36 protein-coding genes and 3 pseudogenes are annotated in these 41739 nt (G+C 48.3%); 35 read left to right on the top strand and 4 right to left on the bottom strand.

What is annotated here, in order from left to right:
• Together ACLTD4_RS17255 and ACLTD4_RS17260 are read left to right on the top strand one after the other, a co-directional pair.
• A pseudogene (locus ACLTD4_RS17255) lies at window positions 1-336 on the top strand (relaxase); the annotation flags it as partial.
• 159 nt (window positions 337-495) lie between these two features.
• Window positions 496-1002 carry an Eco57I restriction-modification methylase domain-containing protein gene (locus ACLTD4_RS17260; protein ID WP_006773178.1) on the top strand — a complete coding sequence of 169 codons (507 nt, stop codon included), beginning with the start codon at window positions 496-498 and terminating at the stop codon, window positions 1000-1002.
• On the opposite strand, the gene ACLTD4_RS17265 is transcribed toward ACLTD4_RS17260, so the two are convergent.
• Complete coding sequence (locus ACLTD4_RS17265; protein ID WP_002571046.1) at window positions 944-1804, bottom strand: LysR family transcriptional regulator; 861 nt, start codon at window positions 1802-1804, stop codon at window positions 944-946. The two genes, ACLTD4_RS17260 and ACLTD4_RS17265, sit on opposite strands and share 59 nt — an antisense overlap.
• A 149-nt stretch (window positions 1805-1953) precedes the next feature.
• Between ACLTD4_RS17265 and ACLTD4_RS17270 the strand changes: the two genes are divergently transcribed.
• The 16 genes and pseudogenes from ACLTD4_RS17270 (at window position 1954) to ACLTD4_RS17345 (ending at window position 19048) form a co-directional block, all read left to right on the top strand.
• On the top strand, window positions 1954-3222 hold the full coding sequence (locus tag ACLTD4_RS17270; RefSeq protein ID WP_002571047.1) for an ATP-grasp domain-containing protein: 1269 nt from the start codon (window positions 1954-1956) through the stop codon (window positions 3220-3222).
• Entirely contained in the window at window positions 3209-4012 is an 804-nt protein-coding gene (locus ACLTD4_RS17275) for a Rossmann-like domain-containing protein (RefSeq protein ID WP_002571048.1), read from the top strand. The genes ACLTD4_RS17270 and ACLTD4_RS17275 overlap by 14 nt, the downstream gene beginning before the upstream one ends.
• Window positions 4013-4023: 11 nt before the next feature.
• Window positions 4024-4824 (top strand): class I SAM-dependent methyltransferase, encoded by an 801-nt coding sequence (locus tag ACLTD4_RS17280; RefSeq protein WP_002571049.1) that lies wholly within the window; start codon window positions 4024-4026, stop codon window positions 4822-4824.
• A 24-nt stretch (window positions 4825-4848) separates the two neighbouring features.
• Complete coding sequence (locus ACLTD4_RS17285) at window positions 4849-6054, top strand: MFS transporter (protein ID WP_002571050.1); 1206 nt, start codon at window positions 4849-4851, stop codon at window positions 6052-6054.
• Window positions 6055-6072: 18 nt separating this feature from the next.
• The gene (locus ACLTD4_RS17290) at window positions 6073-7653 is read left to right on the top strand and encodes an ABC transporter substrate-binding protein (RefSeq protein WP_002571051.1); all 1581 of its coding nucleotides are present in this window, start codon (window positions 6073-6075) and stop codon (window positions 7651-7653) included.
• A 64-nt stretch (window positions 7654-7717) separates the two neighbouring features.
• On the top strand, window positions 7718-8695 hold the full coding sequence (locus tag ACLTD4_RS17295) for an ABC transporter permease (RefSeq protein WP_227055895.1): 978 nt from the start codon (window positions 7718-7720) through the stop codon (window positions 8693-8695).
• 13 nt (window positions 8696-8708) lie between these two features.
• Entirely contained in the window at window positions 8709-9539 is an 831-nt protein-coding gene (locus ACLTD4_RS17300) for an ABC transporter permease (protein ID WP_002571053.1), read from the top strand.
• 9 nt (window positions 9540-9548) lie between these two features.
• Window positions 9549-11153, top strand: a complete 1605-nt coding sequence (nikE, locus tag ACLTD4_RS17305) for a nickel ABC transporter ATP-binding protein NikE (RefSeq protein ID WP_002571054.1) — start codon at window positions 9549-9551, stop codon at window positions 11151-11153.
• 76 nt (window positions 11154-11229) lie between these two features.
• Entirely contained in the window at window positions 11230-12360 is a 1131-nt protein-coding gene (locus ACLTD4_RS17310; RefSeq protein WP_002571055.1) for a PLP-dependent cysteine synthase family protein, read from the top strand.
• Between the two features lie 230 nt (window positions 12361-12590).
• Window positions 12591-14336: an ABC transporter ATP-binding protein gene (locus tag ACLTD4_RS17315; protein ID WP_412331439.1), complete on the top strand. Its 1746-nt coding sequence runs from the start codon at window positions 12591-12593 to the stop codon at window positions 14334-14336.
• Window positions 14333-16054 carry an ABC transporter ATP-binding protein gene (locus ACLTD4_RS17320; RefSeq protein ID WP_412331440.1) on the top strand — a complete coding sequence of 574 codons (1722 nt, stop codon included), beginning with the start codon at window positions 14333-14335 and terminating at the stop codon, window positions 16052-16054. Before ACLTD4_RS17315 ends, ACLTD4_RS17320 begins: the two co-directional genes overlap by 4 nt.
• Window positions 16055-16128: 74 nt before the next feature.
• Window positions 16129-16717, top strand: a pseudogene (locus ACLTD4_RS17325) (MptD family putative ECF transporter S component).
• Window positions 16714-17412 carry an energy-coupling factor transporter transmembrane component T family protein gene (locus ACLTD4_RS17330; RefSeq protein ID WP_002571059.1) on the top strand — a complete coding sequence of 233 codons (699 nt, stop codon included), beginning with the start codon at window positions 16714-16716 and terminating at the stop codon, window positions 17410-17412. Before ACLTD4_RS17325 ends, ACLTD4_RS17330 begins: the two are co-directional and overlap by 4 nt.
• Window positions 17413-17513: 101 nt before the next feature.
• Window positions 17514-17714, top strand: coding sequence for an ATP-binding cassette domain-containing protein (locus ACLTD4_RS17335; protein WP_412331443.1), 201 nt, complete (start codon window positions 17514-17516; stop codon window positions 17712-17714).
• On the top strand, window positions 17662-18798 hold the full coding sequence (locus ACLTD4_RS17340) for an ATP-binding cassette domain-containing protein (protein WP_412331441.1): 1137 nt from the start codon (window positions 17662-17664) through the stop codon (window positions 18796-18798). The genes ACLTD4_RS17335 and ACLTD4_RS17340 overlap by 53 nt, the downstream gene beginning before the upstream one ends.
• Window positions 18799-18889: 91 nt before the next feature.
• On the top strand, window positions 18890-19048 hold the full coding sequence (locus tag ACLTD4_RS17345) for an iron dependent repressor, metal binding and dimerization domain protein (RefSeq protein WP_006770731.1): 159 nt from the start codon (window positions 18890-18892) through the stop codon (window positions 19046-19048).
• A gap of 27 nt (window positions 19049-19075) precedes the next feature.
• On the opposite strand, the gene ACLTD4_RS17350 is transcribed toward ACLTD4_RS17345, so the two are convergent.
• Window positions 19076-19429, bottom strand: a complete 354-nt coding sequence (locus ACLTD4_RS17350) for a helix-turn-helix domain-containing protein (protein WP_002571061.1) — start codon at window positions 19427-19429, stop codon at window positions 19076-19078.
• Between the two features lie 405 nt (window positions 19430-19834).
• Between ACLTD4_RS17350 and ACLTD4_RS17355 the strand changes: the two genes are divergently transcribed.
• The 10 genes and pseudogenes from ACLTD4_RS17355 to ACLTD4_RS17400 all read left to right on the top strand — a co-directional run bounded on the left by ACLTD4_RS17355 (window position 19835) and on the right by ACLTD4_RS17400 (window position 29804).
• Window positions 19835-20293, top strand: coding sequence for a sigma factor-like helix-turn-helix DNA-binding protein (locus ACLTD4_RS17355; RefSeq protein ID WP_002571062.1), 459 nt, complete (start codon window positions 19835-19837; stop codon window positions 20291-20293).
• A gap of 533 nt (window positions 20294-20826) precedes the next feature.
• Window positions 20827-21057: a helix-turn-helix domain-containing protein gene (locus tag ACLTD4_RS17360; protein WP_009321998.1), complete on the top strand. Its 231-nt coding sequence runs from the start codon at window positions 20827-20829 to the stop codon at window positions 21055-21057.
• Window positions 21058-21141: 84 nt separating this feature from the next.
• Window positions 21142-22356, top strand: coding sequence for a tyrosine-type recombinase/integrase (locus ACLTD4_RS17365; RefSeq protein ID WP_002571064.1), 1215 nt, complete (start codon window positions 21142-21144; stop codon window positions 22354-22356).
• A gap of 162 nt (window positions 22357-22518) precedes the next feature.
• Entirely contained in the window at window positions 22519-23727 is a 1209-nt protein-coding gene (locus ACLTD4_RS17370; protein ID WP_002571065.1) for a tyrosine-type recombinase/integrase, read from the top strand.
• Between the two features lie 670 nt (window positions 23728-24397).
• Window positions 24398-25111 carry a LytR/AlgR family response regulator transcription factor gene (locus tag ACLTD4_RS17375; protein WP_117622415.1) on the top strand — a complete coding sequence of 238 codons (714 nt, stop codon included), beginning with the start codon at window positions 24398-24400 and terminating at the stop codon, window positions 25109-25111.
• Window positions 25111-26382, top strand: coding sequence for a sensor histidine kinase (locus ACLTD4_RS17380; protein WP_117634140.1), 1272 nt, complete (start codon window positions 25111-25113; stop codon window positions 26380-26382). The genes ACLTD4_RS17375 and ACLTD4_RS17380 overlap by 1 nt, the downstream gene beginning before the upstream one ends.
• Before the next feature lie 246 nt (window positions 26383-26628).
• Window positions 26629-27402: a hypothetical protein gene (locus tag ACLTD4_RS17385; RefSeq protein ID WP_117622450.1), complete on the top strand. Its 774-nt coding sequence runs from the start codon at window positions 26629-26631 to the stop codon at window positions 27400-27402.
• 135 nt (window positions 27403-27537) lie between these two features.
• On the top strand, window positions 27538-28029 hold the full coding sequence (locus tag ACLTD4_RS17390; protein WP_117622416.1) for a hypothetical protein: 492 nt from the start codon (window positions 27538-27540) through the stop codon (window positions 28027-28029).
• A gap of 183 nt (window positions 28030-28212) precedes the next feature.
• Window positions 28213-28419: pseudogene (locus ACLTD4_RS17395) on the top strand (DUF362 domain-containing protein); the annotation flags it as partial.
• A 107-nt stretch (window positions 28420-28526) separates the two neighbouring features.
• Window positions 28527-29804, top strand: a complete 1278-nt coding sequence (locus tag ACLTD4_RS17400; RefSeq protein ID WP_055653715.1) for a 4Fe-4S dicluster domain-containing protein — start codon at window positions 28527-28529, stop codon at window positions 29802-29804.
• An 87-nt stretch (window positions 29805-29891) separates the two neighbouring features.
• Here the strand turns inward: ACLTD4_RS17400 and ACLTD4_RS17405 are convergent, their stop codons facing one another.
• On the bottom strand, window positions 29892-30887 hold the full coding sequence (locus ACLTD4_RS17405; protein WP_055653574.1) for a GGDEF domain-containing protein: 996 nt from the start codon (window positions 30885-30887) through the stop codon (window positions 29892-29894).
• 244 nt (window positions 30888-31131) lie between these two features.
• Here ACLTD4_RS17405 and greA point away from each other — a divergent pair, with 244 nt between their 5' ends.
• The 3 genes from greA to ACLTD4_RS17420 are packed head-to-tail and all read left to right on the top strand — an operon-like array spanning window position 31132 to window position 34241.
• Complete coding sequence (gene greA, locus ACLTD4_RS17410) at window positions 31132-31635, top strand: transcription elongation factor GreA (protein ID WP_002604655.1); 504 nt, start codon at window positions 31132-31134, stop codon at window positions 31633-31635.
• An 18-nt stretch (window positions 31636-31653) separates the two neighbouring features.
• Window positions 31654-32907: an MFS transporter gene (locus ACLTD4_RS17415; protein ID WP_117622418.1), complete on the top strand. Its 1254-nt coding sequence runs from the start codon at window positions 31654-31656 to the stop codon at window positions 32905-32907.
• Complete coding sequence (locus ACLTD4_RS17420; RefSeq protein ID WP_055653579.1) at window positions 32904-34241, top strand: MATE family efflux transporter; 1338 nt, start codon at window positions 32904-32906, stop codon at window positions 34239-34241. The genes ACLTD4_RS17415 and ACLTD4_RS17420 overlap by 4 nt, the downstream gene beginning before the upstream one ends.
• A 5-nt stretch (window positions 34242-34246) precedes the next feature.
• Here the strand turns inward: ACLTD4_RS17420 and ACLTD4_RS17425 are convergent, their stop codons facing one another.
• A complete protein-coding gene (locus ACLTD4_RS17425) occupies window positions 34247-35623 on the bottom strand; it encodes a [FeFe] hydrogenase, group A (protein WP_117622420.1) in 1377 nt (458 codons plus the stop codon).
• A 493-nt stretch (window positions 35624-36116) separates the two neighbouring features.
• Between ACLTD4_RS17425 and ACLTD4_RS17430 the strand changes: the two genes are divergently transcribed.
• The 4 genes from ACLTD4_RS17430 to ACLTD4_RS17445 all read left to right on the top strand — a co-directional run.
• Window positions 36117-36737, top strand: coding sequence for an HAD family hydrolase (locus ACLTD4_RS17430; protein ID WP_117622421.1), 621 nt, complete (start codon window positions 36117-36119; stop codon window positions 36735-36737).
• A gap of 39 nt (window positions 36738-36776) precedes the next feature.
• Window positions 36777-37640, top strand: a complete 864-nt coding sequence (locus ACLTD4_RS17435) for a DNA-3-methyladenine glycosylase family protein (protein ID WP_117622422.1) — start codon at window positions 36777-36779, stop codon at window positions 37638-37640.
• Window positions 37641-37653: 13 nt separating this feature from the next.
• Window positions 37654-41025, top strand: coding sequence for a J domain-containing protein (locus tag ACLTD4_RS17440; protein WP_117622423.1), 3372 nt, complete (start codon window positions 37654-37656; stop codon window positions 41023-41025).
• Window positions 41022-41739, top strand: a 718-nt coding sequence (locus ACLTD4_RS17445) for an Hsp70 family protein (protein WP_412331442.1), incomplete at its 3' end; no start/stop codon positions are given. The genes ACLTD4_RS17440 and ACLTD4_RS17445, both read left to right, overlap by 4 nt.

Consider the following 41739-nt stretch of genomic DNA (forward strand, 5'->3'; position numbering starts at 1 on the left):
ATCATCAACTATGCCAAGACCCGTGAGGTCTATGTGGCATACCGCAAGGCCGGTTATTCCCGAAAATTCCGGGAGGAACATGAGCAGGAAATCCTGCTCCATCAGGCAGCCAAAAATGCCTTTGACGAGATGGGTGTGAAGAAGCTGCCCAAGGTTAAGGACTTGCAAGCTGAGTATTCCAAACTGCTGGAGGAAAAGAAGAAAACCTATGCCGAGTATCGGCGCTCCCGTGAAGAAATGCGGGAGCTTTTAACGGCAAAGGCAAATGTAGATCGGCTGCTGAAAATGGATGAGGAACAGAAAAAAGAACAGGAAAAAGACCACGGCCAGCGGTAAGCCGGTCATGGTCCAAAGCGTTCGCAGAACGCGCAGCCGCAGAATGAAATTCTGCGTTCAAGGGGGTTTGGGGGCGCTGCCCCAGGCAAGCAAAGCGGAGGGGAAAATCACGGCAGGATTTTTCCCTCTGCGGGCCGAGTGTATTAACACCGGCATTGCTTGCCAGATTTACCCCGAATTCGGGACAAGTACTACAAGCAATTTGATAAGTACTTTATTTTTGTTGAGCAGGCTATCAGAAAAACAAAGGATGCAGGCTACATTTGTTATATTGTCCCAAACAAATTTTTCAAAGTTGGTGCAGGAGAACATCTGCGAAGCTTAATTGCAAAAGGCCGATACTTGGTAAGCCTTGATGATTTTGGGGATGCACAGTTGTTTGAGGATAAGACTATTTATAGCTCCATCCTCCTTTTATGTAAGTCTCCACAAGAGAAATTCCGTTACACTGGCGTGGATTCTGCCGATAAGCTATGGGTTGGAGAGGAAGTCAGTTCCATAGAATTTGGCTCCTCTATTCTCAACAAGCTTAGAATGGCAATAACACAAGGGAGAGACGGCTCAAAGAGCTATCTCTCCCTGTTTATCATTACGGCCAACAACCCTTTTAATCCGAAACAACTTCGTTCAGCCATTGCTGTATCAGTTTTCGTTTTGGGGAAGTAGGTTTATAAATTACGTAGTTCTTCATTGAAGGTATCTCTTCATTCAAAATTGTAACCTCAAACAATGATTCGTTGGACAATTCCTGCTCCACCATCTTTCGCGGCACAAAGGCATAGCCGTCATCATTCAATAAGTATGGAACGATATTTTCCCCTATATCTATATCGAGCTGAAATGCCTTGTATCTTGAAAAAATCCTGTTATGTGTATCCGCATATAGGAAATTTGAATTGTAGATGCGCAGCGTTTCCATGTCTTTCAGTGTTATGCATTCATTTAGATCAGTAGGTTGTTTACTGGTAACAAGTATGATTTCATCTTCACACACAAGATCACACTGGAAACCGGTATGCCTAAACGGGTGATGTGAATAGCCTATATCAATCTTTCCTTGGTGCATAGCAGAAATAATATGTCTTGAATGCCCGAACTCTATGCGAACAGAAATGTCACTATGCTTTTCCAAAAAACGTCTGGTTCCTTGCACCAGATAACACTTGTGGAAAGCATAAACCGTTCCGATTGTCAATCGCTCAGAAAACTGACCAACCAAGCCAATTCTATCAATTGCTCTGTTCTCTAATTCCACTATGTTTTTTGCATATTCCAGAAAGGCCTGCCCTGCTAAAGTAAGTTCGGCGTGGTTGTAGCTACGAATAAAAAGACTCTGCCCCAACTCTTTTTCCAGTTCCTGTATTCGGCTGCTGACCGTGGACTGGACTACAATGTGCTCTTTCGCCGTTTCGGAGAAGCTTCCATTCTCCGCAAGTGTTAGAAATGTTCTCAGGTAATCTATATTCATGTACTCCTCCACGCTATCAATAATTCCGATTAAGTTTGTAAAAACTATTCGTTGGACAAATTATATGGCAAGAACTACAATATGTCAATAGGAGCGTCATAACCACATTGACTATGATGCTCTCTATTAAAAGAAATGGAGGAATAGCAATGGCACATTTGCTTATGATTGAAAGCTGGGTCGGAGCAAGCGGAAACCTCTTACCACCTTTATTGAGGGAACTCGGACATAGCTATACTTTTGTAACCCGGAAGGCATCACATTATCAAAATCCGATGAGCTCGGAAAAGCACGCTGTTTTCCGTTATGCTGACGATGTTGTCGAAACAGAAACGAACGATCTGCAACAGCTGATCGAATCGGTTAGGCACGTGCGGTTCGATGGTGTGATAACGGTGTGTGATTATTACATCGAAACGGTTTGTGAAGTTGCAAAGGCTTACAATGTACCGTGTCCGTTTTCAGCCAACGTTAAGACCGCACGACAGAAACATTTAATGCGGCAGGCTGTAGATCGTGCTGGATTGTCCAATCCAAAGTACATGCTTGCTTATAATTGGGAGGAAGTTGAAAAGGCAGCGCAAGAAATAGGTTATCCTCTTGTTCTTAAACCTGTGGATTTAGCCTCAAGCGCATTTGTTAAACTTATTCAGACTTCAAATGATCTGCAACAGGCATATCGTGATTTGGAGAATTTCCCGCTTAATTTCCGTGATCAAGAAAGAGAGCGAGCATTTTTGATTGAAGAATATATATGCGGAGAAGAAGTCAGTGTGGAGACGGTTTCAAATAACGGTGAGATTACCGTTGTAGGTATTACGGACAAGTCTGTGACTGGCAGTCCGTACTTTATAGAAAACGGACATATGTTCCCGGCAAAACTGGATGAGGACGTGAAAGAGGAGATAGGCGATTATGTGCGCAATGTATTGCTGGCAACAGGATATGACCACGGAATCGCTCACACAGAGATAAAACTCACGAAGGATGGTCCCAAAGTGGTGGAAATCAACCCTCGTACAGCAGGAAACTATATCGTGGAACTCATTGAATATGTGACCGGCGTAAATATGCTTAAAGCCTTTGTATCCCTTGCTTTAGGACAGCAACCGTCCGTTACTGTATCTGATACCAACGTGAGCAGTGCTGCGATTATGTTTATTGTTCCGGATTGCGGCGGCAAGATAAGGCAGATTAAGGGCGCTGACACGTTAAGGGAAGATTCAAATATCATACGGTATAGAATCGAGGACTGTGTGGGTAAATCCATTGAAAAACCAATCGACAATGCCTGCTATTTGGGACACGTTATAACGCGAGATTGCGATGGGTACGGCGCTCGCATGTTCGCTGAAACTGCATTGAGAAGGTTGGAAATTGAGTTTGAGGAAACGGAGCGAGTACATGAAGCAATATAAAAATGTTAATGAATTATGGGGTGCTATCGTGAATGGAGATATGGATCCCTCTGTTTCTGATTTTTTCGTAACAGGAGCGTCTTATATTTATCAGACAACGCAATTTCCAAACTCCATTAATAAATACCACAACTATTATCTATTACTGAGAGTCGGGACATACTTTGGAGCATGCTCTCATGTGCCGGAGCAATTAGGCATTGAAGCAGGAAGAGAGTTTTCAGGCAAGTCTCTCAAAAGCTGCGTGATTGACCCGCGTTTGCCGGTTAGAATTGCAGCAATGGACGCTTATCTTGGCACAGTATATCCTCACGAAAGGCAATGCAGCGATGCTGTGGAACTACCGGGGGGAACCCCGGCCGAGAAAGCGGATTTTCGTGACAACCTGATTGCTGATATTGCCAACATAGAACAGGGCATGAGGATTGCGTTGATTGGGGTTGTAAACCCGCTTATAGCTGCAATACGAAAGCGCGGAGGAACCTGCCTTCCCTGCGATTTGCAAATGGAAAGAACACAATGGGGCGACCCCGTAGAAAAGGATATGGAAAAAGTATTGGATTCTGCAGACGGGGTAATCTGTACAGGAATGACCCTAAGCAACGGAACCTTTGATCGAGTCGTAGAACGGGTACTGGAGCGCAATATTCCGCTGACTGTTTATGCGCAAACTGGCAGTGCTGTTGCTGCGAGGTTTGTGGGCAACGGAATCACCTCTCTCTTAGCGGAATCGTTTCCTTTTTCGCAATTCAGTGCAAACGCGACCCGTGTTTTTTGCTACAAAGGATAAGGTGACTAGAATTGATTCGTTTAAAAACAAATACCGACAACTTGCTGCACTCCAATCCGGAACTGTATGCTGTGTTTGAAAACGATAAGTCTTTTGAAATGGCGCGTTTTATACACGCGATACTCCAAAAATACGAAACAGGAAAAAAGGTATTGGATGTTGGATCGGGTTTGGGGAGAGAAGTAGCTTTTCTAAGAGAAAAAGGATACGATGCTGTAGGCATAGATGCTTCGGAAGATATGGTTGCCTGGTCACAAAAGCACTATCCAAACGCCAATTTTTATATTGGGCAACAGGCAATGTTTGACCTAAACCAGACATTTGATGCTCTGGTTTGCGTTGGGAGCACCTTCCTGTATAACTACACCAACGAAGATGCTGGTTCTACTCTGACGAATTTCCGAAAGCATCTTAAAGATGGCGGCATTTTGTATCTTGATATGAGGAATGCAGCTTTTTTCTTAACAAAGGAGGGACAGAGATGGTTGACGGACGAGCTTTTGGAGGAAGCGATATTCGATGGTAAACCAGCAATTGTAAAAACACGCTTTTACATTGATTTAGCAAAACAGATTTTAAAACGTGACTATAATTGGAAAATTGGAACTCGTGAGGCGATTATTGAGCACTTGGAGCATCGTCTTTTCTTCCCGCAGGAAATAGCAGGGTTGTTATCAGCAAATGGCTTTGAGGTTGTTGAGTTGTTCGATAAACCGGAACCTCATATCAGTTCATTTACTGATATCCGTCCATTTCAATTTGGATATGAACTAAGTGGGCGGAGGCTTCAAGTAATAGCAAAAGCAATCTAAGGCAGTAAGGAGGTGTTAGGAAGCGTGGAAACGCAGATCAATCAACGCCGCGGCTTGCTCATACTTTTATTTTTTACGTTTTTCATGGTGGTTGGATTTGATATGATTATGCCGCTGGTTATCGGGCATTATGTCAACAACGTTGGCCTTACTGCGACTGCCGTCTCAGTAGCGCTTGCAATACGGCAGTTTTCGCAGCAGGGTCTTGCGATGATCGGTGGTGCCTTGGCAGATCGGTTTCAGGTCAAAACACTTATCAGCGTGGGCGTATTTCTAAGAGTTCTTGGATTTCTGACCCTGGCATTTTCAAGTGCCTATGGGATGCTGATTGCTGCCATGATATTGATCGGCCTAGGCGGAGTTCTTTTTGAAATGCCATATCAGTCTGCGATTGCAATGCTCACAACAAATGACAATCGTCCTAAATATTATTCGCTGAATAACACAATTACGGGGATAGCAAGCGCAATCGGCCCCCTTTTGGGAGTAGCCCTGCTTCGACTGGATTTTAAAGTTGTCTGCTTTGGCGCAGCGAGTTGCTTTATGATTAATTTCGTATTATCACGTGTTGCCATGCCACCGATTATGCGGCAGGCAAAGTCGTATGCGGTTATGCCTGCTGTCAAAAGAATTGCAAAAGACAGACCATATCAAATATTCGTCCTTTTGATGATGGTGTTTTGGCTGGGAGCGTCCCAGATTGATATTACATACCCCCTAAGAGTCCAGGAAATTTACGGCTCAGCTGATGGTGTGGGTATTATGTATACGGTGTATGCCGTTGTCATGGCAGTATTACAGTATCCTCTGGTAGCACTTGCTTCCAAACGATTCTCGTCTCGGGCAGCGGTAGTAATCGGAACCGGAATCATCACAGCGGCATTGATTGCTACCCCGTTCGCCGCCGATGTAAAGTCGTTTATGGCAATTGTGGCCTGCTACGCAGTGGGCATGATACTGGCGAGGCCGAACCAGCAGAATATCGCTGTATCAATGGCAGATACACGAGCGTTGGGAATGTATTTAGGGGTGAATTCTACAGCTTTTGCGATTGGCAAAGGTTTTGGAACGATTATTGGCGGCGCGTCCTTTGATATGGCAAAAAAATACACTCTAGAGAATGCGCCGTGGTACTTGTATGGCGTTCTGGTAGGAACGGCAATGATTGGATTTATGTTGTATAAGAATTTCGGCACCCCAAAAGATGAAACAGAAAAACAAAAACAATAGATACGGAGGAGGCAAAAAATGACTGGTACGAAAAATAGACAAAAATCGATCCTTATGATTTGCTGCTTGCTGGCAGTTTCAATGCTTGCTGGCTGCGGTGCAAAACCGACCGATGAGAGCAGCAATGCTCTAACTGAAAGTAATGCTACTATTTCTGCATCTGAACTGGTAGTTGCGGGAAATGAAATTGCCATTGGCGTAGATCCTACCGTATATCCTGCGGCGGATTATCTGCTGAATATGGGCGCTGGAGAAATTCTATTCAAAGCGGATGCAAACGGTGTGATTCAACCCTATTTTGCCAAAGATGTTTCACAACTTGATGAATATACATGGGAGATCAAACTGCATCCCAATGCCACGTTCTGGAGCGGCGACCCGGCCGATGCAGAAGCCGTAATCGCTTCCTTGATGCGATCAAAGGCGCTTGATCCAAAAGCCAACCCCTTCTTACAAGGGATTGATTTTACTGCGGTAGATTCCGAGACCATACAGGCCGTGACAGAAACTCCTAATGTGGATATTACTTTGAATTTGTCATCCCCACAGTTGCTCATTCATAATACCGCAGAAAAATATACTTATGAGAGCATCGAGACAGCAGACTATACCGGTATGTACCGAATTGTAGAGTTTAAGCCTGCACAGTGCATGGTTTTTGAAAAGAATGAAAACTATTGGGGTACAAAACCTGAGATCCAGAGGGTCGTACATGAACAGATTGGTGATGCGGACGCCCGTGTCATCGCTGCACTGAGTGGACGATACCATGTGGTAATGGATATTCCTCAGTCGGCTTATAGTCAGTTTGATAACAGTGAAGAGGCGAAGATTGTACTGGTTCCGGGTGCGCAGACCCAGACAATTTATCTCAACTGTGAAAAAGAGGCACTGAATGATTATCGTGTGCGTCAGGCTTTAGGTTGGGCTTTAGATCGTGAGGAGCTGATTGCTCTGGGTATGGAAGGATTAAGCGAGCCGGTTACTACATGGCTTGGTTCCAATCCCACATATGAAAAAGTAAAAAATGCGTATTACGATTCCTGCAACGTGGAGAAGTCCGCGCAGCTATTGGATGATGCTGGCTGGATTCTGGACGAGGATGGCTTCCGCTACAAAGATGGACAGCAGCTTACCATCCTGCTTCGTACTTTCCGAAACGATCAGGCACTCGGCGAAACCATTCAGATGCAGTGGAAGAAAATCGGTGTTAATGTTTCTGTGCAACACGGAGATTATTCGTTAATCACCACAGCGCGTGAAACGGGTGATTGGGATGCATCTGTCGAAGCATGGGGGACGTTCGGAAATGTGTCGGCGCTTCTGAACGCCCAATACGCTGCCGACGGCGCAGCCAATTACGGACGATTCCAGGATAAAAAATTGGCAGGAATGCTAGAGAGTCTGGCGCAAGCGGCAACCACGGAAGAACGCATAAAAATCGGTGAGGAGATTTCTCTTTACGTAGCAGAGCAATCCCCTGCGCTCTATATTGCACCAAGGCCGCAAATCACTGCTGTTAGCACCTCACTTGAGGGATTTGTCCCGCATTTCCGTCAGTTTGAAAATGTGGTGAATGCCAATCTTAGGATTAAATAATATCGAAAACGGCAGCAGGAGATACGGAACTGGACTCCTGCTGCCATTTTTTAAGTGAGGTGACATGATGATCAGAAATATGGTTCTGAAAAGGATTGGCAGTGCTCTTCTTGCTCTGCTCCTGTCCTCAGTTGTTATTTTTTTATTAGTTAGACTTGCTCCGGGCGACCCGATCAACCTGGTACTTGGAGAGGGGCCGGGCGATATTGGCGTAAACACGGAACTGCTTGAAGAACGTAGAGAATCTTTACGGGAAGCGCATGGATTAAATGACAGTATTCCTGTTCAGTATGCAAACTGGTTCAAAAAGATCATAACCCTGGACATGGGGACTTCTATTCGTAGCGGCAGACCCATCACTCAGGAACTATGGAGTAGAGTGCCCGCAACATTCACTCTCGCTCTGGCGGCATTATTTATCGAAACGATATTGGGTGTGCTGTTTGGTATCTATTCGGCAGTCCATGCCGGCAAATTACAGGATCGCGCAATCCGTCTGTTTTGTGTTATCCTTGCTTCGCTTCCTGCTTTCGTGTTGTCGTTGTTGTTTCTGTTTTTATTTGCTGTTCGGCTTCATTGGTATGAAATTAGCAGCCAAATGGAGTGGGGCAGATTGTGGCTGCCTGCAATTACACTAGGGATAATTGGAGCGCCCAGATGTATCCGCATGGTTCGTGCAGCAATGCTGACTGAGTTGGGTCAGTTATATGTTTCCTCGGCACTTTCACGAGGACTTACCTCCAAGATGGTTCTTCAGGGAGCGTTTCAGAACGCACTGCTCCCTGCCATTACAACCGTAGCCCTGTCCTTTGCACATATGATAGGCGGCTCCGTTGTGATTGAAGCTATTTTTAATTGGCCGGGAATTGGAAATTACGCAATCAACAGCATATTGGTACATGATTACCCTGCTGTTCAAGGATATACTGTGTTGACGGTTGCTACAGTCATTTTGATCAACCTGACTGTAGAAATCACCTATATACTTAGCAACCCGATGGTGCGCAGAGGCGGAATTTCCCGCCCTACTGCACAGCAATAGGAGGTGACTTTGTATGGGAAACAGAAAAATTCCAAGCACTGTTTTACTTGGCTCAATACTATTACTGGTTATTATCCTGCTTGTTATCGCTGCCCCTCTTTTTACCAGCTATGCGCCCGATGAAGCAATTGCGGAACGATTGCAGGAATTTAGCTTTTCACATCCCTTTGGAACGGATCGCTATGGGCGTGATATTTTCTGCCGAACGCTGTATGGCGGCAGGACTACCCTCACTGCGTGCTTTCTTGCCCTTGTAATGGCGTTGTTTATAGGCACGTTCTTTGGTATTATCACCGGCATGAGAAGTCGCGGCCTTTTGGATACGATCATAATGCGGGTTATAGATGTCCTGATGGCGTTTCCCTTCATGGTGTTTGCTATGGTGTTTGCCGCGCTGTGGGGCACTGGGTTGGCCAATTTACTTATTGCAGTAGTCGCAGTCTGGTGGGTTCCGTTTGCGAGACTGGCAAGAAGCATCGTTCTTCAGGTAAAGAATGACCCGTCTATACAGGCTGCTCGTGTGCTGGGAGCGTCTGGGTGGCGGATGGGAGTTTTTGAGCTGCTCCCCAAGATGATTGGTTCTCTATTGGTACTGGCCACGTTTGAATTGGGCACACTGATACTCTCTGTTTCGGCCCTTTCATTCTTAGGCATGGGAGCGTTACCGCCAACCCCGGAATGGGGAAGCATGCTGTCTGACGCCCGGGCACATTTCTTTCAGGCTCCGCACATTTTATTGGGTCCTGCTTTGTTCATTGTTCTTACGGTCCTTTCGCTTAATTTGATTGGAGAAGGTTTGCGGGATATGCTGGACCCGTATGAACATATTGATATTTTGAATTAGGAGGTCGCTATGGATAATTATTTGAAAGCCGCACTATCTGTCGAGCAACTCAAGGTTAGCTATGTGCAAAACAAAAAACGACTTCCCGTGCTGGACGGAATTTCTTTTGTATTGGAAAAAGGAAAGATTCTTGCTCTGCTCGGAGAAAGTGGTTCGGGGAAATCCACTTGTGGGAAATCGCTCATAGGCGTATTGCCGCCATCGGCAAAAATTGATAGTGGTACTGTCCGTTTCGGGAACGGTGATTATGTGGATATTTCTGACAATGATATCAATTGGAAAACAATACGTGGAATGCGTATTGGGATGATTTATCAGGACGCACAGCTTGCACTTAATCCCGTGAAAACAATACGTGTGCATTTTGAGGAGACTCTAAGAAACAAGCCATTTCCATCAAAAGAAGCTATGGAGAAAGTTTGTTATGATATGCTCCGGTTACTGAACTTTGATGATCCTGAGCGGGTACTGAATGCTTATCCTTTTGAGCTAAGCGGCGGGATGTGCCAGAGGGTTTATATTGCGATGATACTCAGCCTTGAGCCGGAAGTTCTTATTGCCGATGAGCCTACTTCTGCGCTAGATACAGTAAGTCAAAAAGAAGTGCTGCAGTTACTTCGGGACACACAAAAAAAGCTGGGATTATCTATTGTTTTAATTACCCATGATATTGGTGTCGTTCATGAAATCTGTGACCGCGTAATTGTTTTAAATGAAGGGAAAATTGTGGAACAAGGGGCAGTACAGGATGTTCTTTTACACCCAAAGGAACATTATACAAAACAACTGATTGAGGCGCGAAACTTACCCGCTTTTTCGCTGCCATGCTCAAAATGCAAAGAGCCGCTGTTGAAGATTGAGTGCATCAAAAAAGCATTTCAAAAAGGAAATAAGTGCAAAAACGTCTTAAACCAAGTAGACTTGCTTGTGCATAAAGGGGAAACTATTGGAATATTGGGATTTAGCGGTTGTGGGAAATCGACATTAGCAAGGTGCGTCACCGGACTGGAATTGCCTGATCAGGGAAAGATTATGTATAACGGCCAGGATATTTCCATGCTGCGAGGAAGGAAGAGACAACACATTTGCAAATCATTACAAATCGTTTTTCAGGACGCAAGAGCCAGCCTTAATCCTCGTCGCTCTGCACTGGAGCTTGTGCAGGAACCTTTGAAATACCTGAAAATAGGAACGACGAAGGAACGCACAGAAAAAGCTCGATTTTATTTAAAGAGTGTAGGGATTGATGGAGATGCCCTGCACCGTCGTCCTCCCCAACTCAGCACGGGGCAGTGCCAAAGGATTGCTATCGCCCGTGCCCTTATTGTGGAGCCTGAGCTTCTAATTTGCGATGAAGCCGTATCGGCACTGGATATGATACTGCAAAAGCAGATTTTGGATCTCCTGTTAAATCTCCAAAAATCCATTGGCTTTGCATATATTATGATTTCCCATGACGCAAGAGTCATCCGTCATTCCTGTGAAAGAGTTGCAATTATGAACAATGGGGTTTTTGTAGATATGGTTTCGACAGACAGGTTAGCCGCTCAGTCGGAAAACGAGTTTACACACTGCCTGTTGAGCAGCGAACTACACATAGCAGAGGTATCATAATTTAGCAGGCTGGTATAAATGGGTAGTTTTCGATGTACAGCCTAAAAGAGCAAATAATAAATAAGGTGGTGATAGAATGCATTTGCTGGAAACAATAGGAAATACTCCGCTGATTGAACTTAGAAACACTACCGCTTCTACGGAAGGACGACTTCTGTTTAAATATGAGCGTGGTAATCCGGGAGGAAGCATAAAAGACAGGCCGGCGTTGTTCATTGTGACAGAAGCTGAAAAACGAGGATTATTAAAACCCGGGGGAACCATTATAGAATCCTCAAGTGGAAACTTCGGAATATCCTTGGCGATGATAGGAGCTGCTAAGGGGTATCGAGTTATTATTCTGGTCGATCCTAAAACCACTGCGACTAACTTAGCTCTCCTGAAATGCTTTGGCGCAGAGGTTATTGTTGTAACAGAACAAGATGATTCCGGCAGTTATCACAAAACAAGGATTTCTCTTGCGAATAAATTGGCCAGTGAAATCCCTGATGCATTTCGTCCAGATCAGTGCTTCAACCTGTTAAACAGCACTGCGCATTACCAAGGAACAGCACGTGAAATCTTTGCTGATTGCCCAGATAATGTCGCAGCTATTGTGGCCGCAGTAAGCACTGGCGGACAACTGGGTGGGATTTCACGATACACGAAAACATATAGGCCGGACGTAAAAGTGATCGGTGTTGATGCTGTTGGGTCCTCTATTTTTGGCGGTGAGTCACACTCATATCTGATTCCTGGTATTGGACTGGCATGGACACCGTGCAATGTTGCAGTCGAGAATATCGATTCTGTGTATAAGGTCACTGATGAGGCGGCTTTTGTAGCAGCAAGATGCTTTGCCAGAAATGAAGGTGTTTTGATGGGGCCGTCCGGCGGAGCTTGCGCTTTGGTCGCATTAACAATCACTAAACAGCTTTCTCCGCACGATTGTGTCGTGTGCATTATTTCTGATGGAGGGGATCGTTACATTCAAACTTTACTTGATGATGCTTGGATGCAATCCAACAACTTTTCAATTGAAACAAGCTTAGAAAAACTTTTGGCACTCACAGGAACTATTACACCTTGGAGCATACATCCTGATCAAAATGCAAATTACAAACCTGAATTGAAAAGTCAGTTATGTGTTCCTGCATCGACTCAGACTATCAATGAGAATATAGATGAAATCAATGAATCAGCGTCTAGAATTTCTTTTATTGATTAGCATGGTGTTTATTTCGTCTGTTTGAAATCCCTGTTTGATCATGGGAATAAGATGAGGGAAAACCTGTTGCGAAAGAGAATTAAGAATTTATCCTGAAGTGCAAGAAATAATTTTAAAAACATAAGTTCCTCTTTGGACGTTGCGAAGAAATATAATAACGCGCAAGGGTTAGCTCGTGCTAACTTGCTTTTAATCAAATCTGATCACACGGTATGAAAGGAGTTTTGTCTATGTTTGCAGTATACAAAAAACTGCTCTATTATGTGCCCAAGCAGCGACCTTTGGCCTATATTGCAATCGGCCTGACGGTGGTGTCCACATTGCTCAATGTAGGCGCTTATTACTACCTCTATGAGTTTTTGAAACGATTGGTGGTAGACGGAGATATGGGGCATGCTCAATATAATGCGTTTCTGGTTGCGGGGCTGTTGATTGGCGGTTCGCTCTTGTATTTTGCAGCCGTGCTTTTGACGCATATGTTGGGCTTCCGGCTGGAGACCAACTTGCGCAAGCGTGGGATTGACGGCCTGACCAATGCCAGCTTCCGCTACTTTGATCTGAACTCATCGGGAAAGACACGTAAACTCATTGATGACAACGCAGCCCAAACTCATTCTATTGTAGCCCATCTGATTCCTGACAATGCCGGAGCAATTCTGACGCCGTTTTTGGCGCTTGTGGTGGGGTTTTTGATCAGTCTGCGGGTAGGCATTGTTCTATTGGTTCTGTTCCTACTGAGTGGCGTGCTCCTTGTCCTGATGACCGGGGAAAAGAAGTTTATGGAAGTCTACCAAAAGGCGCTGGAGACAATGAGCAGCGAGACCGTGGAGTACATACGCGGGATACAGGTGCTCAAGATTTTTGGCATAGACGCTACATCTTTCAAGACGCTGCATCGGGCAATCACGGATTATGCACGACATGCCTTGAACTATTCTATGAGTTGCCGCAGGCCATATGTGTTATTCCAGCTGATCCTATTTGGCTCTATTGCCATACTCGTTTCAGTGACAGCCTTAACGCTGAATCGGATTCAAGACCCTGCCGTGTTGGCGGTGGAACTCATTATGACATTATTCCTGGGTGGAGTACTGTTTACCGCCTTTATGAAAGTGATGTATGTAGGTATGTATGCATTCATGGGAACTTCGGCGGTTGAGAAACTGGAGCAAGTGTTTTCGGATATGCAAAAGGATCGGCTTACATTTGGAAACAAGAGCACATTCAAAAACTATGACATTGAATTTGAACGGGTATGCTTTGGGTATACAGACCAGATGGTGCTGGAGGATGTTAGCTTCACTCTGAAAGAAGGCAGGAGCTATGCTCTGGTGGGATCTTCTGGAGGAGGAAAGTCCACGATTGCCAAATTGATTTCTGGTTTTTACAAAGTGGATGGAGGAGCGGTCAAGATTGGGGGAGAGCCCATTGAAGCCTATACAGAGGACGCCTTAATCCGCAATATCGCCTTTGTGTTCCAGAATGTCCGTTTGTTTCACATCAGTATTTACGAGAATGTCCGTCTGGCGAACCCAGACGCTCAAAGAGCGGAGGTCATGGAAGCGCTGCATCAGGCAGGTTGCGACAGCATTCTGGATAAGTTTAAGGATCGGGAAAATACGGTGATTGGCTCCAAAGGCGTATACCTGTCGGGCGGTGAGAAGCAGCGGATCGCAATCGCACGGGCAATGCTAAAGAATGCGAAGATCGTGATCCTTGACGAGGCCAGCGCGGCAATCGACCCGGAGAATGAGCATGAGCTGCAAAAGGCGTTTGCCCACTTAATGAAGGGGAAGACTGTCATTATGATTGCACACCGGCTGTCCAGCATTCGAAATGTGGATGAAATTCTGGTTTTGGAGGACGGGAAAATAGCAGAGCGAGGAACGGACGCAGCGTTGATGGCGACCGATACCAAGTACAGAGAATATCAAACGCTCTATGAACAGGCAAATGAATGGAGGGTTGTAAGATGAGAGAACTGTTTAAAACGCATTTTGCCCTGACCGACAAGGGGGCCAAAGATTTGCAAAAGGCCAGCGCGGCCTCCTTCTTCGTCTATGTGATCAACTTTTTCCCTGCAATGCTGCTGCTTCTCTTGGTGGATGAGTTGCTGTTGAACAATGTCAAGGAAACAGGGCTGTATTTGTGGGGATCTATCCTGGTTCTGGCTGTGATGTGGATTCTGCTCCGAATTGAATATGATGCGCTGTATAACACCACTTATCAGGAGAGCGCGAATCTTCGCACGGAGATTGCAGATATTCTGACCAAGTTGCCCTTATCCTACTTTTCCAGGCATGACCTTTCGGATCTGGCGCAAACCATCATGGCGGATGTGGCAGCTATTGAGCATGCTATGAGCCACGCTATGGCAAAGGCAGTGGGATTCCTGTTCTTTTTTCCGTTGCTTTCGGTTCTGCTGCTCCTTGGCAATGTTAAATTGGGGCTTGCTATCATTCTACCGATTCTGCTTGGATTCGGGCTTCTTTTATTGTCGAAAAACCTTCAGATTCGGGAGTCATTCAAACATTATCAAAAGCTCCGGGACAACTCTGAGAGCTTTCAGGAGGCCATTGAAAATCAGCAGGAAATCAAGAGCTTTGGCTTGACTCAGAAGATCCGGCAGACTCTTTATCAAAAGATGGAAGAAAGTGAGAAAATCCATCTTCGTGCAGAGATTTCAGCGGGTATTCCTATGTTGTGCTCGAATGTCATTCTGCAATTTGCCTTTGTGCTTGTGATCCTGATAGGCGTCCAAATGCTGCATACAGGAGAGATCAATATCCTGTACTTTTTAGGATATGTACTGGCCTCCATTAAGGTGCGGGAAAGCGTAGAAGCGGTCAGCATGAATGTGGCAGAGCTGTATTATCTGGATTCCATGGTCAAACGTATCCGGGAGGTGCGGGAGACAAAGATACAGCAGGGCAAGGATCAGACAATCTCAAGTTATGATATTGAATTTGATCAGGTGTCTTTTTCTTACGATAAGGATACGGAAGTGCTCAAGAACATCAGTTTCACCGCGAAGCAAAACGAGGTGACTGCCTTAGTAGGGGTATCCGGTTGTGGAAAAACCAGTATCTTGCGTCTGATGTCAAGACTTTATGATTATGACGGCGGAAGCATTCGAATCGGCGGGCTGGATATCAAAGAAATCTCTACAAAATCCTTGTTTGAAAAGATAGCCATCGTGTTCCAGGATGTAACGCTGTTTAATGCATCTGTTCTGGAAAATATCCGTATTGGGAAAAAGACGGCCACAGATGAGGAAGTCGTTCAGGCAGCACGATTGGCCAACTGCGAAGAATTTATCCGGAGGCTTCCGGATGGGTATAAAACGATGATTGGAGAAAATGGAGCAACACTCTCTGGAGGAGAACGTCAACGGTTATCCATCGCCAGAGCCTTTTTGAAAGATTCACCTATTATCATTCTGGATGAGATTGCAGCCTCTTTGGATGTGGAAAACGAAAAAAAGATCCAGGACAGTTTGAACCGCCTCATTCTGGATAAGACTGTTATCATTATTTCCCACCGTCTCAAATCCGTTGAAAATGCAGATAAAATCGTGGTGATCAACTGCGGGAGAGTGGAAGCGTCCGGTACTCATCTTGAACTGCTCAAAACTTCTCCAACCTATAACAATTTGGTGGAGAAAGCAAAACTGACGGAAGAATTCCAGTATTAACGTAAAGGGAACGGGGTGACCGTCATTCCTGGCGCGCCTTGTCCTCTCATTCATAATGAAGAAAGGAAAATCATATGAAAACAAACAACAAATGGACAGTCAAGGATGTGATTACAACAGTATTATTGACGGTGCTTCTCATCGGCATTCATTTTGTAGTTATTACTGTCTCTATGGTAAATCAATTTTTCAACTGCGTTTTATCTCCTGGGGTATCAATGTTTTTCTCTGCCCCGGTGTACATGCTGATGGTCAGCAGGGTAAATAAAAGATTCGTTTCTTTGACGTATCTGACGATTCTGGGCGTGTTTTTTTTGCTGACAGGCAACTTATTTCGTTTTGGTAGGCCTACTATGCGAGGTGGTACTATGGAAGCGGGGATCCTGTCGCAACGCAAAGAGATTAACCTTCGCATGGGCGATGGTGAGCCTGTTTTATAATGGAGGCAATCTTCTTCCGCTTTTGTTTTTCTGGGACACTTTTTACGCGTTTGCCGTCGCAAGCGGCATGGATCAAAGCTATATTGACAGTTACATACAATATTACACCTCCCCCGGCTGGCTGATCTTTATTGTATCTTTCTCTGTTATCTGTGGCTTTTTAGGCAGTATACTTGGGAGTCGGCTGATTGGGAAACACTTCAAGAAAGCGGGTGTTCTATGAGAGGTGAGCACTCCTTTGCTGTCCCGACCAAGTTTTTTGCATTGCTCTGCGCCATGCTAGGTATTTTTCTGGTGAAAAACATTCTGTTTACCACCGTTTTGGTGATATTCTGCTTCGTGTATGTTGGATTCCAGAGAAACTACCGATTAATGACATCCTGTGGAGCCTTTTATCTGCTGTTGTCATTGCTTTTGTACGCGATTCGGTTCTGGGGATATCATACGGTCATTATTTCCGAATTCCTTGTGTTGTTTTTCTGGAGCAGTATGGTAATGCTCATGCTGTTTTGGGATTTGTTTATGACGCCTCCTGGAGAACTGTCGTCGTTCTTGTCAAGTATCCACATGCCCACTGGCGTCATATTGGGACTGATGGTCATATTTCGATTTTTCCCCACCATGAAGGCTGAGCTTAAAGCAGTGGGCCTTTCGATGAAAAACCGGGGCCTTACATCTGTAAGACAATTTGCAGTACATCCACTTGCAAGTGTTGAATATGTCCTTGTCCCACTTCTGCTACGTATTTTGCAGATTGCCGACCAACTGGCCGTTTCCGCTGTGGCAAGAGGCGCTGAGTGCCCTGGCGTGCGAAAGAGTTACTACGAAACAACGATGCATATGCGCGACTGGTGTTTCCTTGCGCTTTGGGGAATCGTTACAGCAGCAGTTCTTTGCGTTGGAGGTGTGAAAATTTGATCGAATTTAAGAACGTATCCTTTCAATATGAGGGGAGCGAACAGCAAATTTGGAACGTAAATCTATCCATAGCACAGGGAGAATGTGTGGTACTCACAGGAGTGTCCGGCTGCGGGAAAACGACTCTGACCAGATTGATGAACGGTCTGGCTCCATCCTATTTCAAAGGCTCCATTTCCGGAAGTATTTGTATAGATGATAGAGACATTACAGGGATGACAGCCTGGGAAATCGGAACAATCGTCGGAAGTGTATTCCAGAATCCTAAAAGCCAGTTTTTTTTCATCAGAACTTGTGGGTGAGGTGGCCTTTGGATGCGAAAACCACGGCTTCTCCCGGGAGGCAATTCAAGAGAGGACGGATAAATCCATTGAAACCTTTTCTCTTTCCTTAATAAGAAAAAGACCTCTGGATGTGCTTTCCAGCGGAGAAAAGCAGCGCGTGGCAATCGCTTCCGTCTATGCCATGCGCCCCAAAGTATTCGTTTGTGATGAACCAACTGCGAATTTGGATTTAGGGGGGATCGAGCAACTATTGGGAACGCTTTTTAAGTTGAAAGCCCAGGGCTACACGTTAGTGATCGCAGAGCACCGTCTCTCATGGCTTTCTGAGCTTGCTGATCGGATTATATATATGGAAAAAGGGAGGATTGTACGCGAATACACTCCCAAGGAGTTCACAGCTATGCCGGAAATGGAACGGCGCAACAAGGGGCTTCGGACGATGCACCGTGTACAAACACGCGAACCGCTACCACTTCCGAAACTTTTCGAGCGTGGGTCGCTGATTATGCACGACCTGTGTAAAAAATGCGGAGAAATAGAGGTGTTTACAAATCTTTCAGGAGCTTTCCCCCAAGGTTCTATCACTGCTGTCACCGGGCGAAATGGCGCCGGAAAAAGCACTCTGGCTTTAGTGCTTGCAGGTCTCTCTAAGAAGAGCGGCGGTGACATCATCGTTTGTGGGAGTAAAAATCATCTGTCTAGAAGGCGAAAAAAAGTATACTACTGCGGCAATGACACGACAACACAGTTCTTTACCGCAAGTGTTTCAGAAGAGCTGCTCTTGAATCAACCGTTGTCAGAGGAGCGAATGGAAAGGGCAAGGCAGTTGTTAAAGAACATGAATCTGTACGAGTATCGGGATGTACATCCGGCAGCCCTGTCAGGGGGACAGAAACAGAGACTTGCCGTTGCCTGCGCTATATTTTCGGAGCGTGAGATACTCTTGTTGGATGAACCTACAAGTGGATTGGATGGCGCAAACATGAGGAGAATATCCGATGCATTGAAAGCCGCTGCCAGCCGCGGAAAAACCGTGATTGTTATCACACATGATCCGGAGTTTATGGAAGAATGCTGTCAATATTGTTTTTCTTTAAAGTAGTTTTGTATCAGTATGCAAAGGAGCATACCTACATCTAGCAGATATTGGCTGCGGGGTGCCCGAAAAAATCTATGAGTGCCATTAATTCTTCATGGAGCAGTTAATAACCGCAGGCGTTAATCCTAAGACAGCGGAGGCCGATGCTTGCCATATGGAACATACTATCAGTATAGAAGCCTTTGAGAAACTCAGGGATTACTATTCCTCTCAAAAGGAAAAACAGTTTGCCCGTATAGCAACGGACAGATAATGCGGCTGGGCAATACACCCGACCGCATTATTTGTTATCTTTCTTCTCTTTTGTATCCAGCATTTTATCAATCAGGGCGAGCAACAGCTCCTGATCTCGCTGACTGCATTGTGGGACCAAGCGCCTAATCCGATCAACGATTTCGCTGTCTGTGATCATCTGCGGCGCAAGGATTTCGTCAAACGAAGCGCCGATGGCATTGACAAGACGAATCAGGACATCCAAGCTAGGCTTTCGCCGGCCGCTTTCTATGGCCGCCAAAAAACGAGGACTGATTTCTGCACGTTCCGCAATCTGTTCTCTCCTGTAGTTTCGCTTTTCCCTGGCATTCCGTAAGGATGCCCCAAACGAAAAATCTATATGTCGCATTTTTTTGTTCACTCTCCGTCACCTCACATAATTATATTTTACGGGGTAAAAGTATTATGCGAAATGATTGAAGAGTGGCTTTTTTATAGCTACTATGCGTTGTTTTTTTGCTTAGGAGGAGATGATTATGTGGGAAAATAATGACCTGTCCGCTTCTGGCAGGTCCTCTTAACGAAGAAAACCTGGTTGTAAAACTACGCCAGAACCCCAAAATTCCCGCTTCTTCCCTGCCAGTCTTTTATGGCCTTTATGGGAACTATTAGTAGCAATTAGAAAGCGACAAAACAGAACGGACACCGACATGGGATATTCCTGTGCCTGTGTCCGTATTATTTTTCCCTTATTCCCACGCTGCCGTTCGCCGCCTTCCGAGAGTTCGAAAACGATCCACTTTTCAAACTCTTGGAGGTAACGGCTGTGAGCAAAAATCGTGAAGAAAGAGCGAATTATTATCTTTATATAGATGGACAGGCTGTACCGGTAAGCGAACAGATTTACCGCGTGTATCAGCACTACGAGCGAAAAGAAGAATACTTTTCCTACGATCTGAAAACGGAAAAGTTCCAGAAAGACACTGCATCTTTCCTGCCCAGCAGAGAGGATTCCTATGAGCGTCTGTTGGAAAAGGACAGGCAGTTTGCTGCGCCCGGAAAAAACGTAGAACAGCTTGCATTGGAACATCTGGAAGCGGAACAGATACGCTTTTGTTTGGCTCAATTAAACGAAGACGAACAAGAACTGATTTTCCTGCTTTTCTATCAAGAAAAGACAGAACAGGAAGTCGGGAATATATTGCACATTTCGCATCAGGCGGTCAATAAGAGAAAACGGGTTCTACTGTTGAAGCTGAGAAAAATTTTTGAAGAATTTTTCTAAAATCGGTTGCTAAACTGCTCTCCCAACGGGGAAGTAAGTGAGAGGGTCTATCTCCCTCATGCAGCTTGACAACTGAATAGACGGCATTTCCGGTACATAACCCATGTACGAGCGAATCAGGCGCGCCGCGAAGATGACAGTCCAGGAGGTGATGAACAAGACTGTTCTGAGCAATCTACGCAAGCCTGAAACCCGAAAGCGGCATTTCGGGGCGCGATGACTGCATGGGGGCTTAAAGATACTTCCTCACGGCCTCCTAAAGACTTGGGGGGAACCCTGCGGCGCACGAGTAAAACGACGCTGCGGAGTTATGACAGCCGCGCCAGCGGAGACCGGAATGTCCCCATCGTCAGGGGTGCGTGGCAAATGTGGCGAGAATTGAGTTGCATTAAAAATAGGAAGCGATTACTTTCTTAGGTGGCCGTTTTCTATTCAAAATCAGATACCATGCGCTGGCAGTTTCGGTTGCCAGCGTATTCATGTGGTTTTGAAAGCAAGATGATAACCTTGACAGATTGGAGGGAATATGGTCTATGGAAAAACTCATTACACGAAAAGAAGCTGCTGAAATCTTAGGAATCAGCATAGCAACGCTGGATGCCGCCCGTAACAACGGCTTGATCTCTTATGTGCAGTATGTTCAGAATGGCTGTGTGTATTTTACTGCGGCAGGTCTCCAGGAGTATATCGCAAAATGCACGCACAGAGCAAAACCAGTTGAGAGAAGCGCAACTTACCGTAAACCTCGAAGCGGAAGATCGTGAGCCGGTCCGTATCCTTGATGGAATCAGAGAGGTCTGATAAAACAAAGGTACAGCGCTGGAGATTATTCTTAGGAGGTGGAGGAATTGGCAAATAGAAAACGAGCGATTCCACAATACGGTACAGTTACGCTGAACGGTCTTGACTATTACAGGACAAGAGTTCAGGATGCAGATGGAAAATTGAGGGCTCTTTATGCAAGGACACCTGAAGAATTATATGATAAGGAACTGAATGCGTTGGAGCAGATCGACAATGATACATTTTGTCGGAAGTCTCCTACCGTAGCAGAATACTGTGAGAAATGGCTGCTGATGCAGTCGGTTCATGTGCGGGCTACCACAATGACTGACTATACATCTAAAGTTAGAAGGCACATTATCAAAGAGTTGGGTGATATGGGGATGGCGGATGTGACTTTGGATGACATCCAGCTTGCCCTCGTTCCTGTTTCAAAAAAATCGGCTTCGGTTTATAAGTCTGTGGTTGTTCTTTACAAATCTATTTTCCGGGCAGCAAAGGAAAGCCGGATCATTGATAAGAATCCCACGGTCTATCTGACCTCAAAAGGCGGAGGGGTTCCGCAGAAAGAAAAAGAAGCTCTGACAGATGAGCAGGCAGCCCGCTTATTGGATGCCATTCAAGGGCTTCCGCCGTATGTATTTGTGATGCTTGGTCTGTACGCGGGCTTACGGAGAGAAGAAATCCTCGCCCTGCAATGGGATTCTGTATATCTGGATACGGATACCCCATACCTGACAGTACGAAGGGCATGGCACACAGAAAGCAACCGACCGGTCATTCTTGATGAATTGAAAACAAAAGCAGCGGAGAGAAATATTCCTCTCCCTATCTGCTTGGCTGACTGCCTGAGAGAAGCAAAAGCAAACTCCGCTTCGGAGTATGTTGTTCCAAATCGTGATGGCGATCCGCTGTCCTACACGCAGTTCAAGCGGCTCTGGCAGTATATAGTTACCAGAACAACAAAGGAGAGGGTTTATTACCGATACGAAGATGGGAAAAGAGTAAAGCATACTGTCACACCCGTCTTGGGAGAAAAGGCTGCTCATAACGGAAAAGTGGTTTACAGCTTGGACTTTGAGGTAACACCCCATCAGCTCCGGCATACATATATCACGAACCTGATTCATTCATCGGTAGACCCCAAAACAGTACAATACTTGGCAGGCCATGAGAGCAGCAAGATTACAATGGACATCTATGCAAAAGTCAAATACAATCGACCGGATGAGCTGGTTAAAAGCATGGGCGGTGCATTTGCTCAGTGGGATGGTGTTTGAGCCTAAAGTGCAGAAGCAATGAAACATCATAATTAGTTAAGAGCGAGGCAAGGATGTCTCGCTCTTCATTTTCCTCAATCCGTATCTTTGATTAAATTCATGCTTTCTGATAAAACGAGAGTGTAAGTTGTAAACGCTCATTATCAAGAAAGGAAAAACTATATGGCAAAGAAAAATAGAAGTGTTCCGCAGTACGGAACTGTTATGAGAAAAGGAATCCTATATTACAGAACACGGATTCAGGATGCGGATGGCAAGCAGGTCAGCTTGTATGCGACCACTTGTGAAGAACTATATGAAAAACAGCAGGCAGCAAAAAAGCAGGTCGAGGAGATTGTTTTTCGCCGAAAGCATCCGACGGTTGCTGAATATTGTGAGAAATGGCTGCTGATGCAATCAGCAAAGGTATCTTCAGCTACGATGAAAGCATATACCTCTGACATGAGGAATTATATCATTAAGCCTTTGGGGGATATGTATATGGAGGAAGTAACCGCAGATGATATTCGTCTGGCGCTTGTGCCGCTGACCAACAAATCGGAGGGGTTATACAATACGGTAAATATGCTCATTAAATGTATTTTTTACTCGGCAGAGCGTAGTGAGCTGATCACTTATAATCCCTGTGTAGGAATATCTGCAAAGGGCGGAAAGCCAACGAAGAAGAAAGACGCATTAACCGACCAGCAGGTTGAGGTGTTATTGGATACAGTCAAGGGGCTGCCACCCTATTTGTTCATTATGATTTGCTTGTATTCTGGGCTTCGCCGGGAGGAGGCACTTGGATTGCACTGGGATTGTGTGTTTCTGGATGCACCTACTCCGTATATATCCGTGCGGAGAGCATGGCGGTCAGAGCATAACAGACCCGTGGTTTCTACGGTGCTAAAGACCCCGGCAGCAAAAAGGGATATTCCGATACCGAAGTGCTTGGTAGATTGTCTGCGAGAAGCGAAAGAAAATTCTATATCAGATTATGTGATCGCTGACAGCAAAGGAGAGCCGCTTGCATATTCACAGTTTCAGAGGGTATGGCAGTATGTAGTTGTCCGTTCCACTAAGCCCCGGAACTACTATAAGTATGTAAATGGGGAGAGTATCAAATATACGGTTACTCCAACGCTGGGCATGACACAGAAGAACCAACCCAAAATCAAATACACGATAGATTTTGATGTGACACCACATCAGCTGCGGCACACTTACATTACCAATCTTCTCTATGCGGGAGTGAATCCTAAGACGGTTCAGTACCTTGCAGGGCATGAAAACAGCAAAACAACTATGGACATCTATGCAAAGGTAAAGTACAATAAGCCTGAGGAGTTATTTGAGGTGGTAAATGATGCGCTACATCAGAGGGGCTTCTGATTGAAAAAACACCTATTTTTGTGGTTAAGGAATAGGACAACCGAGAACCGAAAGGGCAAAAAAGCCTAGAATATCAAGGAAAAACGGCAATCAAAGAATTTCAGTACGGCTTAAAGTCAGCTCGTCGTGCTCCACAGTTCTCCAAGAGATAATAAGAAATATTATAAGAAAATTAACAGAACCCTTGAAAATTCAGTGTTTTCAAGGGTTTCTCTATGTCTAAATCAATTATGTGAAAGCCTGAAAAGTTATGAAAACATGTTCGTAACAGACAAGTGACTGGAACATAACAGACAAAAAATGGGTATTTGAGATAAGACTGATATGGTGGTAGATCAACAAGCGTCAATAAAGGTTTGTCAGTAATAAATTTGATTAGCGGCGTTTTGATGTCTGGGCAAAAAGAGTTGGTCTGTTCCTTATGGCATTACTTACATTCGTTTTTTCGTTTTGTAAGTAGTTCTACATAGCAAAACCGCCCTTGTACTTTGGCGAGTAAGGGCGGTTCTTTAACTAAACTTATGGGTCAACCCCTTGTGGGCGGTTGTTCCTTTTCTATCTATAATATAACATGATATTAAATTCAATAAAATTTTGAGTAATTAAACAGTGTAGGATATTATCAGAATCTGTGGGATTTTTTGATACAGCGGGAAAGTGCGGGAGGTTTATGCTTCAGATTGCCATTTGTGATGATGAAAAATATTACCGGAAAACCATCCGGTTGCTCCTCACGGAATACTTAGAGAAGCGTGGGCTGGAGTACACGTTTTCCATATTTCTGTCAGGAGAAGAGTTCTTGAGCCTGCCGGAAAACGCCGTGAAATTTGACGTTGTGTTCATGGACATCAACATGAGCCGTGTGGACGGGATTGAGACGGCCGCCTGGATGAGGTCCCTTCATTCGGAGACGGAGATTGTGTTTGTGACGGCATTTATTCACTATACGCCGGAGGGATATAAGGTGGACGCGGTGCGGTTTATCATGAAGGACACCCTGGAGGCGGCTCTTCCGGAGTGTATGGATGCGGTTCTCAAGAGAAAACGGCTGGAGCAGGTGGAATTTTCCTGTGTGGAGGGGAATGTGAGGCTGTTTACGGATCGGATTCTCTACGTGGAGAGCCGGAAGCATAAGTGCGTCTTCTGTTATCAGGGAGCGGAGCCGGCGGCCTATCAGGTGTATTTAAAGCTGGATGAGATCGAAGGGAGGCTGAAGGAATACGGTTTTCTGCGAATCCATAAGAGCTATCTGGTAAATATGAAGCACGTGAGGCGGATCGGTAATTATGAGGCTGAGCTTGACAGCGGGGAACGGCTGCCCATTCCACGGCTCCGGTTCCAGGCGGTGAAAGAAGAGTATGCAGTATACAAAGGAGCGCTGTAATGGGGATTGTGATGCGAAATATCCTGTTGTGCCTGATGCTGGGGACTGGCTGCAGCATATACTATGAAACGATCGTGCCGGTGCGGGTCTGGCGCACAGCATGGGTGAAGTATACGGCGGTTCCGGCGTTTGCGCTGGGATTTCTGGTGATCGCATTTACGGAGATTCCGCCCTATATCCTGCAGCCGGTGAGAGTGATCGCCGTCCTGTGGCTGGCTTCGTGGATTTACTTTCAGATAAAGGCGGTGCAGAGTTTGATTCTTTCCGTGCTGTTCTGCGCGGCCATGTGGATCGTGACGGCCATTGTCGTGTCGGCCGTATACGCACTGCCCCCGGAATACCGGGGACTTGAGATGATCGAGGAAGAGTTGTCCTACAGTGTTCTGCTTTGTCTGATGCTGGTGTTTCATTTCCGGTACCGGAAGAAGATCAGCGGCCTTACTGGGGCGCAGTGGGCCAGGTTTGGGTATTTTCCCATATTCAGTATGATCGTGATTATGGCAATCAGTATGATGATGGGAGGCGGGGATACGGAGCGGCTGGTGGCGGTGGCCGGTTTTGGCGTCCTCAATGTGATTGCCCTGTATTTTATTGGAAATATTCTGGAGAAGGATGCCCAGGTGCAGGAGATGAGACTGCTCCAGGAACGCACACAGAACCAGATGAAGATGTACCAGAACATGCAGAAAAACTATGAACGGCAGAGGCGTGACCTGCACGACTACAAGAATCAGTTGACCTGCATCCAGGGCCTTCTTCTGGAGGACCGCAGGGAGGAGGCGCTCCATTATGTGGAAACGCTGAATGGAAGACTGCGAAAAAACGCGGATTTTGTAAACACAAACCATGCGGTTGTCAATGTGGTGCTAAATCAGAAGTATCAGAGCGCGCTGGAAAGAAATATTACGATGCTTCTGTCTGTCAACGATCTGTCCGGGCTGACGATGCGCGAGGAGGACTTAGTCACGCTGCTTGTCAATCTGCTGGACAATGCCGTGGAGGCATGCGAAAAGCTGGAGGAGAACCGGGTGATCCGGTTTAAGATGGTACTGGAGGAGGGGGAGTTGATCCTTTCGGTTAGAAATCCTGTGGCGGTGCCTGTCATCATTGACGGAAGAAGAATTGTTACTACGAAAAAGGATGGGGGGGGCAATCATGGAATCGGCCTGCTCAATGTGAATGGCGTGATTGAACGCAGCGGAGGAACCTCTGCGCTGCGATGTGAGGACGGTTGGTTTTGCTTTTCTGCGATGATTCCTGCTGCGGAGTAGGGAGGGATTGGCGGAGACAGTATTGTGAAGTTTATGATACGCAGTACTGGTTATCTGTTGAGGGGGAAAATGGAAGGAGGTGCCGGAAGGCGCCTCTTTTTGCTGCCGCACCGTCTGTTTGTGCTCCGGTTATTGTTCTGTGAGGCGAAGATTCCTATAATTAGGGGGACGAATCAGAGAAGCGGCTGGATTAGAGAAGCGGCTGGATCAGTGAATCTGACGTTTCACGGAAAGGAGAGAGGGCAAATGAAGGGACTGAAAATGAGGATTGTAATGGCAGCAGTGGTATGTGTCTGCCTGGCAGCCTGCGGAGGGAAGAGGAGTACTGCCAATGCAGAGACGCCGGAAGCGGCGGTTAAGTCGGCCATGGAGGCTTTACAGGCACTGGATTTAAGGACGTTTAATGCCTGCACGGATAATTATGTCAGCACCGAAAGAAACTGGCTGGGGATACCGGTGGAAAGGAGGTACCGGGTGTTCAACGAGCTGCAGCAGCCGGGGATCCTGCAGGGGGCGAAAGAGCGGTCTAATCAGGCGTTTGCGGAGAAGATGGTGGAGAATCTGTCCTGGGAGATCATCGGGGAGACGACAGAGGGCGGCCAGTCTGTCATTACCTTGCGCATCACGAATACGGATATGTCCAACGTCATGGGATATTATACGGTTCATATCCTGGAGAAAATGGTGGGCGGCCGGGGAACCGGGCTGAAGGAGCTGTTTGAGGAGATCGCGGAGTCTGATTACGACAGAGGCGGAGTCCTTCCATTTCTCGATGAGGCGGAGGGAAGTGTGACGACCGATGTGGAGGTGACGGTATGCCGGGAAAATAACAGATGGATTATGAAGATCACAGATCCATTTGTTGAGGCGTTTATGGGGAATTTCGGAACAGGGGAATTTTCGGATGAGGTGAAAGTGCGTATCGATGAACTGGAAAAGGAGTATGAAAAGAAGATGGACCAGTGGGGAGAGGACTTTGGCAGCCGGATCGAGCAGTGGGTGGAAGGGATTTTTGATTAAAATACCGCTAGAATTATGGAGTTAAAGCTATAGGCGATTGAAAAGGTAATTCAGAAGTAAGAAAGATGTAAGGTGCCCCAACCGGTATCGTGATGTATAATGAGGGTAAAGAACGGACCGGGAGGGGGATATCCAATGAGAAAAACAGTTCTGTTGTGGATTATGGCGGCTCTGACCGTGGGGGTCACAGCCTGTGGGAGCGCGGAGAAAGCAGAAGCAGTAAACGAATCAGAGTCAGAAGTGAAATCGTACTGCGCATATGTGGTCAGTCTGGGAACGGATACGATCGAGGTGGATATTGCCGAATACATTACGGATGAAGACACGGACCGGATGCGGGAACTGAATCTGACCGAGGGGGATATGCCGGATGGATACTATATTTATAATCCAGATGAGACAACGGAGACGCTGCAGCTGACGAAGGAGACCAATTATACGTTTATTGACTGGGGACGTGACTTCGTCGATGCGGATCTATATGAAGACCTTCTGATCAGCACCACCAGCCGGGAACTGTTTCGAAGCTATCTGAAGACGTATCGCGATTCGAGGCCGGGGATGCCGTTTTTCCTGGAGGTGGAGGACGAAACGGTTAAGAGTATTTTAGAGAAGCCCTTCATGTGAAGGAGAGGGCGAGACGGGATTATCGGAATTTGATAATCACTGTTTCGCCCTCTTTTCTGGTATTATTTTCTAAAATATGTTAATATTTCTATTAGCGGTACATGGTCCGGAAGGAGGCGGAAGATGGAGAAGAACGATATCGGTATCATTCACGGTACAGAATACCGGGCGATGACGAAGAAGCTTCTGAAGGACCATTGCCAGGCTGCGGTCACATGTGCATTAAAGAATCATAAAGGTGTGATTCCCAATTCGGAGAAAAGACGATTCTATACTTTGGGTTTACATAAACCGACCGCGCACCTGAATCCGATAGCGAGAACTGATTTTATTCCGGTGGATATGGTGAAGTTTCTGGAGGAACACTGGCGGCGGAAACCGGTAACGTAAGTGAATGAGGCGGTTTGAGAGGGTTGAAAAGGGGAAACGGCAGTAGACAGGACAGCAGCAATGAGCAGAATGGTGGCAATGAACAGAACAGAAAGAAGGAAACAAGAATGGGACATTTAACAACGCGGGACGCATACCGGAACTTAAGCGACCGTATCAATTGGTTTACACAGGGCGCACCTACTTCGGAGACCCTTTATAAGATACTGGAAGTGCTGTACACGGAGAAAGAGGCGAAATGGGTGGCACTCCTGCCTGTGCGCCCGTTTACGGTGAAGAAGGCGGCGAAGATCTGGCAGACGTCGGAGTTTAAGGCGGAGCGGCTGCTGGACCATTTATGCGAGAAGGCGCTTCTGGTGGACTCTTACCACAATGGAATCCGCAAGTTTGTGATGCCGCCGCCAATGGCTGGATTCATTGAATTTGCGTTGATGAGGACGAGAGGGGATATCGACCAGCACTATCTGGGGGAGCTTTACTACCAGTATATGAACGTGGAGGAAGATTTTATCAAGGACCTGTTCTTTGCCACGGAGACAAAGCTGGGCCGTGTGTATGTGCAGGAGCCGGTTCTGACCAATGACAAGACGAATCATATCCTGGATTACGAGCGTGCCACCCATATCGTGGAGGAGGCGGAGTACATCGGCCTGGGGCTTTGCTACTGCCGTCACAAGATGTTCCACGCAGGCCATCCGTGTGAGATCAATGCGCCCTGGGATGTCTGCCTTACGTTTGACAATGTGGCGCGTTCTCTGGCGCAGCATGGCGACTATGCACGGTTAATCTCCAAGGCGGAGGCGTTGGATGCCCTGGAACGCTCTTACGCCAGCAATCTGGTACAGATCGGGGAAAATGTACGGGAACATCCGGCATTCATCTGTAACTGCTGCGGCTGCTGCTGTGAGGCACTGCAGGCGGCAAGACATTTCAGTCCGATGCAGCCGGTGGCAACGACGAATTATATACCGGAAATATCCCTGGAGAACTGTGTGGGCTGCGGTAAGTGTGCCAAGGTCTGTCCGGTTCTGGCCATTTCCATGGAAGAAGGAGAGAATGGAAAGAAAAAGGCGGCTGTGAACAGGGAAATCTGTCTGGGCTGCGGCGTCTGCGCGAGAAACTGTGCGGTGAAGGCCATCGAACTGAAGAGACGCCCGGAGCAGATTATCACGCCGGTTAACAGCACGCACCGGTTTGTTCTTCAGGCGATTGAAAAGGGGACTTTGCAGAATCTGATTTTCGATAACCAGGCATTTGCCAATCACCGGGCGATGGCGGCTGTGTTTGCGTCTATTCTGGAGCTGCCTCCGGTCAAACAGGCGCTGGCGAGCAAACAGCTGAAATCGGTGTATCTGGACAGGCTGCTTTCCCATCATAAGAAGTAATGGAATAGAAGATGCAGAAGGAGATATAAAAACTCCGGAAAAGGTTCTGTGACCCTTTTCCGGAGTTTTTATGTGTTGGTTAGTTATTTAAGTGGTACCCGCCGGTTTTAGCGGATAGCAGTGATGCAGCAGCAGCTTGTCTTTAATCGCAGCCGTCTCCGCGTAAAAGGTTTCGGAGATTCTGTTGGCGATTAGCTCCGCATTCTGATTATCCACATCGGAGACCATGACGAGGTACTGGCAGCTGCTGTACTGGGTGAAGACATCGCCGAGGCGGAGGGAATGCTGGGTGACAGACTTTAAGGTATCCATCTGCAGCTCCCGCGTTTGAAGCATGGGGAAATCTCCGTTTTTGTCGGTCAAGGTAAATAGAATAATGTAGGCGCTTTCGCCGCTTCGACGCAGCCGGCGCTCTACAAAACGGTATATGCTTTTAAAGGTATCATAGTCCTGGCAGTAAGCCCCGGAGGTCAGCTCCTGTTCCGATAATTCGGAGCGGATTAACGCCATATCGATGTCGATGCCCTTTTTTGCGGCGGAACGGCGTTCCTCGGCGGCGGTCAGAGCCGGTTTCTTATTTTTCTTTTGCTTTTCGGCCAGAAGCAGCTGGTCGGCGCGGTCAAACAGACTTTTATAATCATCACCGGACTGATAGAGGCTTCCGCATACGGTGACGGAGATACCGTTGATAAGCGGGCTGGTCATCTGGATTCCTAAAAGGCGGGTCCGTATCTGGCGGCACCGCTCATCTACAAAACTCTGGTCCTGCGCAAGCGGCATATAGATGACGAATTCATCTCCGCCTACACGGCCCAGTATATCATTTTTAAAGGTCATGAGACTCAGAATCCGGACAACCTCCTGGATCACGGAATCGCCTCTGATATGACCGTATCGGTCATTGATCTGCTTGAACTGGTCCACGTCAAGCACGAAAAGGACACCGGTCTTTTTTTCGGCCAGCAGCTGGTTGATTTTTGTTTCTGTAGCACCACGGTTATAGATGCCGGTCAGCCAGTCGTGGCTGGCCAGATTGCTTAATATTTTGTTCTCCTCTTTCAAGGCTTCCAAATCCCGTTTCATATGTTATTATGCCCCCTGTCACTCTGCCTTAATGATACACAGAACCCCCCTGCAAGTCAAGAAATATAACTTGAAATGTATGAAAAGAGGTACGGAGTGCATATGCCGTGGAAGCTCCGGCTTGCCGTTTTGCAGGAAAGAAGGTAGAATAAATGATAATGGGAAGGTGCGGTGAAGGTGGAAATGAATCCGGCAATATGATATACTCATAAGATGGCAGAATGACAGAAAGGAATGCAGAATTATGTATGATAAGCTGACAAAGAATGATATTCAGAAAATGCAGGAAGAGATAAATCACAGGAAGCTGGTGGTCCGGAAGGAAGCGCTGGAAGCGGTCAAGGAAGCGCGGGCTCACGGAGATTTAAGCGAGAATTTCGAGTACCACGCGGCCAAGAAGGATAAGAACCAGAATGAGAGCCGGATCCGGTATTTGGAGAGAATGATCAAGACGGCGCAGATTGTATCCGATGAATCCCGGGAGGATGAGATTGGCCTTTACAATACGGTGGACTTATATTTTGAGGATGACGACGAGGTGGAGACGTATAAGCTGGTGACCACGGTGAGGGGAAATTCCATGAAGGGTCTTATCAGCTCGGAATCACCTCTGGGCAGCGCCATTATGGGGCACAGGGTGGGAGACCGGGTCTATGTGAGGATTAACGAAAAGGCGGGATACTACGTGGTGGTGAAACGTCTGGAGAATACGACGGACGACGGGAGTGACAAGCTGAGAAGCTATTAAAGCCGCGGGAGGCGAAGTATGAAAAAAACACAGGGTGACGGCGGTCTTACGATAAAATATGCGGCGCTTCAGGGAAACTACTGGATGCTGTTTGGTTCGGTCTTTACGTTTATAGCGGTATTTCTGCTGTCCCGGGGATTTTCGGCGGGCGGTGTCGGTGTTCTGATGGCCCTTGGAAATATTACGGGGGCAGTCCTGCAGCCGTGGATTGCCGCTGTGGCGGATAAGAGTGAGAAATATACGCTGAAACAGATGATGATGTGTATCACCGTCCTTGGAATTATTCCGGCGGCAGCGCTGGCGCTCGTACCGGGATCCCGGTATCTGGCAGCAGGCCTGCTCATGGTGGTTATGGCCGTGGTAAGCGTTCAGCAGCCTCTGGTCAATGCGGTGAACGGATATTACTTAAGCCGCGGGAAATCCATGAACTTCGGGATTGCGAGAGGAACGGGCTCCCTGGGATTTGCGGTTCTTTCCTGGATTATGGGGTATTTTGTGGCGTCTTTCGGTGAAAATGTGATCCCCATTGCCATCTGCTTCCTGCTGGTCACCATGCTGGCAGTGCTTTCCTCATTTCGGATGGAACGAGGGAGGGAAAGTGGCGCAGAAATGGCGGAGAGTGCAAAAAAGCCTTCGGAGATCCCGTCAAAAGGAGATGTCATTTCCCGTACACAGGGCAGCGGCTGGGGGCTGATCAGGAAATACAGGAAGTTTTTTCTGGTGCTGGCCGGCATTGTATTTTTGTTCGCTTTTCACAATATGGTTAATACCTATTTAATACAGATCATGGAGCGGTTCGGCGGGGACAGCTCTGATATGGGAACGTCTATAGCCATTGCCGCGGTCTGTGAGATTCCGGTGATGGTGATGTTTTCAAAGATCGCAGAGAGAATCAGGCCCAACCGCCTGCTTAAGATCGCGGGTCTGGGCTTCCTGCTGAAAGCCGCTGCAATCTGGATGGCTGGCAGTGTGCTGCTGGTCCATGCAAGCCAGCTGCTTCAGGCCCTGTCCTTCGCGATCCTGATCCCGGCCTCCGTCTACTATTCGGATGAGGTGATGGAAGAGCAGGACCGGGTAAAGGGGCAGGCCTTCATTACCGCGGCTATCACGGTCGGCGGAATGGTGGGCAATCTCTTTGGCGGAAAGATCATTGACGCAGCAGGGGTTCCGGCTATGCTGACCATCGGTGTGGCCTGCGCGGGAGCCGGCATGCTCTTCGTCTGGATCGGTGCGGTTCCGGCGAAAGAAAGGGGATCAGACGGCACATTATGATGAAGGACATGACAAAGGGGAAGATACCGTCAGAGCTGATCAGGTTTTCTATCCCGCTGATTCTGGGCAACTTGTTTCAGCTGACCTATAACGCGGTGGACTCGATCATCGTCGGCAGATGGGCGGGAGAGAATGCCCTTGCGGCGGTGGGAACGGCGAATCCCGTGATGAACATTGTGATCCTGGGGATTACCGGTATCTGTATAGGGGCCTCGGTATTAATGAGCGAATTCTTTGGGGCGGGCCGCGGGGAACAGCTGAAGCGCCAGGTATCCACCACGCTGATCTTCGGCTGCTTCTTTTCGGCTGTCGTGGTTCTCCTGGGAGTGCTGCTTTCGGTCCCGGTTATGAGGGCACTGCGGGTGCCGGAGGAGATATTCGGGGACGCAGTGGTGTATCTGAGGATTATCTTTCTCGGAATGCCGTTTACCTATCTGTATAACGCGGTGGCGTCCGCCCTGCGGAGTGTGGGAGATTCCAGGACGCCGGTCCGTTTCCTGGCAATGGCCTCGGTGCTTAACGGCTGTCTGGACCTGGTGTTTGTCGCCGGCTTTGGCATGGGAGTCGTGGGGGCGGCGCTGGCCACGGATATCGCGGAGGCGGTGTCCGCAGTCCTGTGTGTCGTCTACGTTTACCGGAAGGTACCTCTGCTGCAGCTGAAACGTGAGGATATCCGCATGGATAGAGAACTGCTGAAGCTGACGCTGAAGCACGGCTCCATTACAGCGCTGCAGCAGTCCTGCCAGCCCATTGGCAAGCTTCTGATCCAGGGAGCCATCAATCCGCTGGGGGTCAGTACGATAGCGGCATTTAATGCGGTGAACCGGGTGGATGATTTTGCATTTACTCCGGAACAGAGTATCTCGAGTGGTATGATGACGTTTATCGCCCAGAACCGGGGGGCAGGAAAGAAAGAACGCGTGAAGAAAGGATTCCGGTACGGTCTCCTCGTCGAAGCAGGATACTGGGTGATAATCTGCACAGCGATCCTGCTTCTGAAGGAGCCTCTGATGAGGCTGTTTGTATCGGAAGGAGATACAAAGATGGTGGCGCCCGGCGTGGAGTATTTGAGCCTGATGGCATTCTTTTATCTGATGCCGGCATTTACCAACGGAATCCAGGGTTTTTTCAGGGGAATGGGGAATATGTCGATTACGCTGGTCTCCACGCTGATCCAGATCACCTTCCGTGTTGTCTTCGTATATCTTCTGGTGCCGCGGATGGGAATGACAGGGGTCGCCTGGGCCTGTCTGATTGGCTGGAGTTTCATGCTCATGGCGGAAGTTCCGTATTACTTCTGGTTTAAACGCCGCCACGAGCTGTTAAAGAATTAAATCAATCAACTTTTGCCCAAATCGCTGCTTCTGTCTATGTAGGAGGTGTGAAGCATCTCCTCCGCGAGAGGGCTGAGCGGTTTTTCGTAGAAATTCTTATAAATGGCTTTTATCTCCGGGTTTTCATGGGATAAACGCAGCTTCATCTGGCGGTCTCTCGCGTAGAGGCCGTCAATTCGTTTCTGGCGCAGTCCGTCGCCGGAGAAGTTCTTGTCCTTCGGCTGTCCGCCGCCGCCGATACAGCCGCCCGGGCAGGTCATGACTTCTATGAACTGATAGAACTTTTCACCGCGTTTGATGCTGTCCAGCAGCCGTCTGGCGTTGGCTGTGCCGTATACGACGGCGATGTCCAGCCTGGTTCCCGCGATGGTCAGAGAAGCCTCCTTCGTGCCGGCAAGTCCGCGGACTTCCTTAAGGTCATATAGGTCATCGGGTACAGGTTCGCCTGTGAGGGCGGCATAGGCAGTGCGGACCGCGGCCTCCATGACGCCGCCGGTATTGCCGAAGATCACACCTGCGCCGGAACCCTTTCCCATAAATGGATCGTATCCGGCCGGTTCCAGGGCGAGGAAATCAATGCCCTGGAACCGGGCCCACTGGGCCAGTTCTCTTGTGGTGATGACGTAGTCCATATCACGCATGCCGTCGATTCCCAGCGTTTTGCCTGCAGAACACATCTCCTCACGGCGAATCTCGAATTTCTTTGCGGTACATGGGGTGACCGCCACGTTTACGATCTTTTTCGGGTCCAGGTTTTCCTGATTGGCAAAATACGTCTTGATGGTCGGACCCTGCATACCGATGGGGCTCTTGGAGGTAGAGAGATTTTCCTTGAATTCAGGATAGTACGTCTCCACAAATTTTACCCAGGCGGGGCAGCAGCTGGTGAGCTGGGGAATGGGGATATTATTGCTGGTTAACCGGCGGATCAGTTCGTTGGCCTCTTCCATAATGGTTAAGTCGGCTGCGAAGTTGGTGTCCAGAACGTAATCACCGCCCAGGGCGCGAAGCAGCGCAACCATGCGGTCTTCCACAAAGCTTCCCTCTTCCATGCCGAATTCCTCTCCGAGTGCCACGCGCACAGACGGCGATGTGGAGAAAATGACGATTTTGTCGGGATCGTTCACGGCCGCTTTTACGCTTTCCCATTCAGGAACTTCTGTAATACAGCCGACAGGACAGACATTGGCGCACTGACCACAGTGAATGCAGATGGCGGTGTCGCCCGTCTTTAACAGATCATAGTAGCCTGCGACTCCGATGGACTCGGTACAGACCGTTTTACACTGGCCGCATTTGATACACAATTCCTCATGCCGCATGACAGAGGGATTATCCGGCTCGATGGGGACCCGGATGTCAGTAAATAGGTGTTTGCTCATGTGAATATTCCTCCTGGGTATGAATTAATAACAGTAACTATTATTAATTATAAAACTTCTGACATATTTTGTCAATGGCGTTCTTCTGTTTTTCGAATTCTTTGCCTGTTCCTTTTGCGATGGCGGATGACGGCCGGAGAGCATCGTAAAGAAATCGTGAAGATTCGGGAAATGCCATTGTAAGAAAGGCGCGGAGGCGGTATAATTTTCTTGTAATTAAGGAAGCAGCCCCCCCAATAATAATGTTTCCAACCAACACATTTCCCCGTCCGGGAACCACAGCCGTTGATTCAGCCGCTGTGGTTTTCGGGCGGGGGATTTTTTATTTCATAGGGTGCGCCCTATGAAATAAAAACCCTCCGGGAGGATGCGCACTCCGCGCTAAGGAAGTATGGCCGCTGAAGCAGCCGCGCTCCGTGGGTTTTCTTGACGGATAGGGGAATATCCGATACAATGTAGACATCTGTAATTACAAGAGACGGGAGATAAGAAGATGATAAAGAATATTGTATTTGATATGGGTAAAGTGCTGGTTGGCTATGACGCGGACAGAGTCTGCGGCCATTACATGGACGATGAGGAGGAGAAAAAGGCGGTCAGCACCAGCGTGTTTGTGTCGCCGGAATGGCTGATGCTGGATATGGGCGTGATTTCGGAGGAAGAGGCTTTAAAACGGATGCAGGCCAGACTGGAAACGGATCATGCGAAGGAGATGGCGGCCCTCTGCCTGGCGCACTGGCATGAGTATAACATGTGGCCTATGGAGAGTATGGGGGAGCTGGTCCGGGAACTGAAGGCGATGGGGTACGGAATCTACCTCTGCTCCAACGCGTCTGAACGGCTTCTGGAATGTTACCGGATTATCCCGGGCATCGAATGCTTTGACGGAATCCTCTTTTCTGCGGAGGTGAAATGCGTGAAGCCGCAGAAGGAGATGTACCAGCATTTATTTGAAAGGTTCCATTTAAAGCCGGAGGAATGTTTCTTCATTGATGATGTGATGTTAAATATCGAAGGCGCCAGAGCCTGCGGTATGGACGGATACTGTTTTGCGGATGGCGATGAGGCGGCACTCCGGGCTGCTTTGAAGCGGTTGAACAGAAATGCGGATTAGATTATGTCTGTGTCTGCACCAATAGAATGGAGACCATGAATGTACGAGACAGAGATTAAAAATATGGATTTGGACCAGCTGGCGAAGTCCGGCCAGTGCTTCCGTATGCGGCTCGTTGCGGAAACGGAGCATGGCGGAATATGGTCCGCGGCCGCCGGGGGGCGGTATGTGGAAGTCATGCAGAATGGGAGCCATTTCCTGTTTTCCTGTGAGGAAGACGAATTTGAAGGGGGGTGGCGTACGTATTTCGATATGGATACGGACTATGAGGCGGTAAAATGTTCGGTGGACCCGGAGGATGAGTACCTGCAGGCGGCCATGGCCTTTGGCGGCGGCGTGCGTATTCTCCGCCAGGATCTGTGGGAGATGATCGTCACCTTCCTGATTTCTCAGAATAATAATATTCCCCGGATCCGAAACAGCGTGGACGCACTGTGTGCGAAATTCGGGGAAAGGAAAACCGGTATCGGGCTGGTTTTGGAACCGGATGGCTGTGTGAAACCGGTGGAGAAGACGTATGACTCATTTCCGGAGGCCGGGGCGGTGGCGGCGGGCGGTCTGGAAGGGCTTGCCGGCCTGGGACTCGGATACCGGGATAAGTACATATGGACCATGGCGGAGAAATGCAGCGGCCCGGACGGCGCAAAGTGGCTGGATGACCTGCGCGCCGCCGACTATCACACGGCTCACGGCATGCTCACAGCAGAATTCGGCATCGGCAGAAAGGTAGCCGACTGTGTTTGCTTATTCGGGCTTCACCACGTGGAGGCATTTCCGGTGGACACTCATGTAAAACAGATTGTGAACACTTATTATCCCGGCGGTTTTCCGCTCGAACGGTATCGGGGATACGCGGGGATTCTGCAGCAGTACATGTTTTATTATAAACTGAACGATAAGTAAGGCAGGGGATCTTATGGAAAAAGAAATGAGTTTTCATATCCTGGGTATCGAAGAGACGAAGGATGAGAACGCCGTGAAAATGGCTTACAGGAAGCTTCTGAAGGAGACGAATCCGGAAGACGACCCGGAGGGCTTTAAACGCCTGCGAACGGCGTACGAGACTGCGGCGGCATTTGCCGCGAAGCCGGATGATGAGACGGAACCGGAAAATGGCGGCGGTACGGAGGAAAAGACTGCGGTTGACGCGTGGATCGACCGGGTCGACGAGTGCTACCGCGATGTATACGACCGCGCCGATGAGCAGGCGTGGAGGGAGCTTCTGGAGGATCCGGTCTGTGACGGTCTGGATACGTCGCTGGAGGCCAGAGAGCGGCTTCTGGCCTATCTGATGAATCATGTCTATCTGCCGCAGAAGATATGGAAGCTGTTGGATAAAAACTTTCAGATTGTGGAAGACATCGAATTTCTGGAAGAGAAATTTCCAAAGAATTTTTTGAATTATGTCGAATATTATGTGGGACATGAGGGCTTCATCCGGTTCGAATATTTCCGGCGCAGGGGCGCGGGGGAAGAGAATGTGGACGGCTATCTGGACCACTATTTTGCGGTGAAGAAAAAGACGGACAGGAATGAATTCGAGGGATGCGCGCAGGAGCTGGACGATCTGGCGGCGTTTGGTGTCTGGCATCCTTATGAGGAGGTGGAGCGTCTGCGTCTCCTGCTTGCGGAGGAGGATGCGGCCGGCGCGGCGCGTCTCGCCGATGAGCTGGAGGAAACATGCGGCGGTTCCATGAGAAATGACCCTTATATCTGGTCCTATATCGGACGTGTCCGTTACCGGGAAGGAAAAAAGGATGAGGCCTATGCCGTCTGGACCCGAGTGCTGGACGACTATCCGGACTATTATCAGGCTAAAACCGGCGCAGTCTCCTGTCTGATGGAGAAGGGGCGGTACTGGCAGGCGCGGGAATGGATGATGGAGATTCTGGAGCTGGACGGGCGTGATGAGGAGATTCTGAGCCGGCTGAAGGAGGCCAATGAGGCGCTTATCACAAGGCTTCAGGAAAATCCGGAGTACCATGAAGAGGGAAAGGACATCCCGGCGGGAGAGGGGGCCATTGAGCTGGCCTGGTGCCTGTTCCAGAATGAAAGGCTCGATGAGACGATCCGGTATCTGGAGAACTATACACCGGAAGAGGGACAGGAATACAGCTACACCAATCTGTTCGGCCGTGTTTTATATCAGGCAGAGCGCTATCAGGAAGCGCGCCCCTATTTAGAGGAGTGGCTCCGTATGATTACCGGGACCGTAGATGACGGGACGCAGGAGAATCAGAGGCGGAGATCCAGACTGGGGCGGGCGCTCTATATTCTGGGCGGATGCTGTTACCAGTTGGGGGAACAGGAGGAGGCGGCCGCATATGTGGAACGGGCGGCGAAAGAAGCGGACAGCCAGCAGGAGCGGATGGGGTACCGTCAGTACCTCGCCCACATTCTCTGTGAGTCGAAGCAGTATGAGCAGGCGGTGGATGTCTGCGATCAGATTCTGGAGGAAGACGAGAATTACTATCCGGCCTATTTAATCAGACAGGAAGCGTGCTATGAGCTGAGAAAGGGTCAGCAGGTCGTGGATGATTACCACCGGGCGGTAGGCATTTTCGCCGGATATTATAAGCCGTATCTTTTGGCGGCGCAGGTATTTTTCTATCATAACCAGTTTGAGGATGCCAAGGGAGTCATCGACCGGGCAAAGGAGAACGGGGTGGAGTTTTCCAGCTGCCTCAAGCTGTATGAGGTGAAGATTCTGCGCAATCTGGCCGGGAAGAAGGAGGACCGGGAGCTTCCCTTAAAGCTTTGCGGGGAGCTGATGAAGGAGATCGAGGGTGAAACGGATATTGAGGATACTTCCGAGGTGGAATTCGAGACGGCCCTCCTCCACTGGGATAACGATGAGTTTCAGGAGGCCCTGTCCCACATGGCCGAGGCCATTCGGAAAAATGCGGGCCGGATGCAGTACCGGCTGGTGCGCGGGAACATTTATCTGGATATGAAGAAATATAATGAGGCACTGACGGAATACGCCGGCGCCGAGGAGGTCTATCGCAGCTCGCCCTCCCTCTATTATAACCGGGGACTGTGCTATGAGGGAAAGAAGATGAAGGCGCAGGCCGCCGAGAACTTTGAAAAGGCGCTGGAACTCCAGGAGGGATATCGGGATGCCTGCGAGAAGCTGGCGGATTACTACCGGGAAAAATATGAGGATCAGTACAAACGGGCCGATTTTGACACTTCTATCGCCTATATCAGCCGTCAGATCGCGGTTACGGAGAACTGCTACTATCTGGTGCACCGTGGCCTGATCTACATGAACGCCATGGAACTCGACGAGGCCATACGCGACTTCGAGAAAGCGCTCGAGTATGTCCCGGAGGACTGGGCGGCGCATAATAATCTGGGGTGCTGCTATAAGTATCTGGGCCGTTTTGAGGAGGCCATCGGATATTTCGAGAAGGCCGTGGAATATATGGAGGACAGCAAAAGCCTGCTTCCGTACAGCAATATGGCCGACTGCTACGAGGCGCTTGGGGATTACCGGAAAGCGATCGAATGCTATCAGAAGGATCTGAAGCTGTTTCCGGATTACACATCGTTCTGGAAGGAGATTGGCCAGCTTTACGCCTACCTTGGGGAGTATGACAGGGCGGAGGAGGCCTACGGCCATACGACGAAAATGGACGACTACTACAGCCGTATGGGTGATCTGTGGTTTTACCAGGGAAACGATAAAAAGGCCCTGCATTTTTATAAGAAAGGGATTGAGAACGCGGCGGCGGATAAGAAGGCGGAGCGGCAGTCCGATTTAGGCCAGGCTTATATGGATCAACTACAAAACTATTCGAAGGCGGCGGCCTGGCTGAAACGGGCGATTGCCAGAACGACGGATCACGGCGATTTATTCGACTATGAGCGGTATCTTGCGCGGGCGTATTACCTGATGGGCAAATACGGTCCGGCAAAGGAACATGCGAAGGCGGCGCTGGAGCATTTTAAGCAGTCCGGAGAGGGAACGGAGGAGGACTATTTGGCCTACGGCCCCTACAAACCGGCCCGGGAAGGCGTGATGGGCTGGCTGTATCTGGCGATGGGAGAACGGGAGAAGGGCATGGAGCTGTTCGGGCAGATGGACCGGGGATACCGGTGCAAGGGCTGCCGCTACCAGGGCTGCTATGAGAAATACCTTTTCCAGGGCTGGTGTTACGAGGCCATGGGCGATCAGGAGAACGCGCTTCTCATGTACCGGGAGGCGGTACGGCTGGATCCCCATTCTATCGCGGTGATGTGTGCGCTGGATAATTTACAGAAGAAGGTGGACAGAAAGAAATGATCATTGGAATCGATTTGGGAACGACCAACAGCCTGGCGGCTTATTATACAGATGAGGGGCCGAAGATCATTCCGAACCGGCTGGGGAGGCGTTTGACGCCCTCCGTAGTCAGTATGGATTCGGAGACTCCCCCTCACATTCGTTCGGCGGAATGTGCGGAGACTCCCCCTCACATTCGTTCGGCGGAAGATGAGGAATATCAGGTTTATGTGGGGGACTCTGCGGTGGAACGCGGACTGCTCCATCCGGAGAGTACGGCCAGCGTCTTTAAACGTGATATGGGAAGCAGGAAGCAGTTTCATTTGGGTCATAAAAGCTTTCTGGCTGAGGAACTCTCCTCCTTTGTGCTCCGGGCGCTGAAGGAGGATGCGGAACACTATCTCGGGGAAGAGGTGACGGAGGCGGTGATCAGCGTGCCGGCCTATTTTAACGATGCCAGAAGGCGTGCGACCAAGCGGGCCGGGGAACTGGCGGGTCTCAAGGTGGAGCGGATCATCAGCGAGCCTACGGCGGCGGCCATCGCCTACGGACTGTATCAGAACCGGGAGCATGCCAGATTTCTGGTGTTTGATCTGGGCGGTGGGACGTTTGACGTATCCATTCTGGAGCTTTACGATACCATCTTAGAGGTGCGCGCCGTGGCGGGCGATAATTTCCTGGGAGGGGAGGACTTCACGGCGGTTCTGGAGGACATGTTCTTCGAGAAATACCGGG

The sequence above is a fragment of the Hungatella sp. genome, from assembly GCF_046966825.1.

Coding starts and splice junctions, on each gene's coding strand:
- ACLTD4_RS17370 (WP_002571065.1), top strand. CDS start 22,519: ATGGCAAAGAAAAATAGAAGTGTTCCGCAGTACGGAACTGTTATGAGA.
- ACLTD4_RS17390 (WP_117622416.1), top strand. CDS start 27,538: ATGAGAAAAACAGTTCTGTTGTGGATTATGGCGGCTCTGACCGTGGGG.
- ACLTD4_RS17415 (WP_117622418.1), top strand. CDS start 31,654: ATGAAAAAAACACAGGGTGACGGCGGTCTTACGATAAAATATGCGGCG.
- ACLTD4_RS17430 (WP_117622421.1), top strand. CDS start 36,117: ATGATAAAGAATATTGTATTTGATATGGGTAAAGTGCTGGTTGGCTAT.
- ACLTD4_RS17310 (WP_002571055.1), top strand. CDS start 11,230: ATGCATTTGCTGGAAACAATAGGAAATACTCCGCTGATTGAACTTAGA.
- ACLTD4_RS17420 (WP_055653579.1), top strand. CDS start 32,904: ATGATGAAGGACATGACAAAGGGGAAGATACCGTCAGAGCTGATCAGG.
- ACLTD4_RS17385 (WP_117622450.1), top strand. CDS start 26,629: ATGAAGGGACTGAAAATGAGGATTGTAATGGCAGCAGTGGTATGTGTC.
- ACLTD4_RS17380 (WP_117634140.1), top strand. CDS start 25,111: ATGGGGATTGTGATGCGAAATATCCTGTTGTGCCTGATGCTGGGGACT.
- ACLTD4_RS17425 (WP_117622420.1), bottom strand. CDS start 35,623: ATGAGCAAACACCTATTTACTGACATCCGGGTCCCCATCGAGCCGGAT.
- ACLTD4_RS17330 (WP_002571059.1), top strand. CDS start 16,714: ATGAGAGGTGAGCACTCCTTTGCTGTCCCGACCAAGTTTTTTGCATTG.
- ACLTD4_RS17360 (WP_009321998.1), top strand. CDS start 20,827: ATGGAAAAACTCATTACACGAAAAGAAGCTGCTGAAATCTTAGGAATC.
- ACLTD4_RS17275 (WP_002571048.1), top strand. CDS start 3,209: ATGAAGCAATATAAAAATGTTAATGAATTATGGGGTGCTATCGTGAAT.
- ACLTD4_RS17440 (WP_117622423.1), top strand. CDS start 37,654: ATGGAAAAAGAAATGAGTTTTCATATCCTGGGTATCGAAGAGACGAAG.
- ACLTD4_RS17265 (WP_002571046.1), bottom strand. CDS start 1,804: ATGAATATAGATTACCTGAGAACATTTCTAACACTTGCGGAGAATGGA.
- ACLTD4_RS17400 (WP_055653715.1), top strand. CDS start 28,527: ATGGGACATTTAACAACGCGGGACGCATACCGGAACTTAAGCGACCGT.
- ACLTD4_RS17435 (WP_117622422.1), top strand. CDS start 36,777: ATGTACGAGACAGAGATTAAAAATATGGATTTGGACCAGCTGGCGAAG.
- ACLTD4_RS17290 (WP_002571051.1), top strand. CDS start 6,073: ATGACTGGTACGAAAAATAGACAAAAATCGATCCTTATGATTTGCTGC.
- ACLTD4_RS17320 (WP_412331440.1), top strand. CDS start 14,333: ATGAGAGAACTGTTTAAAACGCATTTTGCCCTGACCGACAAGGGGGCC.
- ACLTD4_RS17345 (WP_006770731.1), top strand. CDS start 18,890: ATGGAGCAGTTAATAACCGCAGGCGTTAATCCTAAGACAGCGGAGGCC.
- ACLTD4_RS17315 (WP_412331439.1), top strand. CDS start 12,591: ATGTTTGCAGTATACAAAAAACTGCTCTATTATGTGCCCAAGCAGCGA.
- ACLTD4_RS17270 (WP_002571047.1), top strand. CDS start 1,954: ATGGCACATTTGCTTATGATTGAAAGCTGGGTCGGAGCAAGCGGAAAC.
- ACLTD4_RS17300 (WP_002571053.1), top strand. CDS start 8,709: ATGGGAAACAGAAAAATTCCAAGCACTGTTTTACTTGGCTCAATACTA.
- ACLTD4_RS17375 (WP_117622415.1), top strand. CDS start 24,398: ATGCTTCAGATTGCCATTTGTGATGATGAAAAATATTACCGGAAAACC.
- ACLTD4_RS17295 (WP_227055895.1), top strand. CDS start 7,718: ATGATGATCAGAAATATGGTTCTGAAAAGGATTGGCAGTGCTCTTCTT.
- greA (WP_002604655.1), top strand. CDS start 31,132: ATGTATGATAAGCTGACAAAGAATGATATTCAGAAAATGCAGGAAGAG.
- nikE (WP_002571054.1), top strand. CDS start 9,549: ATGGATAATTATTTGAAAGCCGCACTATCTGTCGAGCAACTCAAGGTT.
- ACLTD4_RS17405 (WP_055653574.1), bottom strand. CDS start 30,887: ATGAAACGGGATTTGGAAGCCTTGAAAGAGGAGAACAAAATATTAAGC.